The 54,887-nt window shown below is 68.5% G+C and carries 57 protein-coding genes and 4 pseudogenes (1 of these 61 running past the window's edge); 37 read left to right on the forward strand and 24 right to left on the reverse strand.

The genetic code is table 11. From position 1 onward, the window contains the following. The first annotated feature begins 614 nt into the window (after positions 1-614). Entirely contained in the window at positions 615-1,559 is a 945-nt protein-coding gene (locus tag ACZ4UV_RS48965) for an SDR family NAD(P)-dependent oxidoreductase (RefSeq protein ID WP_467848939.1), read from the forward strand. Positions 1,560-1,791: 232 nt separating this feature from the next. After that, on the forward strand, positions 1,792-2,391 hold the full coding sequence (locus tag ACZ4UV_RS48970) for an HD domain-containing protein (protein WP_467848632.1): 600 nt from the start codon (positions 1,792-1,794) through the stop codon (positions 2,389-2,391). Between the two features lie 155 nt (positions 2,392-2,546). On the opposite strand, the gene ACZ4UV_RS48975 is transcribed toward ACZ4UV_RS48970, so the two are convergent. Next, positions 2,547-2,954, reverse strand: coding sequence for a hypothetical protein (locus ACZ4UV_RS48975; RefSeq protein WP_467848636.1), 408 nt, complete (start codon positions 2,952-2,954; stop codon positions 2,547-2,549). Between the two features lie 185 nt (positions 2,955-3,139). On the opposite strand from ACZ4UV_RS48975, the gene wrbA reads away from it, so the two are divergent. From wrbA to ACZ4UV_RS49000, 5 genes are all read left to right on the forward strand, one after another. Continuing rightward, a complete protein-coding gene (gene wrbA / locus ACZ4UV_RS48980; protein ID WP_467848639.1) occupies positions 3,140-3,742 on the forward strand; it encodes an NAD(P)H:quinone oxidoreductase in 603 nt (200 codons plus the stop codon). A gap of 163 nt (positions 3,743-3,905) precedes the next feature. Further along, the gene (locus ACZ4UV_RS48985) at positions 3,906-4,862 is read left to right on the forward strand and encodes a zinc-binding dehydrogenase (protein ID WP_467848642.1); all 957 of its coding nucleotides are present in this window, start codon (positions 3,906-3,908) and stop codon (positions 4,860-4,862) included. Between the two features lie 235 nt (positions 4,863-5,097). After that, complete coding sequence (locus tag ACZ4UV_RS48990; protein ID WP_467848646.1) at positions 5,098-5,559, forward strand: DUF5709 domain-containing protein; 462 nt, start codon at positions 5,098-5,100, stop codon at positions 5,557-5,559. A 435-nt stretch (positions 5,560-5,994) separates the two neighbouring features. After that, complete coding sequence (locus ACZ4UV_RS48995; RefSeq protein ID WP_467848943.1) at positions 5,995-7,275, forward strand: MFS transporter; 1,281 nt, start codon at positions 5,995-5,997, stop codon at positions 7,273-7,275. 202 nt (positions 7,276-7,477) lie between these two features. Next, a complete protein-coding gene (locus ACZ4UV_RS49000; protein WP_467848650.1) occupies positions 7,478-8,371 on the forward strand; it encodes an NmrA family NAD(P)-binding protein in 894 nt (297 codons plus the stop codon). A 283-nt stretch (positions 8,372-8,654) separates the two neighbouring features. Here the strand turns inward: ACZ4UV_RS49000 and ACZ4UV_RS49005 are convergent, their stop codons facing one another. From ACZ4UV_RS49005 to ACZ4UV_RS49020, 4 genes are all read right to left on the reverse strand, one after another. After that, a complete protein-coding gene (locus ACZ4UV_RS49005) occupies positions 8,655-9,284 on the reverse strand; it encodes a hypothetical protein (RefSeq protein ID WP_467848653.1) in 630 nt (209 codons plus the stop codon). Continuing rightward, positions 9,281-9,853: an RNA polymerase sigma factor gene (locus ACZ4UV_RS49010; RefSeq protein WP_467848657.1), complete on the reverse strand. Its 573-nt coding sequence runs from the start codon at positions 9,851-9,853 to the stop codon at positions 9,281-9,283. Before ACZ4UV_RS49010 ends, ACZ4UV_RS49005 begins: the two co-directional genes overlap by 4 nt. Before the next feature lie 238 nt (positions 9,854-10,091). After that, on the reverse strand, positions 10,092-10,523 hold the full coding sequence (locus ACZ4UV_RS49015; protein ID WP_467848660.1) for a nuclear transport factor 2 family protein: 432 nt from the start codon (positions 10,521-10,523) through the stop codon (positions 10,092-10,094). Positions 10,524-11,260: 737 nt separating this feature from the next. Next, positions 11,261-12,223, reverse strand: coding sequence for a GlxA family transcriptional regulator (locus ACZ4UV_RS49020; RefSeq protein WP_467848665.1), 963 nt, complete (start codon positions 12,221-12,223; stop codon positions 11,261-11,263). A 787-nt stretch (positions 12,224-13,010) separates the two neighbouring features. Between ACZ4UV_RS49020 and ACZ4UV_RS49025 the strand changes: the two genes are divergently transcribed. The 5 genes from ACZ4UV_RS49025 to ACZ4UV_RS49045 all read left to right on the forward strand — a co-directional run bounded on the left by ACZ4UV_RS49025 (position 13,011) and on the right by ACZ4UV_RS49045 (position 17,740). Then, a complete protein-coding gene (locus ACZ4UV_RS49025; RefSeq protein ID WP_467848669.1) occupies positions 13,011-13,475 on the forward strand; it encodes a MarR family winged helix-turn-helix transcriptional regulator in 465 nt (154 codons plus the stop codon). A gap of 518 nt (positions 13,476-13,993) precedes the next feature. Further along, positions 13,994-14,662, forward strand: coding sequence for an ABC transporter ATP-binding protein (locus tag ACZ4UV_RS49030; protein WP_467848674.1), 669 nt, complete (start codon positions 13,994-13,996; stop codon positions 14,660-14,662). Between the two features lies 1 nt (position 14,663). Continuing rightward, positions 14,664-15,974, forward strand: coding sequence for a hypothetical protein (locus tag ACZ4UV_RS49035; protein WP_467848677.1), 1,311 nt, complete (start codon positions 14,664-14,666; stop codon positions 15,972-15,974). A 273-nt stretch (positions 15,975-16,247) separates the two neighbouring features. After that, the gene (locus tag ACZ4UV_RS49040; RefSeq protein ID WP_467848679.1) at positions 16,248-16,892 is read left to right on the forward strand and encodes a hemerythrin domain-containing protein; all 645 of its coding nucleotides are present in this window, start codon (positions 16,248-16,250) and stop codon (positions 16,890-16,892) included. Continuing rightward, complete coding sequence (locus ACZ4UV_RS49045; protein WP_467848682.1) at positions 16,889-17,740, forward strand: LLM class flavin-dependent oxidoreductase; 852 nt, start codon at positions 16,889-16,891, stop codon at positions 17,738-17,740. Before ACZ4UV_RS49040 ends, ACZ4UV_RS49045 begins: the two co-directional genes overlap by 4 nt. A 10-nt stretch (positions 17,741-17,750) precedes the next feature. Here ACZ4UV_RS49045 and ACZ4UV_RS49050 read toward each other — a convergent pair whose 3' ends face one another. Beyond that, positions 17,751-18,371 carry a TetR/AcrR family transcriptional regulator gene (locus ACZ4UV_RS49050; RefSeq protein WP_467848685.1) on the reverse strand — a complete coding sequence of 207 codons (621 nt, stop codon included), beginning with the start codon at positions 18,369-18,371 and terminating at the stop codon, positions 17,751-17,753. Positions 18,372-18,753: 382 nt separating this feature from the next. Between ACZ4UV_RS49050 and ACZ4UV_RS49055 the strand changes: the two genes are divergently transcribed. Further along, positions 18,754-19,281 (forward strand): hypothetical protein, encoded by a 528-nt coding sequence (locus ACZ4UV_RS49055; protein WP_467848688.1) that lies wholly within the window; start codon positions 18,754-18,756, stop codon positions 19,279-19,281. A 221-nt stretch (positions 19,282-19,502) separates the two neighbouring features. On the opposite strand, the gene ACZ4UV_RS49060 is transcribed toward ACZ4UV_RS49055, so the two are convergent. Next, the gene (locus ACZ4UV_RS49060; protein WP_467848954.1) at positions 19,503-19,853 is read right to left on the reverse strand and encodes a hypothetical protein; all 351 of its coding nucleotides are present in this window, start codon (positions 19,851-19,853) and stop codon (positions 19,503-19,505) included. Continuing rightward, a complete protein-coding gene (locus ACZ4UV_RS49065) occupies positions 19,735-20,517 on the reverse strand; it encodes a transposase family protein (RefSeq protein WP_467848691.1) in 783 nt (260 codons plus the stop codon). Before ACZ4UV_RS49065 ends, ACZ4UV_RS49060 begins: the two co-directional genes overlap by 119 nt. 1,417 nt (positions 20,518-21,934) lie before the next feature. Between ACZ4UV_RS49065 and ACZ4UV_RS49070 the strand changes: the two genes are divergently transcribed. Next, positions 21,935-22,120: a helix-turn-helix domain-containing protein gene (locus tag ACZ4UV_RS49070; RefSeq protein ID WP_451022709.1), complete on the forward strand. Its 186-nt coding sequence runs from the start codon at positions 21,935-21,937 to the stop codon at positions 22,118-22,120. 114 nt (positions 22,121-22,234) lie between these two features. Next, positions 22,235-22,359: pseudogene (locus ACZ4UV_RS49075) on the forward strand (integrase core domain-containing protein); the annotation flags it as partial. A 295-nt stretch (positions 22,360-22,654) separates the two neighbouring features. Here the strand turns inward: ACZ4UV_RS49075 and ACZ4UV_RS49080 are convergent. Continuing rightward, positions 22,655-23,122 (reverse strand): MarR family winged helix-turn-helix transcriptional regulator, encoded by a 468-nt coding sequence (locus ACZ4UV_RS49080; protein ID WP_381802856.1) that lies wholly within the window; start codon positions 23,120-23,122, stop codon positions 22,655-22,657. A 243-nt stretch (positions 23,123-23,365) separates the two neighbouring features. Between ACZ4UV_RS49080 and ACZ4UV_RS49085 the strand changes: the two genes are divergently transcribed. The 11 genes and pseudogenes from ACZ4UV_RS49085 (at position 23,366) to ACZ4UV_RS49135 (ending at position 30,247) form a co-directional block, all read left to right on the forward strand. Further along, on the forward strand, positions 23,366-24,100 hold the full coding sequence (locus tag ACZ4UV_RS49085) for an SDR family oxidoreductase (protein WP_406434712.1): 735 nt from the start codon (positions 23,366-23,368) through the stop codon (positions 24,098-24,100). Positions 24,101-24,199: 99 nt separating this feature from the next. Beyond that, the gene (locus ACZ4UV_RS49090; RefSeq protein WP_467848701.1) at positions 24,200-24,352 is read left to right on the forward strand and encodes a hypothetical protein; all 153 of its coding nucleotides are present in this window, start codon (positions 24,200-24,202) and stop codon (positions 24,350-24,352) included. A gap of 66 nt (positions 24,353-24,418) precedes the next feature. Next, a complete protein-coding gene (locus tag ACZ4UV_RS49095) occupies positions 24,419-25,273 on the forward strand; it encodes an LLM class flavin-dependent oxidoreductase (protein WP_381802863.1) in 855 nt (284 codons plus the stop codon). Positions 25,274-25,373: 100 nt separating this feature from the next. After that, entirely contained in the window at positions 25,374-25,991 is a 618-nt protein-coding gene (locus ACZ4UV_RS49100) for an NADPH-dependent F420 reductase (protein WP_451022711.1), read from the forward strand. 145 nt (positions 25,992-26,136) lie between these two features. Continuing rightward, a pseudogene (locus tag ACZ4UV_RS49105) lies at positions 26,137-26,268 on the forward strand (integrase core domain-containing protein); the annotation flags it as partial. A 16-nt stretch (positions 26,269-26,284) separates the two neighbouring features. Then, positions 26,285-26,527 carry an SPDY domain-containing protein gene (locus ACZ4UV_RS49110; RefSeq protein WP_451022712.1) on the forward strand — a complete coding sequence of 81 codons (243 nt, stop codon included), beginning with the start codon at positions 26,285-26,287 and terminating at the stop codon, positions 26,525-26,527. A 131-nt stretch (positions 26,528-26,658) separates the two neighbouring features. Further along, on the forward strand, positions 26,659-26,874 hold the full coding sequence (locus tag ACZ4UV_RS49115; RefSeq protein WP_467848711.1) for a hypothetical protein: 216 nt from the start codon (positions 26,659-26,661) through the stop codon (positions 26,872-26,874). 247 nt (positions 26,875-27,121) lie between these two features. After that, on the forward strand, positions 27,122-27,298 hold the full coding sequence (locus ACZ4UV_RS49120; RefSeq protein ID WP_451022186.1) for a hypothetical protein: 177 nt from the start codon (positions 27,122-27,124) through the stop codon (positions 27,296-27,298). 324 nt (positions 27,299-27,622) lie between these two features. After that, positions 27,623-27,994 carry an effector-associated constant component EACC1 gene (locus tag ACZ4UV_RS49125; RefSeq protein WP_467848717.1) on the forward strand — a complete coding sequence of 124 codons (372 nt, stop codon included), beginning with the start codon at positions 27,623-27,625 and terminating at the stop codon, positions 27,992-27,994. Further along, positions 27,991-29,349: a caspase family protein gene (locus ACZ4UV_RS49130; RefSeq protein WP_451022184.1), complete on the forward strand. Its 1,359-nt coding sequence runs from the start codon at positions 27,991-27,993 to the stop codon at positions 29,347-29,349. The genes ACZ4UV_RS49125 and ACZ4UV_RS49130 overlap by 4 nt, the downstream gene beginning before the upstream one ends. 193 nt (positions 29,350-29,542) lie before the next feature. After that, entirely contained in the window at positions 29,543-30,247 is a 705-nt protein-coding gene (locus ACZ4UV_RS49135) for a hypothetical protein (protein WP_451022183.1), read from the forward strand. Positions 30,248-30,719: 472 nt separating this feature from the next. Here the strand turns inward: ACZ4UV_RS49135 and ACZ4UV_RS49140 are convergent, their stop codons facing one another. The 5 genes from ACZ4UV_RS49140 to ACZ4UV_RS49160 form a co-directional block, all read right to left on the reverse strand. Then, the gene (locus ACZ4UV_RS49140) at positions 30,720-31,004 is read right to left on the reverse strand and encodes a hypothetical protein (RefSeq protein WP_467848725.1); all 285 of its coding nucleotides are present in this window, start codon (positions 31,002-31,004) and stop codon (positions 30,720-30,722) included. A 168-nt stretch (positions 31,005-31,172) separates the two neighbouring features. Continuing rightward, positions 31,173-31,517, reverse strand: a complete 345-nt coding sequence (locus ACZ4UV_RS49145) for a hypothetical protein (RefSeq protein WP_467848728.1) — start codon at positions 31,515-31,517, stop codon at positions 31,173-31,175. A gap of 116 nt (positions 31,518-31,633) precedes the next feature. Beyond that, complete coding sequence (locus ACZ4UV_RS49150) at positions 31,634-32,401, reverse strand: SDR family NAD(P)-dependent oxidoreductase (RefSeq protein WP_451022181.1); 768 nt, start codon at positions 32,399-32,401, stop codon at positions 31,634-31,636. A gap of 96 nt (positions 32,402-32,497) precedes the next feature. Next, entirely contained in the window at positions 32,498-33,160 is a 663-nt protein-coding gene (locus ACZ4UV_RS49155) for a sigma factor (RefSeq protein WP_451022180.1), read from the reverse strand. Between the two features lie 432 nt (positions 33,161-33,592). Continuing rightward, positions 33,593-33,997: a winged helix-turn-helix transcriptional regulator gene (locus ACZ4UV_RS49160; protein ID WP_451022179.1), complete on the reverse strand. Its 405-nt coding sequence runs from the start codon at positions 33,995-33,997 to the stop codon at positions 33,593-33,595. A 105-nt stretch (positions 33,998-34,102) separates the two neighbouring features. Here ACZ4UV_RS49160 and ACZ4UV_RS49165 point away from each other — a divergent pair, with 105 nt between their 5' ends. Continuing rightward, the gene (locus tag ACZ4UV_RS49165; protein WP_467848735.1) at positions 34,103-34,711 is read left to right on the forward strand and encodes a malonic semialdehyde reductase; all 609 of its coding nucleotides are present in this window, start codon (positions 34,103-34,105) and stop codon (positions 34,709-34,711) included. A gap of 20 nt (positions 34,712-34,731) precedes the next feature. On the opposite strand, the gene ACZ4UV_RS49170 is transcribed toward ACZ4UV_RS49165, so the two are convergent. From ACZ4UV_RS49170 to ACZ4UV_RS49180, 3 genes are all read right to left on the reverse strand, one after another. Continuing rightward, the gene (locus ACZ4UV_RS49170; protein ID WP_467848739.1) at positions 34,732-35,265 is read right to left on the reverse strand and encodes a hypothetical protein; all 534 of its coding nucleotides are present in this window, start codon (positions 35,263-35,265) and stop codon (positions 34,732-34,734) included. 188 nt (positions 35,266-35,453) lie between these two features. Next, positions 35,454-35,615, reverse strand: a complete 162-nt coding sequence (locus ACZ4UV_RS49175; protein ID WP_467848742.1) for a hypothetical protein — start codon at positions 35,613-35,615, stop codon at positions 35,454-35,456. 6 nt (positions 35,616-35,621) lie between these two features. Beyond that, on the reverse strand, positions 35,622-35,831 hold the full coding sequence (locus tag ACZ4UV_RS49180; protein ID WP_467848744.1) for a hypothetical protein: 210 nt from the start codon (positions 35,829-35,831) through the stop codon (positions 35,622-35,624). A 282-nt stretch (positions 35,832-36,113) separates the two neighbouring features. On the opposite strand from ACZ4UV_RS49180, the gene ACZ4UV_RS49185 reads away from it, so the two are divergent. After that, a complete protein-coding gene (locus ACZ4UV_RS49185) occupies positions 36,114-36,293 on the forward strand; it encodes a hypothetical protein (RefSeq protein ID WP_451018806.1) in 180 nt (59 codons plus the stop codon). Continuing rightward, positions 36,248-36,589 (forward strand): 2-oxo acid dehydrogenase subunit E2, encoded by a 342-nt coding sequence (locus ACZ4UV_RS49190; RefSeq protein ID WP_451018805.1) that lies wholly within the window; start codon positions 36,248-36,250, stop codon positions 36,587-36,589. The genes ACZ4UV_RS49185 and ACZ4UV_RS49190 overlap by 46 nt, the downstream gene beginning before the upstream one ends. Positions 36,590-37,276: 687 nt before the next feature. Here ACZ4UV_RS49190 and ACZ4UV_RS49195 read toward each other — a convergent pair. From ACZ4UV_RS49195 to ACZ4UV_RS49205, 3 genes and pseudogenes are all read right to left on the reverse strand, one after another. After that, entirely contained in the window at positions 37,277-38,119 is an 843-nt protein-coding gene (locus ACZ4UV_RS49195; protein WP_451018787.1) for an alpha/beta fold hydrolase, read from the reverse strand. Between the two features lie 99 nt (positions 38,120-38,218). Continuing rightward, a pseudogene (qcrB, locus tag ACZ4UV_RS49200) lies at positions 38,219-39,848 on the reverse strand (cytochrome bc1 complex cytochrome b subunit). A gap of 106 nt (positions 39,849-39,954) precedes the next feature. Beyond that, on the reverse strand, positions 39,955-40,893 hold the full coding sequence (locus ACZ4UV_RS49205) for a 2-hydroxyacid dehydrogenase (protein ID WP_451018788.1): 939 nt from the start codon (positions 40,891-40,893) through the stop codon (positions 39,955-39,957). Positions 40,894-41,074: 181 nt separating this feature from the next. Between ACZ4UV_RS49205 and ACZ4UV_RS49210 the strand changes: the two genes are divergently transcribed. From ACZ4UV_RS49210 to ACZ4UV_RS49220, 3 genes are all read left to right on the forward strand, one after another. Further along, entirely contained in the window at positions 41,075-41,839 is a 765-nt protein-coding gene (locus ACZ4UV_RS49210) for a class I SAM-dependent methyltransferase (RefSeq protein ID WP_451018789.1), read from the forward strand. Positions 41,840-42,767: 928 nt separating this feature from the next. After that, positions 42,768-43,202, forward strand: a complete 435-nt coding sequence (locus ACZ4UV_RS49215) for a cupin domain-containing protein (RefSeq protein ID WP_467848753.1) — start codon at positions 42,768-42,770, stop codon at positions 43,200-43,202. 203 nt (positions 43,203-43,405) lie between these two features. Next, on the forward strand, positions 43,406-43,648 hold the full coding sequence (locus ACZ4UV_RS49220; RefSeq protein WP_451018791.1) for a hypothetical protein: 243 nt from the start codon (positions 43,406-43,408) through the stop codon (positions 43,646-43,648). 73 nt (positions 43,649-43,721) lie between these two features. Here the strand turns inward: ACZ4UV_RS49220 and ACZ4UV_RS49225 are convergent. The 4 genes and pseudogenes from ACZ4UV_RS49225 to ACZ4UV_RS49240 form a co-directional block, all read right to left on the reverse strand. Further along, a pseudogene (locus tag ACZ4UV_RS49225) lies at positions 43,722-44,522 on the reverse strand (NAD(P)/FAD-dependent oxidoreductase); the annotation flags it as partial. 359 nt (positions 44,523-44,881) lie between these two features. After that, positions 44,882-45,637 carry a GNAT family N-acetyltransferase gene (locus ACZ4UV_RS49230; protein WP_451018793.1) on the reverse strand — a complete coding sequence of 252 codons (756 nt, stop codon included), beginning with the start codon at positions 45,635-45,637 and terminating at the stop codon, positions 44,882-44,884. 274 nt (positions 45,638-45,911) lie between these two features. Further along, positions 45,912-46,679, reverse strand: a complete 768-nt coding sequence (locus tag ACZ4UV_RS49235; protein ID WP_467848757.1) for a hypothetical protein — start codon at positions 46,677-46,679, stop codon at positions 45,912-45,914. A gap of 665 nt (positions 46,680-47,344) precedes the next feature. Then, on the reverse strand, positions 47,345-50,125 hold the full coding sequence (locus tag ACZ4UV_RS49240) for a helix-turn-helix transcriptional regulator (RefSeq protein WP_451018796.1): 2,781 nt from the start codon (positions 50,123-50,125) through the stop codon (positions 47,345-47,347). 216 nt (positions 50,126-50,341) lie between these two features. Between ACZ4UV_RS49240 and ACZ4UV_RS49245 the strand changes: the two genes are divergently transcribed. The 5 genes from ACZ4UV_RS49245 to ACZ4UV_RS49265 all read left to right on the forward strand — a co-directional run. Continuing rightward, positions 50,342-50,560, forward strand: coding sequence for an FAD-binding protein (locus ACZ4UV_RS49245; RefSeq protein ID WP_451018797.1), 219 nt, complete (start codon positions 50,342-50,344; stop codon positions 50,558-50,560). A 160-nt stretch (positions 50,561-50,720) separates the two neighbouring features. After that, on the forward strand, positions 50,721-51,968 hold the full coding sequence (locus ACZ4UV_RS49250; RefSeq protein ID WP_451018798.1) for an FAD-binding protein: 1,248 nt from the start codon (positions 50,721-50,723) through the stop codon (positions 51,966-51,968). A 196-nt stretch (positions 51,969-52,164) separates the two neighbouring features. Continuing rightward, on the forward strand, positions 52,165-52,908 hold the full coding sequence (locus tag ACZ4UV_RS49255; RefSeq protein ID WP_451018799.1) for an SDR family oxidoreductase: 744 nt from the start codon (positions 52,165-52,167) through the stop codon (positions 52,906-52,908). A gap of 84 nt (positions 52,909-52,992) precedes the next feature. After that, a complete protein-coding gene (locus ACZ4UV_RS49260) occupies positions 52,993-53,463 on the forward strand; it encodes a carboxymuconolactone decarboxylase family protein (RefSeq protein WP_467848769.1) in 471 nt (156 codons plus the stop codon). A 285-nt stretch (positions 53,464-53,748) separates the two neighbouring features. Then, on the forward strand, positions 53,749-54,887 hold the 5' portion of the coding sequence (locus ACZ4UV_RS49265; RefSeq protein ID WP_451018801.1) for an MFS transporter. It continues 394 nt past the right edge of the window; the window shows 1,139 of its 1,533 coding nt (coding positions 1-1,139); the start codon lies at positions 53,749-53,751; the stop codon falls past the right edge of the window.

A 54,887-nucleotide genomic window follows, 5' to 3' on the forward strand; every position in this document is an offset into this window, starting at 1 on the left:
GCCTCAGGGAAGCCCTCGGCACCACCGCCTGACTCACCCCCGACGGCGGCCGCCCCACCCCGGCGGCCGCCGCGGAGGACACCTCCATGGCACGACCAGTCCAGGCTTCGCGCTGGTGCCCGGAGGGTTTGAGAGGTACGGGCACGAGTCCACGCAGTCCGCGTGGTCGACGACGTTCCCTCGGGAAGTCTCGGCGGGGCCGCTCGGCGTGGTTGGGCGACTGCGCAGCTGGCCACATCCAGGGTGCCGTGCGATGCCGTAGTCCCTGGGGGCGCCGGCCAGAGCTATGGGGCCGCCGCCGTCCGTGCGCAGACAGACCTCTATGCGGCCGTACGGATTTGAAGTTCCTCGTCTCGTTGCCGAAAGGGTGTGTCTGGCCGCTGGCCAGACACACTTCCTGCACGGACAGGCTGGTTCGTTCCGGCGAGGCCTTCGTGCACGCAGCGGCGCCGTGCCGTCGACGGCCTGGTGGGGCTCAGCGAGCACACGATCTGGACGATCTCTAGTTTCTGCCGGACGTTCTGCGATGGATCGTCCAAGTGTGCGGCAGTAATTTCGAGTGCGTCAGCACCTCCACACTTTCTCAAGGAGTCCTTGTGAGCGCTACATCCCGGATGACAACACCCTTCACCGCCAGCACGACCGCTTCTGAGGTCATCGATGGTGTCGACCTGACGGGTCGGCATGCTGTGGTGACCGGTGGTACATCGGGCATCGGCGCAGAGACTGTCCGGGCGCTCGCTCTGGCCGGTGCCGAGGTCACGGTTGCCACCCGGCGTCCGGAGACGGTGGGAGCGCTTGCCCGTGAACTCTCCGGGATCCCGGGCGCGGGACTTGTCCGCGCCCAGGCCCTTGAGCTGTCCGACCTCTCTTCTGTTCGGGCCTTTACCGCGGCCTGGCAGGGGCCGCTGGACATTCTCGTGGCGAATGCGGGAATCATGGCCCTGCCGGAGCGGGTGACGACCGCCGAGGGCTGGGAGATGCAGCTGGGCACCAACTACCTGGGGCACTTCGCACTGGCCGGCGGGCTCCTGTCGTCACTGCAGGCATCTGGGTCAGCTCGCGTGGTGATTGTCAGCTCGGGCGCTCATCGCGCCTTCCCCTTCAACTTCGACGACCCCCAGTTCGAGCAGCGGCCCTACGACCCGTGGGCGGCTTACGGGCAGTCCAAGACAGCTGACGTCCTCTTCGCTGTCGGTGCGCGCCGGTGGTCTGCTGACGGCATCACGGCCAATGCCGTCAACCCAGGCTACGTACTGACCAACCTCCAGCGGCACCTCGACGACGAAACGTTGCGTTCCTTCGGGGTGATGGACGACGACGGCAACGTCACGCCCCTGCCGTACTACAAGACTCCGTCGCAGGGGGCAGCCGGATCCGTGCTGCTGGCCGCGTCACCCCTGACAGCCGGCGTGACGGGCCGTTACTTCGAGAACAACCAGGAAGCCGAGGTCGTGCCCGGGAATCAGGGCGAAGCCAGCGGCGTGGCTGCTCACGCTGTCGATCCGGCAGCCGCGGACCGTCTGTGGGAATACGCCACCGAGACCATCTCCCGTTGAGCTGGGCCGAGTTGACTCCACCACGAGGCAGCCGGTTCGCTCGGAACGACTCCGTTTCTGCCGGCGCCTTGCGTCAGGCAGACCTCCTCGCCACGGCGCGCCACGTATCGTGTGGTGCGCCGTGGCGTTCCGCATATGCGGTGCGTGCACCCCAGCAGCGAGCTGGAGTCCCGGCGAGGTGGGCAGTCGGCGCATTGCAGACCACACAACTGGATCGCAGTAAGGGTTTTGAATGGATGTGACGTTCAGTGGCGCTGTCGGCCAGGCTGCCTACGAACATGTGCGGCCTCTGTTGCATCCTGCAATTCTCAATCACAGTATCCGCGTCTGGATGATTGCAGATGCGGCTGCGGCAGATCTTCCTCTTGCGGCAGAGGAGCGCGAGGCGCTGGCCGTTGCCTGCCTTTTCCACGATGCCGGTACGGCGACCGCGTATGACGGACCTCAGCGGTTCGAAGTTGAAGGGGCCGACGCAGCTTCGGACTTCTTGACCGAGCACGAATTCGCCCCCTCGCTGCGCAAGCAGGTATGGGAAGCCATCGCGCTGCACACCTCGCCTGGAATTGCAGAGAGATTGGGGCCGCTGACCCGGCTCGTCCGCTTGGGAGTCACGATGGATTTCGGAAGCGGCAGTGTAAGCGAAACCGACGAAGGACTGCGTGCCACTCTTCGGCGATTCCCTCGGGCCGACATCGAGATTGTGCTGGGGAATGCTGTAGTTTCGCAAGCAGTACAGCGTCCCAGCAAGGCCCCGGCAGCCAGTTGGCCAGGTGGGCTGCTCGCTGCCCACCTCGCGAACCCGGACCATCCAGGCGTGAACGAGGCATTCTGACCAGGCACGGCACAGGCCCCCGTGCTCTAGTCCGGGTGGACGGCAACTGCATCCGGGGCCCGGCGCCTGGGACTGGTGAGTGGTCAGAGTTCTGCTGACTCCGGGTAATTCCTGCGCAATTCCTCGAGGATGCCTTCGTCCGCGGTGCGCACGTCTCATAGCCAGCTGTCGACCTCCGATAGCACACTTTTCAGCTCGTGGGCGGCAAACCCGAATACTTGCGCATCGATCAACCGAAGCCCCGGCGTTGCCAGCGATAGCAACGTCAGGGTACTCATACCGCTGCCTACGGAACGCCTCCGCATCTCTGCGCATCCAGGGTCAACCAGTTCATCGCACTCAACGTGCCACATCAGGTCCAGGCCGAAGCTGCCGAGACGCACTAGCAGTTCAGCGAGCGTCACGTAGTGCGTTCCGCGCCGGGCGGGAAAAGTCACTCCCTTGAGCTTGCCTTCCAAGGCTGGATGCCGGGGAAAGGCCACCAGCCATGAGACGCCGTCTCGGGGCGCCTGAAGATCAGGTGCGTAAGCCGTGATGCCGTGTGTGCTGACGGCATCCGACATCGACCTGCGGAAGCTGGTCCTGATCCGTGGGGTTCGTGCCCATTACTGAGGGGCATCGCCGGGGACATCGATGCAGTCTATTGAACACCAGACGCTGGCGACCGACTCCGGCCCTGCACCGCGTGACAGCGGCAGGACCCACAGCCGGTACGCAACATGTTTCCCGATATACATAGGAGTCCGTTATGGGTGTTCGCGTTGCCGTCATCTACTACAGCGGCACCGGCAATGTGCATCAACTGGCTCAGGCCGTGGCAGAGGGTGCAGCGGCCCGCAACGCGGACGTGCGCCTGCGCCGTGTGCCCGAGCTCGCACCCGACAGCGCGATAGACGCCAACCCTGCCTGGCGTGCGCACACGGACGCCATCAAGAATGAAGTGCCCGAGGCGACGCATGAGGACCTCGAGTGGGCGACGGCCTACGCTTTCGGCACGCCCACACGGTTCGGCAACGTCGCAGCCCAGCTGAAGCAGTTCATCGACTCGACCGGCGGACTGTGGCAGGCGGGGGTGTTCCACAACAAGCCGGCGACCAGCTTCACCTCGGCGATGAACCGGCACGGCGGCCAGGAGTCCACGCTCCTCGCTCTGAACAACGTCTTCTACCACTGGGGCTCCATTCTCGTTCCCCCGGGCTACACCGACCCGCTGCTGTTCGCCGCCGGCGGGAACCCGTACGGCACCAGCTGGCCCAGCGGTGGCGGCGAGGGCCCCGACGCGGCAACCCTGGAGGCGGCCCGCTATCAGGGCCGTCACCTTGCCGACATCGCCGACCGCCTTCGCGGCTGATCGCAATGCGCTGGCAGTGCCGGTTCCGCACACGCCCCAGTGCCCGGAACAAGCACGCGCTGCCGGTGGATGGCGCCTGAAGCCCTTTCGATCTCAACGTCCGTAAATTTTGGCAGCGGTCGGCTCCACGGTCGGCCGCTGCAGCCCAGGGAGAGTGTCAGCCATGGCAAACGTCATTCGGATCCACGAACACGGCGGCCCGGAGGTCCTGCGCGTCGAGACCGCTGACGTCGGAGAACCCGCTCGCGGGGAGGTGAAAGTCCGCCAGGAAGCCATCGGTGTCAACTTCTTCGACACCATGATGCGCGATGGCAGCGTGGACGGCCCGCTGCCGATGGTGCTGGGATCGGAGGCCGCAGGCGTGGTGGTGGCCGTCGGACCGGAGACGACAGGGTTCGCCGTCGGGGACCGCGTCGGATACTTCGCCTCCGCCGGCGCGTATGCCTCCGAGCGGCTCATCGACTCGGCCTCTCTGATCCCGTTGCCGGAAGACATCAGCAACGAGCAGGCTGCGGGCTTCCTGGCCAAGGGCCTGACGTCGTGGATGGGGATGAGGGCCCTGCACAACGTCGCCCCCGGCGAAGTGCTGCTGGTGCAGGGCGCGTCGGGCAACGTGGGTTCCCTTCTCTCGCGCTGGGCCAAAGCGTCAGGTGCGACGGTCGTCGGTGTCGCCGGCTCCAGGGACAAGCTCGACAAGGTGCGGGCTGGTGCCGACTACGCCGTCTACGCCGGGGACCCTGAAGCCCTCGACAGGATTCACGAGGTCGCTCCGGAGGGTGTCGATGTCGTCTTCGACTTCGTGGGCCGTGCGACGGCGGAGCTCTCCGCAGCCGCGGTCAGGGATGGCGGGAAGATCGCTGCGATCGGTGCCGCTTCCGGGCAGTCGCAGCTGGACACCGCAGAACTCGCCCGTCGCAACGTCAAGGTCGTAAGCGGCGGGGTTCCGCAGTATGTGAACGCCTCCACGGTCGGGAAGGCGTCGGGACAGCTGTTCCAGGCGATCAGGGACGGAGTGTTCCACGACATCCAGGTGGCTCGGTACGCCTTCACGGACGCGGCCCGGAGCCACGAGGACATGGCAGCGCGCAAGCTGACCGGCCTGGCCGTGCTCATCGTCTGACGCCCGGATACCGCTCCTGGCGGCGAGCACAGAGTCACTTCTGGCAGCCGCTGAAGGATCGCTCCGGACAGCTTCCCGCCCAGCTCCGGGCCCCAGCGTTCTTGGCACCTCGCTGGCCGGCAGGCCGCCTGCGGCCTGGCTGCTGGGTTGTCCCGCGCAGCGTCGCCCCATACGCGCCCTCGGCATTCGACCGACGACCCCATCGTGAAGAAATGAAGAAAACTAGGAGCGCCTCATGATCGACGAAGCTATGGGAGACGACGTCTACCAGCCGGACGGATCAGAGGTCCAGGACGACGTGGGCATTCTCGACGCCCTGGACACGCTGGTCTACCGGGCCGGAGAAGAGGCTCTCGACGAGGGGTATTCGCCCCCGGAACGGCCCTGGGCTGTTGAGCACACCGGCGTCACGGCATCGGAACAGCACCGAGGAGAGACGCTGGACGAGCGCCTCGCCGAAGAGGTGCCGGATGTGGGCGCCGCGGAAGGCGATGGCATCGGCGACACCTGGGACACCGCTGGTGAGCCGCTCGACTACGAAGTGGGTGACGAGCGGGCCGGCCGCCTCGTTGCCCCTGACGAGGGAACGCACGAGGTCGTCGACTCCGATCTGCTGGCTTTCGACAGCGGGTTGGACGGCGCGGGGGCATCTGCGGAAGAAGCAGCCATGCACGTCATTCCGGAGTCCGGCTACTGACCGCGCTGCGGACCAGCGCGGTGCTGGCCGCGCCTTGTCCGCTGACCAGCTGTCCCGCGTTTCGACGGAGCAGCCACCCGGACGAAGGCCACAGCCTGGCCGCCGTCAGTCGGCCTTGGCCAAGGGCTCGGTCAGCCTGTGCCGGTTCTGGGCCGAGCACGCGCAGGGGCTGGCGCCGGCTTGCCGGGCCCGCCCGTCATCAGTGCGCGGTCCCTGGCGATTCAGAACCCCATTCCGTGGCTGCCGACAGGTTCGGCAGGTGCGCCGCCAGGAGCTCGGTGCCGGATGCAGTGCCCGTCTGTAGAAGCGCCTGCTGCACTCCGCTGCGCATCCGCCCTCGGCACACTCCGTTGATGGAAAGGCTCATCGGTGCCCCAGCATAAAACACCCCATTTGTCTGCTGTGCCCTTCCCGGGGAATGACGACGCGGGCCACGTGAGGCACGCACGCGGAACGCTGCCCGCCTGCCACGGCCCCGCGCCTTCTGCTCCTCATCACACGTCAGCGGAACAGCCGCGCTGGGGGGCGGTCAGCGCGGTAGCTGCCGCATCATTCGCGCTGGTCCTCTCCCAGTTCGTCATGATCGCCGTACTGCCGGACATTGTCGATCACTTCGGTGTGTCCGCTGGACAGGCGAGCCTGACCGTCGTCCTGCCCGGTCTGCTCGCAGCGGTCGCTGCCCCGGTTCTCACCCTGGTCTTCGGCCACCTCGACCGACGCGTGGTGCTGTGGGGACTGACCGGCATCATCGCCTTGTCAGACGCGCTCGCGGCGGCTGCCCCCAACTTCACCACCCTCACGGCGGCACGACTGGTACTGGGTGCCGCCATCGGCGCCTTCTGGACCATCGGCGTAGGCGTAGGACCCCGGCTCGTGCCGGCAAAGCAGGTCACCCGGGCGACTTCGCTTGTCATGGCCGGGATCTCTGCCGGCACCGTCGTCAGCCTTCCGCTGGGCCACATCATGGCCCAGTACTGGGGCTGGCGATCCGCGATGGCCACAGCGAGCGCCATGAGCGTCTTGGTCCTTCTGCTGCAGCTACGCACGCTGCCGCGGCTGCCCGCGTCAGCCACGCTGCGTGCAGCCGACGCCTTCGGACTCCTGCGCCGCCCCGGCGTACGGATCGGACTGCTGTTGTCCGCCCTGTTGTTCTTCGGGCATTTCGGGGCATACACCTTCGTGTCCTCGTACCTGAAGGATCAAGCAGGCTTCTCCGACTCGGCAGTCGGCGTGCTGCTGCTGTGCTTCGGAATCGCCGGCTTGGTCGGCAACTTCGCAGCAAGTGCAACGCTGGACCGCAGCCTTCCCGCCACCCTGGGCACAGCAGCAGCTGTTCTCACCGGATCGGTGCTGATCCTGGGGCAGTGGCACTTCAAGCCCGCGGCCGTCGCCGCCCTGTGCCTGTGGGGTATCGCCTACGGCGCCATTCCCATCTCCCTGCAGACCTACATGATGCGCGGATACGCAGCCGAAGGCGGCCTGGCGCTGTTCGTCACCACCAGCCAGCTCTCACTGGCGGCAGGCTCCCTGATCGGAGGTCTCGTTGCCGACAATCTCGGCCTGGCCACCGACTACACGCTCTTCGCCCTGCCTGCGGTCATAGCCGGCCTGCTCGCCGCCACACGGCTGCGCAGCAGCATCAGCGCCACCACACTCCCTGCCGGCTCAGACGCGCCTGCCCCGGCAGGACCCGGCACAAACCCAGCTGCACAGTGAGCCGGCCCGTCAGAGCGAAGCAACCTGACGATCAACAAAGCAGAGCCGTACTCCCCCGCAAGCAGGCCCAGGGCTTCCACGGCGCGCGCGACCACATCGACTTCAATCCCGGTGACGCGCCGCCACGCCGGCGAGGTCACCCACCACGGTTGCGAGCCGACCGTGTTCTGTTCAGCACGCAGCACTATCAAGGAGGAACATCATGAAGGTTCTCGTCACCGGCGCATCCGGCACCGTGGGAAACCTGGTGGTACGCGCACTGTCCCAGCGGGAGGTCGCTGTGCGAGGTGTCGTGCGCCGCGAGGAGAGTGCTGCCGCGCTGCGCGCGCTCAACCTGCCGGGTGTGGAAGTGGCCGTCACCGATCTCGCGGACCCGGACGCCGTGCCCGCGCTGCTGGACGGCATCGACACCGTGTTCCTCGTGACCGCGAACGTGGCGGATCAGCTCACCCAGGAACAGCAGGTCATCCAGGCAGCTGCCGCCGCCGGAGTGCAGCGTGTGGTCAAGCTCAGCGTCGGCGGTGCCTCGCCGGACGCGCCCCTGGCCCTCGCCCGCGTCCACTACGCGGCCGAACAGGAACTCGCGGCCAGCGGCGTTGCCTACACGGTGCTGCGGCCGGCGTTCTTCATGGACAACCTCATCCAGTACATTCCGTGGATCAACGCCTCCGGGCAGATGCCCCTGCCGACCGGTGATGGCGCCATCGGAATGATCAACTCCCAGGACATCGCCGATGTCGCGGTGGTAGAGCTCACCTCCGGCGGCACGGACAACCGTGACCTGGTTCTGACCGGACCGGAGGCGCTCACCATCGACCAGGCGCTGAAGCGGGTGGGCGAGGTCGTCGGCCGTCCGCTGAGCCACATCGACACCAGCCGCGAGGAGTTCCTGAACCGCTACATCGGAGCCGGTAATCCTCCCGATTACGCGCAGGACATGGCTACCCTCTACGACGGCATCCTGCGCGCCGGCTACGGGGCGGGTCTGACCGACACCGTTGAGAAGACGGTCGGTTCCGCTCCCCGAACCATCAACGACTTCGCCCGCGACCACGCTGCGGACTTCGCCCAGGGGCGGGGTTCGAGCAGCATCTGACCCCACGGACAGGCACCACCACACGATGACGCCCTCTCCCCTCGCCGACCGGGCTGACCTCGCGTTGGCCGGCGGCGGGAGCCGGCGCACCCAGCGGTCTCAGGCTCCTCCCCGCAACAGCCTGAGTCGGCTGGGTGTCTTCAGCGCTCACACCTGCAGTCCTACACGGCGTCCGCGCCGACAGTGCGGCTCTCTGACGGGTGCGGGACCACGAAGGCGGAGCTACGCCGCACGGGGATGACGTCCCATCACCAGCAGGCGCTAGGGGCGGCATGCGCCTGCGTCATTTGTCGAAGGCGCGGTGGAAGAGGGCCGTGCCCTCGTCGGTGGCCAGGTTCGTGCCCCCGCACACCGGGACCACTCCGTCCTGGGCCGTCACGAGGTAGCTCTGACCGACCTGGAAGGTGAGAGTCTCGCTGCTGCCGTCGGCGCCGTCGTTGGTGAGCTGGGCCGTTTCGCTGTCACCGCCGCGGAACCAGTGGTCGATGCGGAAGACAACCTGGTTGCCCTTCTGGCGGGTCACCGAGCCTTCGAACGCGATCTCGAAGGTGCGCAGCAAGTCGACGGTGGGCTCCATGCACTTGGCAGGGCTCCTGCTTTCCATCGTCAAGGTCAGCGGCTTGCTGGCCAACGTCGGGGTGTCGCCGGGTTCGGAACCTGCGCTCGTCTTCCACACAGCGGCGCCGCCGACTGCCAGGACGGCAATGGTGGCGGTCGCGAGAGCGAAGCGGCGGCCGCAGCGTGCTGTGGGCTCGGTTCGCGACGTGGTTCGGGCAGCGGAAGGTGCACGGCGGGTGTGGTGGTCGGCAGTCATAACAGCCTCCATGAGATGGGTGAAGTCGGAAGCCGGAGCCGATGCACTGGCCACCGGATCGGCAGCCTTGAGCCGAGCCAGCAACTCGTCGTCGTTCATCGAATGCTCCTCCTTTCCTCGCTCGTCTCATGTCCGTCGACCCTGGCACTCTTTCGCTCGAGTTGTGTGGCGAGCTTCTTCTTCGCCCGGTGCAGCCGAATGCTGACCGCGTTGGGGCTCAACCCGGTTACCTGTGCGATCTGCCGCGGAGCCAGTTCTTCCCAAGCCCACAGGAGCACCACCTCTCGGTCGAGAGCGCGCAGCGTCTTCAGCGCGCCGTAGAGATCGGAGTGATCGGTGCTGGCTGCGGGCGCCGGCTGCGCCGTCCGGGCCAATCGCTCCGCGAGGCGAGCTCTCCGGCTCAGTGCCCGGCGGGTGTTGGCCAGGCATCCTCGCGCAACGCCGTAGCACCAGGGCAGTACGTCGTCCGGATCGTACGTTCCATCTGAGGTAGGCGCGGGCATCTCGTCAATACGACGCCAGAGCACCAGCAAGGTGTCCGCCAGGACGTCCTCGGCCGAATCTGCGTCAATGCGCCGTAGCAGAAACCTGCGCAACGGCTCCGCCGCGGTACGCGCCAGTGCCTCGAAGCGGGCACGCAGCTGCCTTGAGGTTTCCTCTTCCGTCATGGATTCCACACCTTGCCCTGTCCGGCATCGGGCGGATTCTTTCGGAGTTCTGGCGCTCGGATGTACGCAGGAGTCTTCTCGGACTTGCGAGTCGTGGCACGGCCGGCCGGCGGGGCGCGTGCGGCGAGGTGAGGTCGGTCGGAGGGAGTGGTCAACGAGACCGAGGCCCGAGCACTGCTCGGACCTCTTACCTCGTTGCCTGCCTGGTCGGGAGGGGTGAGGTCACCAGACCAGAAGATCAGCGATCGTAGGCTTCGCGCAGCAGCTGACGCACGAGCCGGTTGTCATACAGCCCCCGGTAGGCGTGGATGAGGCCGTCCTCCCCCACCTCCAGTCGATCGTCGCCGTGAAACTCCACGAGGCGATCGGTACCGGCCGGCGTCCCCTGGAACCTCCAGGCAACCACCATGGCAGGTCGGTCGACCTCGATGTACAGCCCGATGCGCGTGAAAGACGAGGAGCCGTTCGGGAAGGTCCTGGCCATATCCATCACATGGCTGCGGACGGCCTCCCTGCCGTGCTTGGTGTCGCCCAGTGCGGGCTCGTCGTACAGAAGATCCTCTGCACACAACTGCGCCACACCATCAGCGTCCAGCTCCGTCCAGGCCTTCTCCCATCGGTCGCAGAGGACCTTGAATGCCTCGATGCGGGCGCCGTCGTCATCCTTCATGATCCTGGTCAACTTCCTTGTATACGCGGTTGCATCGGCATCGTCAGACGTCCTTCGCAGGGGCAGGATGCCGCCGGATGGGTTTGCGGCGGTAGATAGCGGCCAGGTCAGTGGCGGCAGGAGCGCCACCGCATTCGCTGGTCAGGTCCGTTGGACGACTGCAACGGTGCTCGGGATCCCGGTGTCGGTGGGTAGTGATCTTCGAGGGCAGCTTGTCTCTAGGTGTAAGAGACCTGATGCGTCGGCGCCATACAGCAGGCACAGGCCGACGACCAGAGGTCGGTTCCTAGCGCATTGGTTCAGCCCGGCGCTCAAGCACTGGGCCCGCTCGCGGTTGCCGGTCGGTAGGCGATGTTGCCCGGCACGTGTCCCTCTCTCCCGAGGGCCGCGCTCTGCTGCGTCGTGGCAGAGGAGGGGCCTCGAAACGTACGTACCCTGCGGGCATCGTTGTGGGGTGGAGCGCTACTTCCTGAAGCCCGCCCGAGTGTGTGCTCGGGGGCGGTTGACACCGTTCGGCGTGACGTCAGGTGAGTCCGCGCCGGGCTGAGCACGGTCATAACGATAACGGTGCTCGATCCGCGTGCTAGGTGGGTGCTGGCCAGAGTCTGTGCCAAGTCGCCGGGTTCTGTACCTGGGTCGGGGCAGGAGCGATGCGCGAATGCGGGATGAGGACGGCAGAGTTGCAGTCGTGTCTGCGCACGACCGTTCGTGTGTGCGCCGTCGTGCCAGGGCGAGCGTTACTCGGACTTGAAACGGTGCTGGTAGGCGCGCGGAGACACTCCAAGACGGCCGATGAAGGCGCGTCGCAGGGTCTCCATGCTGCCGAAGCCGGACATGAAGGCCGTGTCGGTGACGGACTCCCCTCGGTCGAGGAGGGAACGCGCCGTGTCGAATCGCACCTGTTCCACGAACTTGGCCGGGGTCGTCTGCAGTTCGTCCTGGAAGAGGCGCGAAAGGTGACGCGGACTGACCGCGGCGCGGCTGGCCAGGTCGGTCAGTGTGTACTGCGCTGACGGGTCCGCGACGATCTCCTCAGTGAGTTTACGGACCACGGGGTTGCGGGGCGCAGCTGCCGCCTGGTCTGCGGGACCGGCGGATTGAGGCTGGTAGACCAACAGATCCCGGGCGACGGCGCTGTGCACCTTCTCTCCCTGGTCCTCTTTGAGGAGGTGCAGAGTCAGCGCGATTCCGGCGCCTTCCCCCGCGGAGGTGATGAGACTGCCGTCCGAGACGAGTTCGCTGTTGTGGACGATCTCGGCCTGAGGGTAAAGCTCCTGCAGTCGCTGGGTGTGGTGCCAATGCGTGGTGGCCTTGCGACCGTCGAGGAGGCCGGCGGCGCCCAGGACGAAGGCGCCGGTACAGACGCTGGCCACCCGTCTGGCACGGCTGGCCAGGTGGCCTGCTGCGGAGATGTGCTCCGGAGTGAGAGTTCTGCTGGGCAGGCTGCACCCTCCCGCGATGATCGCGGTGTCGATGGAGCCTACATCGTGGGCGTCACAGTCGGCCTGCAGGGGAAGGCCGCTGCCGGTGGTGACGTTCTTGCCGTCCGGTGAGCAGACGACGAGCTCATAGTTCCTGCTGGAGTGGCGGGACTCGGCGAAGACTTCGGACGGCGCTGCAACATCGAGCATAGACACGCCGTCGACGACGAGGAGCGCAACCCTCCGCGTAACGACGGTGTCCGGATCTGATCCGTTCATGGGGCCGATCGTAGGAATTGACTTGTGGATGTGTCAATTGTTTAGAGGCTGCTTCAACGTGTATGCCAGCCCGACCGGCCGGAGCATCCGCACGGAGGCTGGTGCAGCGTCGACCCCCGGCCGATCGCAGGCGGGCGCTGCACAGACATCTGCGATCTGCCCAGTTTTCTACGGTCCCCCCTTTCGCTACTCGCCGACGAAATCAGCATCCTCCACATACGGAGAGTTACATTGCGGGGCTTGATCGCGGTGATCTGGCACCGCAGCACCCTTCCTCACGCAGCTGCTTTGATCTGCCAATTTCCTGGCAATTCGGCGTAGCGTTCGGGCGATTACAGCTGTATGCACAGCGTTACGAACTTCCTCTGCGGGCTGGCATCCGCCGTGGGTGCAGAGGCCTGGCATCCGGCCCGAAGGGGCCGTTGGGCTGTCCGGCCCGGCTCTGCGGGCAGGGCGCGTCGAGGAGTAGGCCGGGGGGTGCGCCACGCTTCGCATGGCGGGCGCCGCGGTAACGCGTGGCCGTGAGAAGTCGTTCTTCAGTCGTTGCCCTGGCCGAGAAGGGGCGAATGAGCGGTCTCTTTTTCGGCCACTCTCTGTTCATCAAATTCCCCGCACGCGGGGTGAGGTTGGTGCCCAATGGAGCAGGACTATCCGTAGCGGACCTCTGGGGCAGCCTGAAGCGGCCGGATCCCCCGCTGTACGGACCGACAGCGCCTCACTGTGAGGCTGGACGGATGCCCTGAAGGGCATACATGCATGATACGTCAACCTTTAGTAGAGTGGTTACATGAGTGACTCTCCGCGATGGCTGACGACGACCGAGGAGCGTGCCTGGCGAGGCCTCCTACGGATGAATGACGTCCTCGTCAACCGGACAGGCCGATCCTTGCAGGGAGAATTCGGACTGTCGGGGGCCGACTACACGGTCCTGGCCGAACTGACCCGGGTGCCCGGCGGCCGACTGCGGATGGTCGAGCTCTCCCGCACTCTGGCGTGGGAAAAGAGCCGGCTGTCACACCACCTTGCGCGCATGATGAAGCGGGGGCTGGTCGAGCGGACGGAATGTGCCGATGACAGGCGCGGAGCCTACGTGACGGTGACCCTGCAGGGCCGTGAAGCCATCACGGCCGCGGCCCCGCAGCACGTCGCCGATGTCCGCGCACTGTTCCTCGATCACCTCACGCCCGGCCAGATCACTCTCCTGGCGGAGATCAGTGACCTCGTACTCGAGAAGCTCAGTAGCGACGACTGATCGTCGAGGACTCGGCTCCGCACCGAGCGCAGAACGGATACTGACCCCATGCGGATGCAGCAGCGCATTTCTGCGGGTTCTTGCAGATCCCGGTCACAGCGGACACCCGCGGTCCCTGGCCTGTGCCCACCGCAGGGCTGCTCTCGCTGCGCTCGTTGCCGATAAGCCTCTCCTGTCCCTGCCTCACGTCAGGGTTCACACGGACTTGGCAGAGGCCGTGCCGGCGCCCGCCGAAGCAGGTATACGTTCCTGGCAACCTCATGCGGTCCATGGTCAGGTCGGCAAGTTCATTGACTTATACGTATAGGCTCCGCAGGGCTGGGTTGCCTCGACATCTCGCTTCGGCAGTCCGGCAGACCCAGTAGGGGCCCCTCCTCCTCACGAACGAGAAACACCACACCGCGGAATGACGTATTCACCATCCCCGAGCAGTCAAGATCACGTACATGAGTGACAACCTACTCGAGATACGTAGCCTGAGTAAGGCTCTCCCCGCAGGTCCCCGGCAGACCGCAGCCATGGTCCTGCGTGACATCTCACTCGACATCGCTCGCGGTGAGTTCGTCGCGATCGTCGGTCCCAGCGGCTCCGGAAAGTCCACGCTTCTCTACTGCATGGCCGGACTTGAACCGCCTACGGAGGGGACTGTCACGCTCCTCGGGCAGGATCTGAGCGGCCTTGGCCGAAAGTCCGCAGCCCGGCTGCGGCGCGATCACGTCGGCTTCATTTTCCAGTCGTACAACCTGATCCCCTCTCTGAGTGCCTGGGAGAACGTCGCCCTGCCCGCGCGTCTGGCGCGCCGATCTGCAGGCCAGAGCCAGATTGACGCTGCACTAGCAGCGGTTGGCCTTACGAAACAGGCCCAGCAAAAGCCGTCGACGCTGTCGGGTGGACAGCAGCAGCGTGTGGCCATCGCCCGCGTCCTTGCCATGCGGCCCGACGTCGTATTCGCCGACGAGCCGACGGGGGCTCTGGACACCGAGGCAGGGGCCCAGGTCCTCGATCTCCTGCGCACCGCAGCAACCGACGACAGCTCAGTCGTCATGGTGACCCACGACTTGCAGGCAGCCGCGCGCGCAGACCGCGTGTTGGTGCTCAGGGACGGCGCAATTCACGGCGAGCTGCATCGCCCAAGCGCCGACGAGGTCTTCGAAGCGGTAACGACCCTCGCCACCAGGGCGGTGTGACGTGCTGCGACTGGTCTTCGGCGACCTGCTGGACAATCTGAGGATCTGGCTGGGTGCGGTGCTGATCGCTGCTGTCGCAGGTGTGGTCGGCGCGGTGGTCGCCAGCGACATACAGACCGCCGTCACGGTGGGCGGCAATGCCGGCCTGGCCCTGTACGGCATCAGCGGAACAGTGGTCCTCTTCGCTACCATCTCCACGGTCGTCGTGCTCGGGGCAGTTACCAACCTCGCCGTCACCCTGCACCAGCGTTCCTATGCGTTGTGGCAGCTGGTCGGCCTGGGCCCCGGCGAAGTCCGCGCTGTCGTGCAGGCCCAGATTGCCGTCATGGCCCTTCTCGGCGGTGCCATCGGTTCGGTGGTGGCGATACCGACGTTGCAGCCGCTGTTCGCGTTCTGCTTCGCCGATGTGCCGGAACTGCGCGATGTCACACCCCAGTACGGGCCTGCCGCAGCGGCCGCGGTCGTGGCCTGCGTTCTGCTCACGGCAGTCACTGGCAGCATGCGCGGCGCCCGCCGGGCCGGCCGGACTTCCGCCATCCAAGCACTGCGCGCGCCTGATCTGCCCAACCGCGGTATGAGTCCGGCACGATGGATCTGTGCCGGTGCACTCTTGCTGACCTTGAGCAGTGTCGTTTTCAGCCTGCCCGGCTCGGTTCCGGACAAGGCAGGAACAGCGCTCATCCTCATCGGTCCACTGACCGCAGCCCTCCTGACTGCTCTCAGCCCGATATTCATCGCTCCGCTCCTGCGGACCTGGACGGCCGTCGTGCCGCCGTCAGCATCCAGTTGGTGGCATCTCGCGCGACAAGCCACAGCCCATCGCGCCGGCCAGAGTGCTGCGGTGATCAACCCTCTCGTGGTGGCAATGGCACTGGCCGGAGGGCTCTATGCATCTCACGGCACAACGTCGGCAGGCGAAGCCCTGTCGACTGGCGGCGTCGTGCTGCTGCTGGGAGGGCCGCTCTTGCTGTCTCTGATCGGTGCAACCGTGACCCTGTTCATGGCAGGCCGCCAACGTAATCACGAGGTTGCCCTCCTCATCGCCAGCGGCGGTACGACCGCAACGGTTCTGTCGTCCGCGGCAGCAGAAGCCTTGATCTACGTCACCACGGCCACCATGCTCGCCCTCCCGCCAGTGCTGGCTACCGGGCTTCTGGGAGCCTGGGCCCTCAACGTGCCACCGTCCCTCGGACTGGGTGCGATCGCTACAGTGATGGTCACGGCGCTGACACTGATCGTGTCCGCCGTTGTGCTTTCGGCTCTCCTGGCGTTGCGCAAGAACGTGGTGCGTACTCTCCCCGCGGGGACCTGAGCTGAGAGAGGGCCGGCGCGCCCGCGTGAGCGTCGGCGCCGGCCAGGATGGGGAGCGTCGGGGTGCCTGTGGGCCTGGGGGCGTCGGAGGTTATACGTGCGGGGCCGGGCGCGTGCTGCGTGCAGCCGTCGGCTCCTGCGACAGCCACCTTCGACGTTCAGTGAACTCCCGCGCTGTACAGCTGACTTGCCTGATACCCGGTCGTGGAGCGGGATAGGTTTAAACCCTGGTGGAGTTTTGGATAAAGAGCTCTCTATCGATTATGATGTGATCATGAACCCCGGTACTGAGGTTGTCGCTGTTACCGAGACGCGTCTGACCCATAAAATGCATCGCCGCGCCACCACTGTTCTCTCCCAAGCCGCCCTGCGTGCGTCGGTGCCTCTGGAGGCGCTGGACCAGCTGCGCACGTATGTGGTGAAGAACCTGCATCATCACCACGAGACGGAAGACCATCAGCTCTGGCCGATGATCGTCGACGCCGCGCCGGACATGGCCGCGGCTATGAACTCCCTCGCCGAGGAGCACGACCAGCTCGACGCGGCACTCGACGCGCTGGAGTCGGCATCGATCGCCGACGACGCCGACCGTGAGAACCTGCACCGGGTAGCGGAGGCCGTCCGGGAGCTGGTACATCGGCACCTGGAGCACGAGGAGCCGATCCTCTTCCCTGCGCTCGCCCAGTACGTGTCAGCGCAAAGCTGGGCGGCCTTCTCTCAGCAGGTGATCGCCACGTCGCCCATGGAGGCGGCACACCTGACGGTGGGCTTCTTCGACGAGGTGGGAACGCCCGAGGAGGTAGCGCTCGTTTTGTCGGGCCTGCCCGAGCCGGCCCAGCAGTTCGTCCCTGCCATGCGTGAACAGGCGCGAGCGGATCTCGCGGTGCTCTCCGGCACGGCCAGGAGCGGAGAACGATGAAACTCGGCCTCGCCGTGCCCTTCGTGGATCACGAGGCGCTGCTTTCCTGGGCGCAGCGCGCAGATGAGGGCCCGTACCACCGTCTCGGACTGCCCGACCGGATCGTCTACGACAATCCCGAGACAATGATGATGCTCGCTGCCATGGCAGCGGTGACCACGCGGATTCGCCTGCAGTCGGAGATTCTGCTGGCGCCGTTGCGCGAGCCGGTGGTGCTGGCCAAGCAGGCCGCCACCCTCGACCGTCTCTCGGGGGGACGCTTCTCCCTTGGGCTGGGGGTGGGCGCGCGTGATGACGACTTCCGCGCGGTGGGTGCTGACTTCGCCCGCCGCGGCCGGAGGCTGGAGGAGCAACTCACCGTGATGCGGCGCATCTGGTCCGGTGCCCCGCTCAGCGACGGCATCGGCGCTGTGGGGCCGAGCCCGCTGCGCGCCCGGGGACCGGAACTGCTGTTCGGGGCGTTCGCGCCGAGCGCCCTTGCGCGGGTCGCCCGCTGGGGTGATGGGTTCCTGTGCGCTGCGTTGCCCGAGCAGGCGGATGGCATGCTCCAGCTCGTCCGCCGGCAGTGGCAGGAGGCGGGCCGTGAGGGCCAGCCTGTGCTGATCGGCCAGATCAATGTGGCGCTGGGCCCGGAGGCGACGGTGGAACAGGCGCGGGTCAACATGTTGCGGTACTACGGGTTCGCGCCGGCGTTCGCCGAGACGAGCGCCAAGGAGATGATCACTACTGAGGACGGTATCCGGCAGGCAGTCGAGGCTTACCGCGATCTCGGAGCGGACGAAGTGATGCTCGGCTGCTGGTCCGACGAGATCGGGCAAGTCGACCGGCTGGCAGATATCGCCCTGTGATGTGTGCTGCTCACGGGGCTGCGAGCAGAGCCTGTCTCGCAGCCCCCGCGAGCCACTCCTCGGCAGCGTCGAAACTCCAGTCCCGATGGCTCACGAGGCTGAACCAGGCGTCTTGGCCAAGGTAGAACCACAGCAGGTCGACGGCCCTGCCCGTGTCGAGGCCGGGCCGCAGCGCGTCCATTTGCTCAAGGCGCTCGATGACCGCCGTCAGCGCTTTGATGTATTCCGCATTGCCGGCAGCGAGTACCGCTGCGGCGGTCGGTTCCGCGTGACACTGAGGGACCAGCGAGGCAAGGAACCTCCAGTGCCTCTCGTGCGCCTGCCGCGTTCCAAGCGCCGTTGCGTTGATGACCTCTCGCGGGTCGTCCGCTTCGAAGATACGGCGCATCGTCTCCGCAACGCTGGGGTCATGGATGGCGGGCGCAAGCAGGTCGCGGAGGATGTCTGCCTTGCCCCCGGTACTGGCGTAGACAGTCTGCGAGGCCACCTTTGCAGCTGCAGCGATTTTCGCCACCGTCACAGAGGAATAACCCTCCGTGATGAACAGCTCCTGCGCGGCCTCCAAAATCGCCGCTCGGGTATCTGCGGCGAGCTGCTCACGACGAGGTGATCGATAACTTCGGTTGGCCATCTACTCCGCACCTTGCCCGCAGGACGCTGTTCGAGGCCGTACCTTACCGGTTTCCCGGTGATCGACCGATCTCGTCAACCATGCGGCGCCAGAGTCGGGGGCCCTTGTACGCAAAGCAAACCATCGAGTGACGATGTGCAGCGGTCCTTTGCACGGCGGTCTGCTGGCGCGGCGGGCCGGTGGGCGGAGAGTTTGTCTTCACGCTCGCAGTCGGAGGCATCCCATGGCTGGCCCGGCCCCACCCACGTATCTCCCGGAGCGGCCGGACGTATGCGCTGGCCTGGCCGTATGTGTTCCCTATGTATATGGCAAGCAGATCCGAGGGTTTCGGACTCTTGAGTAACATGCGCAACGTCATCCATATGCAAGGGAGTAAACGGCCATGGCGACCAAACCTGATCCGGTGACCCTCAGGGCGCGTTACTCAGACCAGGCCGTTGCAGATCTGGAGGAGAACCGCCGACGGCAGGCTGAGTTGCTCAGCCATCTGGATGTTCTGCAGCAGGAGGAGACGCTGTTGCTGGACATCATCAAGGTGACGGGAGCATCCACGGGGCGCGCAGGTTCGGCACATCATCAGTCCCAGGCAACGCAAGCAGCGGCGTCGGAGCCTTCCCCTACGACTCCGGCAAGGCTTGACCCGCAGCCAGGCCTGCCCGCAGGGTCCGGGCGGCGCAGCGGCGGAGGTCAGCAGCCGCTGCTCAAAGACCTTCTCGTGGATCTGCTGCATGCTGAGACCGAGCCGCGCTCGGCGAAAGAGATCTGGCGGCAGTGCAAGGAAAGGCAGCCGGATCGCGTCACCAGCAACCAGGTTGTTCGCAACACCCTGGAGGGGCTGGTCGCTCGGGGAAGGGTTGCGCGGCACAAGCAGGGGCACACCGTCATGTACACGCTTGCCGAGCCGAGCTGACCGGCCGGTCCGAGGCGCCGGCCGCCGCATCCGGGGTCGCTGGACGGAGTCGTGCGCCTACCTTTTCGGGCAGCTGGACGCCGCGTCATCCCCACGGTGGGGATCGGCGCTGCAGCGGGGCTGGGGAGCCGCGCCGGGCTCGCGCCGGTGGGATCGAGCGAGCCGCGCTTGTCCCTGCGGCAGGGGCGCCCAGGAGCTCAGTCGGAGCTGTTACAGAGGAATTAGGGCTTGTAGAGGTCCAGGGTGCTGGGGAGGTTCTGCCAGCGGCCGGTGGCCAGTTCCTCCCAGGTGACGGCACGGGCATAGCGGCGGACGGTGTTGCGGGACAGCTCCAGGCGGCGGGCGACGGCCCGGATGGTGAGGCCCTGGTCGAAGAGATCGTGCACGGCGGTGTGGTGCTGCCGGGCCCGCTCGGCCAGCCGGCCCGCGTGGAAGAGCGGCGGGTGCAGGACTTCAGGGGATGCCTCCGGAGCAGAGGGCGGCTCGCGAAGGCAGGAACTGTGCTTGCTGACCAGCACCTTCACGGCCTCGGCGAGGTTGTGCCAGAGATGCCACAAATCTGCGACCTGCACGGCGTCGGGGGCTCCGGAGCGGGCGCCCGCTAATGGTGGAGGCACCGCCCCGGTCGCGACAGATGATCTCCACTCCGGGGTACTCGGTGAGCCAGGCGGCGAAGGTGGCCGCCTCCCGGTCCGGGAGAAGATCGATCGGGGCGTGTGTCTCGCAATCGACCAGCACAGTCTCGTGGTTGTGTCCCTTGCGGGTGGCGAACTCATCGACCCCGAGTACCCGGGGCGTCCCAGCGGGCGGATCCGGCAGAGCCATGACCAGTCCCAGCAACGTGGTCCGGCTGACCGGCGTCGGCAGCCGGGCCGCCAGCCGCTCGTCGGCCCGACCGGCCAGAGCCACCGAAATCGCATTCAACAGGTCCCTGAGCAGCGCGGTCCGACGCCCATAGCGCACTGTCAACCCCTCGATCTGCTCGGCGAAGGTCACCCAGTCGCACTCCGGCGCATCGCAGAACCGACGGCGGACAGACAACTCGATGGACACCTGCCGGCCGCCGATCGCACCATCTGCGAGAAGGCGCTGGTATCCGCTGTGCCGTCGTACCGACGGCGCGCCGCAGTCCGGACACAGTGCTGGAACCGACCCCGGGGTTCTCGCCACAATGCGCAACACCCCACCCTCAGCACTCACTTCCTCCACAAGCACCCCGCCCAGGTGCGGAAACACCGTCTTCAGCAGCTCCTCGCACTCGGCGAGTGTCGAGGACCAGGTGACGGAGCGTCACCGGCGCACGGAAGCGTGATCGGCTTCACGGCAATCTTGACTAAGCCAGGATTCAGCCGCCGCCGACACAGCCTCGCACGACGGGGTGAGCCGCATCCGAATACCGGCAATCCAAGAACCAGAAGATGCGCACAGTGAAAGGGAAGGCATCAAAGACCGCAAGAGGCGTGCCACTGGTCACGGCACCGTACATGCGCAAGCGAGCCTCCGCTGGCGACCGCCTCGGCACCCCCTCGATGCGCACCCTCCGCGGCACCCAGGCCGAGACTTCTGCAACCGGAACTCGGCTGGCCCTCCCCTTCGACGAGGACGTCCGTCGTCGGCACGGGCAAGGTCCACCTACACGCCGCTGGCCGCGCCCAGGAGCTCACCGTACTCTCGCCCGCGTACATCGTCATCAGCCAGAGCGACCCGCTGTGCGACGAGGTCTTCCACAGTAGTGGCCGACGCCGCCGTCACACGGCAGATGATCGCCAACCGCGTCGATGCGCCGAGGAACGGACTTCAGGCAAGCCAACCCACAGTTCGGCACGAACTGTCGTCACCTCATCTCCTGACGCCGTCCACACGGTGCGCCATCGCGACCAAGTCCATTGAGCGACGCAAGATCCGACTCGACGCTCCTGGCCGACATCAGTTCCGCGTCGCGGACAAGACCCGCCGGACAATACTTTCGAGTGCGTCCGAGGCGTCTCAGCCTGCTGTCTGCCTGCTTCCGAGTATGACTTGCGCCAACAGATCGCCTGATATGTCCGCCCTGCCCGTCTGCCGGCTGGACAGGGCGGACAATACATGAGGGTGAATTCGCCCCGGATTCGACCCGAGCGATTTGTTCAACCTCGGAACATTGCGTCTGACCTGCGGAAACGTAGAGCGGCAGACGAGTCAGGCTATACGCCGGGTTCTGTTCCGCATGCGACCCGTGATGCGAGAACTGCTGACAACCTCGACGGAGCGCACCGCGCAAGTTTCGCGCGGACATCCGAACGGACGGATTCCAGCAGCCGATCTCACGCTATCGAGCGAAGGCCATCCGAGGGGACGGGCGTGCACACGGTCTCGTCGTCACCCCGGTGGCCCAGCTGGTCGAATGGTCCGCTCCATGCGCACAGTGTCCCGTTCGTGAAGCGAGCGGCGTTCGTCCGTTCGATTCGCAAAAGATCACGGGGCCGGGGCGAGGACAGGGTGATCGCCTGTCAGGCAGTGACCGTATGTCTCGTCGGATCGGCAGCAGCCGACAGCCGCGGCCGGGTCGACCGACGAGGGTTGATCCTCTACCACTGGATCTCCCGCCTCGGCAAACCGCGCTCTGCCTCGGAGGCTCAGGCCCTCTTTTCCCATGCGACCTTGAGGACCTTGCATGCCCACCCAGTTCATGAGCGCCAAGCAGACCGCCGAATATCTGAACATGTCGATCACATGGGTGTACCGAGACGCACCCAAACTTGGACTCGCGCCCTACAAGTTCGGGAACGGCCGTAGCGCCAAGCTGCAGTTCAAGATCACCGATGTGCACGCCTGGGCTCAGCAGCAAAAACTCGGCTGAGTCCCCCTCCCCCGGCGCAGCGAGTACTTTCTGGGGGCGGCCATGGTCGATGTTCCTCTCATGAGTCCCATCTGACCCTCTGTCAACACCCTCCGCATCTCGGGGGAACCTCAGTCGCTGGCCCAAGCCCGAGTCGTGATCAGCGACTGGAAGGAGGACTACAACCGGCGCCGACGACACAGCTCGCTCGGCTACCAAGCCCCAGCGGTCTATACGCTGCCGCTTGCGCCCACCGATGAACGACTCTCACCAACCGTGGATCAGCTCTCGGGGTCCGGCCAGTCGGCGGCTGTCAGCTCATCGCCGAGAGCGCTGGTGCGAGCGACCGCGTCCTGTTGGTGTGGAGTTCGGTCTTCGGCGACGTAAGGTGCGCATGTCGCGATCGCTCACGGATGGCAGCTGAGTGTGGTCGTCGCAGCGATCCATCCCAGCATCGTGCGGTCCTGTCGCCCGAAGTCCAGACAGCGGGCGACAGCCGCCGATCGGTCTCGTGTCGCCGGGAGAGGGGCAGCGATCAGGGCGAATCGGATTCCCTCAACTAGGACCTTCTGCGTTTTCGAGCTTGGCCCAGATCCGGGTGAGGGCAGCGATGTCATCGTCGTTGAGGGGATCGACGAAATATTTCTTGACCGAATCTTCGAAGGTTCGTCTGACCGTCTCGGCGAAGTGCCGTCCGCTTTTGGTGAAGCTGATGAGCGACACCCGACCGTCGCCTTGGTCGGCTCCACGTTGTAGGTGCCCGGCATCGATCAGTCCCTGAACCAACCGTGATGCTCTGGTCGGGCTGACGCTGACGAGTTTGCCAGACAGACCTCGAACCGACTGAGGCTCGGCCTCCAGGAGCCAGCACAGGATCTCGACGGTGCTGAACGAGATCTTGTGCTGGTCCATCAGCACGGCGTCGATCCGCCCGGTGACCGTGGCGTGGGTGAACAGCAGCGCAAACCAGCCGTTGACCTGGTCCGGGGAAATGATTCGCGGTTGCGACACGGGTGCCCTCACGCTCGGCAGTGTACCCGAAATTTGATGCCCGCCCGTTTACATGCGCGCGCACGCATCTGTTACGGTGGGCATGCAGTCATGAACGGGAGACCAGCCCCGTTTGCGGAACGCTTCGCACGAGCGGCGTCAACTCGCCGGCCCGACGTACCTCGCAGGTTTACACATCGTTCGGCCGTTCAGCCGTTCAGCCGTTCAGCCGTTCAGCCGTTCAGCCGTTCAGCCGACAGAAAGGTAAAGGTCAACATGCTCAAACTTGATGGCAAGGTCGCCGTGATCACTGGAGCAACCTCTGGGATGGCCTTGGCGACGGCCAAGTTGTTCGTGGCCGAAGGCGCCTACGTGTTCATCACCGGGCGAGACAGGGACAGACTGGACGAGGCGGTCGCGGCCATCGGCCACAACGTGACGGGTGTACAGGCGGACTCGGGAAATCTGGACGACCTGGCTCGCTTGGCCGAGACCGTGCGGGAGCACCACGGACGAGTCGACGTCCTATTTGCGAGCGCTGGCGTCGCGTCGGTGTCCGACCCGCTGGGAAGTATCACCGCCGACAGGTTCGATGCGCTGGTGGGCGTGAACTTCCGCGGCACTGTGTTCACCGTTCAGTACCTGCTGCCATTGATGAGCGACGGTGCGTCGATCATCCTGAACGGCACGAACAGCGCGACCAAGGGCATCCCCGGTGCCGGTGTCTACTCGGCTAGCAAGGCCGCCGTTCGTTCACTTGCCCGCACCTGGGCCGCGGAGTTGAAGGTCCGCGGTATCCGGGTGAATGTCGTCAGTCCCGGTTCGATCGACACCGCGCTCTTCAGCACCGTGCCCCTCGCGTTTCGGGAACAGATCACCGCCGCCATCCCGCTGGGACGGCTGGGAACCAGCGAGGAAATCGGGGCTGCCGCGCTGTTCCTGGCCTCCTCGGACGCCAGCTTCATCACCGGCGCGAACCTAGTCGTCGACGGCGGGTTCAGCCAGATCTAACGGCGAGTGCCGACCAGAGGAGTGCCTTATGTCGGCGCTCCGACCTGACCGCACTAGGAGCAGACCCACCATGGCAGCACGGCCGTTGTTGGTGCCACCGTGCACGGGTTCACTGTCGGCTTCTGGTGGGCCGCCGGCCTGTTCCGGGCCGCCGCTGTCGTCCGCGGTGCTTTGACCCGCGGTGGCACCAGCCTTCACCACGAGGCCGGCCAGCCCGAGCCTCTCGATGAAATCGTCAGCGCCCTGATCTGACGACACGCTCTGCGCGACGACGTCGCGTCGCGGCTGACCACGAACGAACGACTGAAGGAGACATCGATGCCTGACTACGGTCATCCCCTGCGTTTCGCAACGTTCCTCGGTCCCACCAACTCCCCGCCGAGCCGTCCGGTCGAGTTGGCGCAGCTGAGCGAGCGGCTCGGCTTCGACTTCGTCACCTTCCAGGACCATCCCTACCAGTCGAGCTTTCTCGATACCTGGACTCTGCTGAGCTGGGTGGCCGCGCGGACCGAGCGCATCGGAGTGTCCGGCAACGTGCTGAACCTGCCGCTGCGTCAGCCCCCCGCCGTACTCGCCCGCGCGGCGGCCAGCCTCGACCTGCTCTCCGGTGGACGGACCAGCCTCGGACTCGGAGCCGGCTTCTACTGGGATGCCGTGCAGGCGATCGGCGGACGGCGGCTGACCCCGCTACAGGGCGTTGCGGCACTTGACGAGGCAATCGACATCATCCGCGGGGTCTGGGATGCCGACGGGCCCGGCGGCGTGGATGTTGACGGCGAGTTCTATTCGGTCCACGGCGCCGAGCGTGGACCCGCGCCCGCCCACGAGATCCCGATCTGGCTCGGCGCCCACAAGCCGAAGATGCAGGGCTTGGTGGGACGCAAGGCCGATGGTTGGCTGCCGTCGCTGCCGATGATGGAGCCGGGCGGCGTGTCAAAGGGAAACGCGATCATCGACGATGCCGCCCGGGCCGCCGGCCGCGATCCCCGCGAGATCACCCGTCTACTCAACATCTTCCCGGGCCAGCAGACTCCGGAGGCACTGACCCAGCTGGCCGTCGAGGACGGCGTCAGCATCTTCATTCTGGCCAGCGACGACCAGGACGTGATCGAGCGCTTCGCCGCTGAAACCATCCCCGCGGTCCGCGAACACGTCGCCCGCGAACGCAACTAGTCCGCGAGCCAATGCTGCGTGGCCAAAGCGCTTGATGCAGCCCATCAGACCGGCAACTCACGCCTTACCGGCAGCTCCATAGACAGCAAAGGAACACGTCATGACCACCATCAGCATCATCGGTTCGGGCAACATGGCCGCCGCCATCGGCACCCGGGCAGCCAAGCACGGCCACGCGATCGAGCTCATGAGCCGCAACACCGCCAAGGCTTTGGCGCTGGCCGACCAGATCGGCCACGGAGCCACCGTCGGCGCGCTCGGCGCAACGCCGGCAGGTGACATCGTCATCGTGGCCGTCCCGTACACCGGCGCAGTCGACGTGGTCACTCACTACGGCGACGCCCTTGCCGGCAAGGTCCTCGTCGACATCTCCAATCCCTTCAACGCCGACGCCAGCGGACTCGCGACCACCCCAGACAGCTCGGCGGCCCAGGAGATCGCTGCTGCCGCCCCCGAGGGCACACCCGTCGTGAAGGCGCTGAACTCGGTCTTCGGCCACGTCCTCGCTCGCGACACGCCCCTGGACGTTTTTGTTGCCGGCGACGACGCCGCAGCGAAGGCCCAAGTTGCGGCGTTTCTGGAGAGCATCGACTTGCGGCCCCTGGACACGGGAGGGCTCGCGATGGCTTCGGTCCTCGAATGGACCGGCATCCTGCTGATGGGGCTGGCCCGCAACGGCGCCGGCTTCGACATCGCCCTCGGCGCCGAAGTCAGCTGAACACCCTTTCGGTTTGGGCTGGCCGTCTCGGCTTTCCCGTGCTGACCGAGAGAGGTAAGTACGCGGCTGTATGACTGATACGACCTGAGTGACTGAGGGCAACCGTGTCCAGGGACGCCGTTGCTAGGCCACCTGAACTTTCACATCTTTCTGGTCGCTGGCCCAAGCCCGAGTCGTGATCAGCGACTGGAAGGAGGACTACAACCGGCGCCGACGACACAGCTCGCTCGGCTACCAAGCCCCAGCGGTCTACACTGTCGCATGCACCCGCCGATGAACGACTCTCACCAACCGTGGATCAGTTCTCGGGGTCCGGCCACGTCCGCTGCTCCAGCCCCGACGGGCTTGTGTGCGTGGGCTTCCTGCCCGAAAGCCGGGAAGCGGCGCGCGGCGAGCTGTGGCACGTTCACGGCACAGACAAGGACGGCACCACGGCCTGGCGCCCGGCCTTCGGTCCGGACATCCCAGCACAGGTCGTCGCCGGATTCCTCGCCGCGCTGATCGCTTTCCCCATGCGCTACTGCACTTGCGTCTGATGTCCGCCCAGTGGATGAGCTACCGCCCGTCCACGAAGAACTGCGTCGCGTTACGCGAATGCCCCCGGCGCGACGCAGGTCTCTGAGATTCCTCCCCGACCGCTTCTCCCCCGATCACCCAGGAGGCTGCCGTGCCCCACACGATCACCGTCGGCCAACTGATTCACCAGTTGCAGTCCGTCGATGCCGACCTGCCCGCGTACTTCGCCATCAACCCGGACTGGCCCCAATCCCACCGCATCGGCCGCATCGTGGAGATCACCGGAGCTGTCTACATCGCCGAAAACGGCCAGGAGGGGGTACTGCCGCCCGCGGTCCGCAACCAGCTGGACTGGGCCGACGTATGACCTGTCACCCCCTCACACAGTCCGCAGCGCCGCCGATCAACCCCTCCAACTTCGCGGACCACCTGCTCCTGGGTGATCTGGCCCATTACCCCATGCCACGGTCCGTGCGCAGCGCGCTCCTCCGCTGCGTGCCCCCTCATCCCACCCAGCCGATCCACACGGCGTGGACAACCGATATGGAGCCCGACCGCCTCCGGCCCGGCTCCATCCTGCTCAGCTGGAAGCCCGCCTCGGAGACGGAATGGATGTGACCGCTCACCTCCGTCTGGCGTCGACCGAGGTTCTCCTCGCCAGCTGGCCGGACCTCCACGACGACTGGACTGCCGTCGTACACCCCACTCTTCACGAGGTCATCGAGCTTCACAGGGCGCTGTCCGTGGCCACCGACGCGCTGCACCTCGCCAACCACCTGGCGACCCGCTGACGGTCCGTGCGTCGCGAACTTCCGAGGGCTGCCCCAGGATTCGTGACTGGGGCAGCCCTGGTGGCGTTGGGACATCGGAGTCATGTCTTGGGCCGACGAGTGCCCTCCTGTCCTGAGTTGGCTAGTGGCTCGGCTCGGATAGTTGGCTGGGTGATCAATCAATGGTCTCCTGGCGACCAGCTATCGTCGACGTTGGAACTTGGTAGTAGTCGTGGTTCGGCGTCCAGGCGTTCTCGGCCGATCGCAGGGTGGCCGAGAGACTTCGGGCATCGCAATTTCGCCGTTCGAGCGTTCGGGAGTCCGGTGCCCCGGCAGGATGATCCCGTGGAATCTACACGCCGCGTCCGGATAGCCGTCCTTAGCTCCGAGGGCGAGACCCTGCTCAGATCCCTGCTCGACTGGCTGCACCACGAGGACGAGTTGCGCGGCCGTGCGGTGCTGGAGCGGGCGGCGCCACGGCCTGGTGAGATGGGCGGACTGATTGACGCGCTGGTGGTGGCGCTGGGCTCGGGAGGAGCGGGAGCGGTACTCGCCCGGTCGCTTTCGACCTGGCTCTGGCAGCGACGCTCGGACCTCAAGATCACCATCACCTCGGACGGCCGCACTATAGAACTTGATGCGCAGCGGGTCCCCGACGCTCAGGCACTGATCCGGGAGGTCGGTGGCCTGCTCGGTGACGAGGAGCCCGAGCGGTGACGCGTTTCCCCGAAACTGCTCATTCCCGGGCTGTTCTGATCGGCACCAGCCGGTTTCCCCAGGCCCCCGAGCTGCCGCCGATCCCTGCCGTGGCCGCCAACCTGAACGCATTGCGTCAGGTTCTCACCACCCCTGCCGCGGGTACGATCACACCCGAGCTGTGCCAGGTCGTCTCCGATCCTGCCGACATGCAGCGCCTGGGCCCCATCCTCAGCAACACGATTCGTGAAGCGACGGACGTCCTGCTCGTGTACTACGCGGGACACGGCCTGCTCGACGACAAGGGCCGCCTCTACCTCAGCCTGACCGAGACCGAGCCGTCCCTGCTGCGCTATACGGCCCTGCCGCTCGATACCCTCCGCGAGGAGTTGGCCGGCAGCCCCGCAGCCATCCGGATCCTGATCCTCGACTGCTGCTTCTCAGGCCGGGCCATTGAGGCCATGGGCGATGAACAAGGCCTGATCATTGGCCAGTTGGAGGTTGCTGGCACCTACACCCTCACCTCAACCACCGCCAACGCACCCTCCCATGCACCGAGCGGCGAACCGTACACGGCCTTCACCGGTGCTCTGCTCCAAGCGCTCGGCCAATCTGGGCCACAGACCCTGGACGCGATCTACCAGCGGGTCACACAGAGCCTTGCCGCGCGCGGACTGCCGCGTCCGCAGCGGCGCGCGCTCAACACCGCCGGCGATCTCGCGCTGGTCCGCGGCCCAGCGGCGGCCGCTCCGCCATCCCCGTCCCCGGCGCACGACGAGGTGCGGTTGCGTCCTGACAAGGCGACCGCCGCCCGCGGCAGGCGCGAGCCCATGGTCATCGGCGGCGTCGGCACGCTGTTCATCGGCTGGTTCTTCACCGAGGCGCTGCGGACGGCGTCGGCGGACCCACTGAGCTGGTTGGGTCCCCTGCTGATCGGTATCCCGACGCTGTTCTTCCTGTGGCTCTTCGGGGCTGCTCTGTTCTCGAGCGACCGGCATGTAGCGACGCTGACCCTCAACTCCGCGGAGATCAGCTTCAGCCGTGGCCACAGTGGTGTCTGTGTGCCGTGGACGGACATCTCCCACATCGGGTTGATGCGGTGCTCGATCGGCGGTGGCGTCCGCCGACGGTATCAGGAGAGGCTGACGGTCCTGGCCGTCCGCCTGCACCCGGAGGCTCCCGTTCCGAAGACGAGTACGGGGCTCTCCAAGGCTCATCGTGAGCTCGGCTACGTGGGCATCTGCACCCTCGGGGCGATCGGGGCCGATCGGCGCAGTGTGCTGACGGCGCTCGAACGCTTCGCCGGACCCCGTCTCGTCCGTACGCCCAGTGATTTCCTGCACGTTGACCCGCGGCTCAGCCCGGACATGGTCTGAGCGGAGTCCATCGCGTGGCTCACCACGCAGCCCAGGCCGGGTAATGGGCCCAGATACGGATGGATGGGTGACTCCGGGGCGAAGTTGGTCTTCGATACGGTGCGCGCCCGCAGCGCGTCGAGCCGTAGACTCCGGCGGTGAACGCCCGCAATGTCTGGCTGTTGCGCGCTCTCACGGGGGAGGAAAAGTTCGCGTGCAGAACCCTTCGGACTCGATGGAGATCGCCGAGTCTGAGGAGAACGGCCAGAGCAATGCCGCCGACCCACCTGTTGTGGACGATCCAACACCCGACTCGGACTTCGACTCGACGTCGGCATCGATGGTTTTGGCGGAGGTACTCCCCGGAGTTGCTGTCGTCTTCGGTGAGGTCCCGGCGGAACTCAAGCTCGATCTGATCGACTTCGGGTTCGTTTCGGCCGCTGACCTCAAGCAGATCTCCACAGTCCTCGCCTCGATCGGAAACACGGCGACCGTGGCCGGCAACCTCGGAAACGCATTCGCCGGCGCGCAGGGGCTCTACAGGATCAGCAACGCGACACAGACTCTGCTGAAGACCGGTGGAACGCTCGCCATCAAGGATGGCGCGAACCTCGGAGCAGTCTTCGCCAACGGCAAGATAGTCGCTCAGGCCCGCTTCATCCCCGTGACCGCGGTGAGCGCGGCGCAGACCGCGGCCGCACTCGGGCCGGCGCTGGCCATGGTCGGCCTCCAGATACAGCTGAGTGAGGTCACGGGCCTTGTCAGGACCAACATCGCGCTGACCCCAGGTACTCACGACTGTCCGCCACGAGCAGTGGGCCGAGCTGACGGCACTGGTCGCCACCGTCGAGGACGTAGTCGATCAGGCGCGAAACGCCGAATCGGTCCCGACGTCCCTGTGGGACACCATCGCAGGTAAGAAGGCGGACCTGCGTACGCAGCGAGACCTGTACCGACTGAACGTCGACAATCACATCCGGCAGATCCATCGGCTCGACGGACACGGCCGCCGTGAGTATCTCGAGACGAACGCCGAGGCGATCCTCTTCGACGCCCACGCTCTCCTGTCCTCCGTCAAGGCATGGACCGGATACCAGGCGATCCACGCCGCGCGGGCGAGAGCCGCTGGACCCGAAGACGCGGGCGAGGCCCGGCTCGTCGAGGACATCGTGCGCCGTACCGGCAAGGAACTCGACGCCGCCCTCGCCGAGACGGCGGGCCTCGTCGCCTCACTGACACGGGAGCTACGAATCATCGCCGAACTCCCCGGACGTGACACGCTGTCACGTCCGGGGAAGCGGAGGGACTCGACTGCAGCCCGCCAAACCTCCGCCCGCCTTCTGGAGGCGATCCAGCCTCTTGCCGATGCGCTCCATCCGCCAGCCCCTCCCCTAGAGGCGCCGGGCGTCGTCTGCGCGCCCGAAGCACTGGATGTCGAGCCGTACCTTCGCATCCTGCGATGGTTCCTCGAAGACGATGAGACCCTCCGTGTTCTCGGCTTCCCCGATCAGCCCGATGCCCTCGGTGCGGGGGCGAGCGCCGCGGAAGGGGCTATGGGCGTGCGTGTGGACAGGCCGGCGGTCCGCGTCCGTCGCGAGGGCGATACGGACGAACCGGTCCAGCCCGAACCGTTCGGGGCCGGCGATCTCGCGCGCTCCGCCCAGGGGCCGGAACACCGCGATGTGCAGCGAGGTACATCGCCACGTCCATCAGGGACACCGGCTGCACGCGCAGCGGCGGCACCCGGACGGCGCCGTCCTCGGTGGCCGTGTCCGCGATGGCCTCGGCGGCCTCGAACAACTGGGTGCTGCGCAGGATGGAGTGTGGGATGCCGGAGCGTTCGATCAGGGCTTCCCGGGCGCGCAGCGCGGTGAAGGCACCGTCATCGCGGACCCGGTCCACGCCGACCGCGGAGAGGCACACGTGGTGCCGCACCCCGGCGGCGATCGCGGCGCGCAGGAGGCCGCCGGCCGGGCCGTTCTCCGTGGGGAACGTGCGGGTGGCCGGGGGGGACGGACGAAGTCGATCACCACCGCACAGCCGTGCAGGGCGTCGGCGACCTCGTCCGGGGTGAGTGCGTCGAACCCGGCGGGTGCCGAGACGATGCCCACCTCGTGTCCGTGGTCCCTGACCCACAGGGCGGTCTCGACGCCCATGAGTCCTCCGTCGTCGAACACCACGACCTTCATCGGGCATCAACCTCCTCAACGCCTGGTCGGTCGAGGGGTTTGACCGGTCCGGTGCCCGACGTGTGACACGGGGGGGCGGGAAGTACCACCGATCGGTTTCGCTGTCCGAGACGGTGTCAGACGAGTTCCAGGCCGCCGTCCACGGTGACGACCTGGCCGGTGGCGTGCCGTCCCGCGGGGTCGGCCATCCGCAGGACCCAGTGGGCGATCTCTTCGGTGCCCGCGATGCGGTGGGTGGGGATGCGGTCGCGTTCGTAGGCGTACATGTCGTCGGCGGCCTCGGGGGTGAGTCCGGCGTGCAGCATGACGTCGGTGCGGGTGGGGCCGGGGGCGACGGCGTTGACGCGGACTCCCTCCTCCGCCAATTCCAGCGCCCAGCTGCGGGTCAGCTGTTCGACGGCGGCCTTGGTGGCCGCGTAGTGCGCGCCGCCCGGCATAGGCCGGTGCCCGTAGGTGCTGGAGAGGTTGATGATGGTGCCGGAGGTCTCGCGCAGGTATGGCAGGGCGGCGTGGGCGAGGAGACTCGGCGCGACGACGTTCAGGGCGAGCAAGTTCGTGACAGTCTGCTCGTCGGTGTCGGCGAGTCTCATCACCGCTGTGGCACCCGCGTTGTTGACCAGGTGGTCAATGCGTCCCCACCGCCGTACGGCGGTCCTGATCACCTCGGCGGGGGCTCCCTCGGCGCAGACGTCGATCGCCAGGACGCCGATGCGAGGGTGAAGTGCGGCGGTCTCCGTCAGCGGTGCCTCGCGCCGTCCCACTCCGAGCACCTGCGCGCCCGCTTCGGCGAAGGCGACTGCCGTGGCCCGGCCGATGCCGGAACCGGCTCCGGTCACGATGGCCACGTGGCCCGCGAAGGTCAAGGCGGAAAGGTCTGCGGACATCACATGTTCCTTCTGTCTTCACTGGTATGCACACTCAATATGGTGCGTCCCACTCAACGGTTAAACATTGAACAGTGTGACACGGTCGGCGACTCGTCACGCGGCGGGGGCAAGCACCTTCACCAGGCCGTCCAGGTCGCCGGTGTGGGCGGCCGTCCGGAACGCCGCGGCGAGGCGGCGGTGCGACTCGACGGGGACCGGGCGCTCCCGGCCGGACTCCAGCCGGGCCTGGGCCCGGTGCACCACCACGCGCGCGTTCGGGGCGCTGATCCGCAGCAGGGACGCGAGTTCGGCGTAGGCGTAGCCGAATCCCTTGCGCAGGACGTAGGCGGCCAGCCGGTCCGGCGTCAGTCGCGCCATGAGCAGGGCCAGGGCCCCCTCGACCGCAATGCTGCGCTCGACGCTCAGTACGGGGTCCGGGGCGGCCCGGTCGCCGAAGTCGGCCAACTGCGGCTCGACCGGGACCTCGTGGCGGTGGCGGGCGGAGCGGACGACATTGATGGCCAGCCGGGTGGTCGCCGTCACCAGGAACGCGGTCGGGTTGTCGACCTCCGCGCGCTGGGTGAGCTGCCAGCGCAGCCACACCTCCTGGACCACGTCCTCGGCTCCAGTGACGTCGCCGAGAATGCGGTAGGCGATGCGGAAGAGCCGTGTCCGCTCGGCCAGGAAGGTGTCGAGGGCGGCGTCCATGTCGTCTTCCCCGGCCGGCCGGGCGAGCGCGGCTTCGGTCGTCGTGGTCTGCGGGCCGGTCGCGGGCATGGGGAACTCCTCGTGGTGGAAGGATCGCCCGTCCAGGGCGCGCCTCCACCCTCGCCGTGGGACTCCCGCCCCCGCGCCCCTGGCTCCCCGTGGTGGAGTCCGTGGGCCCCCGTGGGACTCCCCCCGGGGGCCGCTCCCCGAACCAGTGGGGCTTCCGTGGGCCACCCCCGTGGGGACCCCGTGGCCGAGCCCGTGGGGCCCACTCATGACCCGCCGTCCGACCGCCTGTACCCGCTACCGCATGAGGACGTTGATGTCGTGGTCGGCAAAGATCTCAATCTGACGGTCGCTTGGGTGTGGTCGCCGGCCACCGGGGTGCGGCGGGGTGCCGTTCCGCCGACCCCTACCCATGTCGCCGACCTGATGCGGGACGTGTCGGCTGACGCCGGGTCGCCGCGGCGGCTCATGTGAGCCGGGGAAGGCGCGTCCGGTTCAGTTCCTGGCGCGGCGCTGGGGGGCGGCCGGTGTTTCGGGCAGGTGGCGGGACGCCCAGCCGGCCAGCTCGCCGAGGATGGGCATGAGGGCCGTCCCGTCCGGGGTGAGCCGGTAGCGGACCATGACCGGCGGTCCGGGCTCGACCTCGCGCACGGTGAGCCCCGCGCCGGACAGCTCGGAGAGGCGCTCCGAGAGGACGGAATCGCTGATGCCCTCCACCGCGCGCCGCAACTCGGCGTAGCCCAGGGGCCCGTGCTGCAGCGTGGCCAGGATGACCCCGTTCCACCGCTTACCGAGGAAGCCGAACGCCCTCGTCAGGGCCCCGTCGCAGGACGCCGGATGGTGCTGCCCGGTGAGGGCGTCGCCCGCGCGGGGCGACCGGGGGTCCGCTGCTTCCGTCATGTCTCCAGGATAGCGAGGGTGCTACGCTCCCCCTTGCCACTCTGTTTTCCGAAGTGACATCGACAGACAAAGCCGCTTCGTATTTACGAGCTAGGAGAGTTCGACGTGACCACCTCGGTCCCTCTTTCCCGGGTCGGCGCCGACGCCCGGGCCGCGCTCTTCACCGACGCGCGCACCGCCTACTCCTTCACCGACACACCGGTCGACGACGCGATGCTGACCGACATCTGGGAACTGGCCCGCTGGGCCCCGACCGCCGCGAACCTACAGCCCCTGCGCGTCCTGTACGTCCGCACGCCCGAGGGCAAGGAACGCCTGCTGCCGCACCTCGACGAGGGGAACCGGCCCAAAACGGCCTCCGCCCCCGCCGTCGCGGTCCTGGCCGTGGACGACCGCTTCCACGAGCACATCCCGCACATCCTGCCGATCAAGCCCGAGCTGCGGGAGCACTTCGCCGTCGATCCCGCCCAGCGGGACGGCATCACGTCCTTCAACGGTCCCCTCCAGGCGGGCTACTTCATCCTCGCCGTCCGCGCTTGCGGCCTCGCCGCCGGACCCATGGCCGGCTTCGACGCGGCGGGGATCGACAAGGAGTTCTTCCCCGGCAGTTCCTGGCACTCCGTGCTCGTCGTGAACATTGGCCACCCTGCGGGCCCTCCGGAGTTTGACCGCATGCCGCGCCTCGCGCACGAGGATGCCGTCGCCTGGGTCTGAGCCGACGGGCTCCGTCCTCGCTAACGACCGGGCACGGCCGCCTTCTGTGTCAGGTTGCCGGGGAGCAGGCTCAGCAGGCGCACGTTGGTGTCGCTCTCGGTACCCGGCGTGGCGGTGTAGATGACGAGCCGCTGCGGCTGGGCGGGGTCGACCAGGGTCTGGCAGTGCAGGTCCGGCGTGCCGAGCTGGGGGGGTGGAGGAAGCGCTTGGGCGCGCAGGACGGTCCAAGGACGGGGCGCTCGCGCTCCGGGGTTCCGGGTGCCCGCGGCTGGCTCGAAAATGCCGTTCCTCCCCGCTCTCCCCGGGGGCCGCGGCGTGGGCCAGGAGCGGGTGCCCACGAAGGTCAGCAGGGGCAGGGCGGTCACGGCGATGAGCAGCCACCGCATCCACCGGAGGTTGCTGCGGTGCCGGGCCGAGTCGGCCTGGGCGATGCTGTCGGCGATGTGCTGTGTCACCGTCCCGGCAACGTACTTCTGCTCGTCGAGGTACCACTCCTCGATGTCCCTCTTCTGCCGGTGGCTCAGCCCGGCCGAATGCGCGAGGAAGGCGGCCACGCGCAGCCGGGCGGCGTTGAGATGGGCCTCCTGGACAGGTAGGCCTCCAGGTCGGCCAGCCCGCGAGCGGCCTGCTCATCCGTGCTCATGAATGCGCTCCCGAAGTAGGCAGCCCGGCGTCCGTGGCGGAGCCGGGCCCGCGAGGACGGCGCGGTGCCGCGGGCACCGTGCCTCAATACCCAGGCGGTTCAGCCGGTGGCCCGTACCGCCTCGTCGATCAGTCGGTCGCCGTCGCCCGGGCGGGAGACGGCGACCGCGTGGGAGGCGTCGACGGTCACGACCGTGGCCGTCGTGCGCTCGGCCATGAAGATCTGCACCTGGGCCGGGATGTTACGGTCCTCGGTCGCCACCAGGACTCAGGACGGGATGTCCCGCCAGGCGGGGGCGGAGGCCCTCTCGGCCAGCGCCGCGTCCGCCACCGGCCGCTGGGTGGCGGCCATAGGTCCGGACTGGACGTCGTCCAGGAGCTTGCGGGCGCCCTCGACGCCCAGTTCGTACAGCAGCGGCGGCTTCGCGGTTGCGGTGGCGAATTCCTGCGCGGCGCGTTCGAGAACGATGTCACTCATGGCGCGGTCCTTTACGGGCGGTGGGGTCGGGAGGCCCTTCCCTCCCCACAGACCGGGCCGGGGGGCCATGTGTGACGCGCCGGGCCATCAGGTACGGAGCGCGCCGCTGAGCCGGCCGCTCCGGCCCGGCCGGACACGCGGGTCCGTCGCCCCGCCACCCCGGCCACCGGTCGGGCGACGGACCCCGGCCGCCCGGTGCCCGCTCCGCCCCGCCCCGCCCCGCCGGACGATGACGCCAAGACCCGACATGACGCACTCCCCGCCACAGACGGCGCCACCCCCGTGCCCGTCCCGTTCCTCCTGATCGCTGGCGCCCGCGGTCGGTGGACCCTGCTCGCCACGGTGCTCGGGTCGAGCGTCCCGATGCTCGGCTCCACCGTCATCAACGTCGCGCTGCCGCGCGGGCCGTCCACGACCTGGCTGAGCGGGCCCGTGGCGGGCACCTCACGCCCGACGACGTGACGGGCGCGACGTTCACGATCTCCAACACGGGTTCGCGCGGCGCCCTGTTCGACACCGTCATCGTGCCGCCGAAGGAGGCCGCGATCCTCGGTGTGAGCACGACGGGTCAGGCGGCCCGCGGTCGTCCGCGACGGCGACGACGAGGCCATCGGCATCCGGGACCTGGGCACCTGTCGCTGTCGTACGACCACCGGCTGGTGGACGGGGCGGACGCGGCCCGCTACCTGACCTCGGTCAAGGCGATCCTGGAGGCCGCGGCGTTCGAGGACGACCTGTACGCCGACAGGGTTCCGTAGAACGACGGACCCCGCACGCGGCCGGCCCGCGGAGCTCTTCCCCGGAGGAAGGCGACGCGGGCCGGCCGCGTGCGGGGTCAGCGTGTCAGTGCCACATCGAGCACGGCGAGGTCGCGGGTCCGGGCCCATACGGTGACGGAGTCGCCCCCCTTTCCCCCGCGTGCGGTGCACAGGGGCGTCCGGGTGGCGCAGGATCGCGTCGATCCGTCCGTCGGCCGCCAGGAAGAGACCGAAGAGGGTGTCCCAGCCGCCGCTGAGCGCGTGCCGTGCCAGACCCCGCAGCAGGCGGATGCCCAGTCCACGGCCCTGCCAGGCGTCCTCGACCAGCAGCGCGGCCTCCACGGCGGAGTGATCCGGCATCAGGTGGCCGACGGCGATGTGGCGTCCGGTCATGTCCCGCACGGCCAGGTGGACCGGGGCGGGTCAGCAGTACGGGCATATAGGTGCCGGGGTCGGGCATCGCCCGGTGCTAGCGCTCCAGGGTCTGCGGTGAGCAGCGGCGGTGCAGCGCCACGGTGCGGGCGAGCTCGGCGGGCCGATGGGGGGTGATCCGCGGTTCGCAGCGCATGAGTTCGTCCTTGCACGTCCGGGGCCGGTGCGGTCGGTGGAGCGGGTCGCGGCGGCAGCGCGACGAGCCGTGCAGCCGGCGACAGCGCCCCGTCCGCACGGCTCGTCCCGCGTCGGGTGTCAGCGCACCGCGTGAGCGGCGTCCTCGATGACCTCGGTGACCTTCCCGGGCTTCGAGACGCTCACTGCGTGCGAGGACCGCACCTTCGAGGTGTGGGCGTGGGCCCGCTCGGCCATGAACTCCTGCGCCGCTGGAGGAATGTTGAGGTCCTGCGTGGCGACCAGGACCCAGGAGGGGATGGTCTTCCAGGCCGGTTCGGCCGCGGCCCCGGCCAGGGCGGCGTCAGTGATCGGCCGCTGGGTGACGGCCATCAGGTCCGTCGTGGCGCGGGGCACGTCCGCGGCGAACTGATGGCGGAACGTTGCGTTCTGGATGTATAGGTCATTGACCGGGGAGCCGTCGGCGTTCGTGGTCGGCACCGGGCGCAGCGCGTCGCCGAGGGTGCTGCCCGGGAACTTGCCCGCCAGGTCGGCCGCGCTCTCCCCCTTGTCCGGGAGGAAGGCAGCGAGGTAGACCAGCGCCTTGACGTTCTCGTTGCCGGTGGCGGCGTTGCTGATCACCGAGCCGCCGTAGGAGTGCCCGGCCAGGACGATGGGCCCGTCGATGCCGGCCAGGACGTCCCTGACGTAGGCGGAGTCGCCGCTCAGAGAGCGCAGCGGGTTGGCGACGGCGACTACCGGATAGTGGTCGTGGCGCAGTCTGCGGATGACGTCGTTCCAGCTCGTGGAGTCGGCGAACGCGCCGTGGACGAGGACGACGGTGGGCTTGGGCGCCTCGGTGGCGGGGCCCTTGTCGGCGGCAGCCGACCCGGTCGTGGTGGCGAACAGCCCGGCGAAGACGCTCGCGGTGGCGAGGGCGGTGAGTGCGGTACGGGCCCGGCTGGTGCGGACGGTTCGGTCCATGTCGATGGCCTTTCGGACGGGATCGGTGGTGGGTGCCCCGCCCGTCTCCCGGGTGGGAGGCGGGCGGGAGTCGGTCGGGAGGGGCGGGCGGGGGGCGGATCAGGGCCGGTGCCGGGCGGTGAATTCCTGGTGCTCGGGCGGCGAGGGTTTGGGGATCTGGGTGCCCGGGCCGTAGAGGACGCGACTGAGCGCGACGCGCAGGCGCCGGGTGGCGGTCCGGGTCCGGGTCGGCGCGGGTCCGTCCGGGTCCGGTTCGGGCGCGGGCTCCAGCGGCCGGTACTGCTCGTGGGCGGTGAGGGTGTGCAGCCGGGCCGGGTCGAGGGGCTCGTGGACCTCGACATACTCGCCGTGCGGCAGACGCTTGATGACGCCGGTCTCGCGGCCGTGCAGCACCTTGTCGCGGTCACGCCGCTGGAGGCCGAGCGCGAGGCGCTTGGTAAGGACGAAGGCCAGAACCGGGGCGACGAACAGACCGACACGCACGGCCCAGGTCACGGAGTTGACGGAGACGTGCAGCCGGGTGGCGATGACGTCGTTGGCGGCGCCGACGAGCGCCACCGCGCAGACGCTGAGCCAGGCCACGCCCAGGGCGGTCCGTACGGGACGGTTGCGGGGGCGGTCGAGGAGGTGGTGATCGCGGTCGTCGTCCGTGACCCAGGCCTCCAGGAACGGATAGGCGCCCATCGCGAGGAAGAGGAGCAGGCCGGCCAGCAGGGGCAAGAAGTTGTCCAGGGCCACGGTGTGGCCCCACACGTCGACCTCCCAACCGGGCATGACGCGCAGCAGGCCGTCCGCGACGCCCATGTACCAGTCCGGCTGGGATCCGGCGGAGACCTGGTCTGGGCGGAAGGGGCCGTAGTTCCACACGGGGTTGATCTGGGCCACGGCCGCCATGAAGAAGATCACGCCGGACACGAAGCAGAAGTATCCGGCGGACTTCACGGCACGGACGGCGAGCGGAAGGCCGACGACGTTGTTCTCGCTCCGGCCAGGGCCGGGGTACTGGGTGGGCCGGTGGCGCAGGGCCAGTACCGCGTAACCGACGAGCACCGCGATCATCAGCGCGGGGACGACCAGCGTGTGCAGGGTGTTGAAGCGGTCGATCAGGTCCTCGCCGGGGAACTCGCCGCCGAAGAGGAAGAACGACAGGTAGGTACCGACGACCGGGATCGACAGCAGCGTGCCGTTGACCACTTGCAGGCCGGTTCCGGACATCAGATCGCCGGGCAGGTCGTAGCCGGTCAGGCCGGCGAACATGGCCAGGACGAGTAGCAGGAACCCCAGCACCCAGTTCAGCTCGCGCGGCTTGCGCAACGCGCCGTGAAGAAGAGCCGCAGCAGGTGCGCGAAGGCCGCGGCGACGAAGACCAGTGCCGCCCAGTGGTGCGCCTGGCGGACGAGCAGGCCGCCGCGGACGTCGAAGGAGAGGTGCAGGGTCGACTCGAAGGCCCGGGACACCAACTGCCCCGCAGCGGCGCGTATCCGCCGTCATAGACGACGAGATCGGTGGAGGGGTGGAAGTAAAGGCTGAGGTAGACGCCCGTGATCAGCAGGACGACGAGACTGTAGAGCGCGATCTCGCCGAGCAGGAACGACCAGTGGTCCGGGAAGACCAGGCGCCGGGCGGAGCGGGCCGTCCCGCACAGGCCCGTCCGGCACGCCACCCACATGGCGAGCCGCTCTCCACCGCGCCCCCGCTCCGGTCCGGCCGGCCGACTGTTGTCGCCCATCTCGCCACCATTCGTCGCGCGGCACACTGTTCGGGTGCATTCATCAACTCCTGTCCCAGTCAAGACCGGTGAGGACGCAAAGGTGTGACACTAGGGCGGCCTGGTGTCAGCGTGTGACGACGTTCTCCAGTTCCCCGCCGGCGGCGAACCGGGCCAGCTGCCGTCGCACGAGCGCTTCGAGACGGGGCCACAGGCCGGGGGTGAAAGCGCCGACGTGCGGGGTGATCAGGACGCCGGGCGCGGTCCAGAGCGGGTGGCCCGGCGGGAGCGGTTCGGGGTCGGTCACGTCGAGGGCGGCCAGCAGTCGGCCGCCGTGCACCTCCTTCAGCAGGGCGTGGGTGTCAACGACCGCGCCCCGGGACACGTTGACGAGCAGGGCGCCGTCCTTGACGCGGGACAGCAGTGCGGCATCGAAGAGCCCGCGGGTCGCCGCGGTCAGCGGAGTGCACAGCACGATCACGTCGGCGTCCGCGACGAGCCGGGGCAGCAGCGACACGGAGCGCACCGGCCCTTGGGGCGTGTCCCGGTCCGCGCGCCCGACGCGGGTGACCGGGCAGCCGAAGGGCGTCAGGAGCTCCTCCAGGGCGGAGCCGACGGCGCCGTGACCGACGATGAGCACGGACCGTTCGTGCAGGGTGGAGAAGGTCCGCGGGTCCCAGTCCTCCCGGTCCTGGGCGCGGAGCGACTCCGGTATGCCGCGCAGGCTGGCGAGGATCAGCGTCAGGGCCAGCTCGGCCGTGCCGGCAGCCGGCACCCCCTTCGCGTTGCACAAGGTCACCTCACGGGGCAGCCGGTCCAGTGCCGCCCGCAGCTCGTCGGTTCCGGCGCTGAGCGCCTGCACCGCCTGCAGCCGGGTCATCCGGGCCAGCGGCCGGGCAACGGCGCCGATGTCTTTGGTCAGCGGGGGCACGTAGAACTCGACCTCCGCCGGGTCCGTGGGAAAGGCCGAACGGCCGTCCCAGCGGGCGTAGTCAAGGCCCGGGGGCAGATCGGCGAGGCGGCCGAACTGTGCGGGCAGCCATACCTGGGGGGATCGCGCGGTCATGACGACGTACTCCGCTCTCACGACGTTTTCCGGGGCTCCGGTCCGGTTCGGGAACGTCCCGAAAGGTCGCGGACGGAGCCGGACTATTGACTGCGCACCGTGTGCCTCTGTGACAACGGTCCGCGCTGCGGTCGCCTGTCCTCGCTGTCACACACTATGCTCATACGTTGTCATGTCGGGCATGCACACTATCCTCAGCGGACCGTCAGGCCTCCGACAGGAATCCGACTCCTACGCGGTCACCGCGGAGTTCTACGACATCTTGCAGGCCGACGCGGACGAAGCCCGGGTCCGCCGGCTCTACGCACGCCAGATCGCCGACGCCCGCACCGGCGTGCTGGACGTCGGGGCCGGTACCGGGCGAGTGACGATACTGGCCCTCGCCGACTCCTGGGCCGACGTGCACGCCGTCGAACCGGCCCGGGCCATGCGTACGTCGCTGCTGACCCGGCTCGCAGCCCTGCCCTCCGAGCAGCGGGATCGGGTCACCGTGCACCCGCACCCCCTCGACGAGACCGCGCTGGACGCGGTCGCGGACGTTGCCGTCTGCCACAACATGGTGGGTTGCCTTCCACCCGGCGTACGCGAGAAGTTGTGGCCCGCGCTCAGCAGGGCCCTCACCCCCCGCGGCTCGCTGTTCGTGCAGCTGCCGCCGGCCCGGCTCCCGGCCCGCACCGTCGTGCGCCTGCTCGCGGACAAGCGGGTCGGCGCGCACGTCTACGGCGGGCGCATGACAATGTCGGCCGCCGGCTACCGCATCCGGACCCGCGCCGACTACTGGGTCAGGGACGCCGAGGACGTGCTGCGGGAACACACCGAGACGTTCTGGATGTGGCCCGCGACGCGCGCCCAGCTGACCCGCGAGCTGGCAGCGCACGGGTTCGCCCCGCTCCCGGGGTACGAGGAGTCGGAGCTGCTGGCCGTGACGCTGCGCGGCCGCCGGTGAGACGCCGCACCTCAAGAGCCCCCACGGGTGCGGCACTGCCACAACCGGGCCCTCCGCCCGGTCATCCGCACGTCCCCGCAGACCGTTCGCCGTGTGTGCCACACCAACTGGGACGGGATGCAACGTGTCGCATGTGAAGACGTTCGTGATCGTCGGGGGCGCGGTCTGGCCGCCAGCAAGGCCGCGGAGGAACTGTGCGCGCACGGTCACGACGGGCCCCTCGTCGTCCCGGGTGCGGACCGGGGCCGGGTCGAGGGTGATCACCGCGCCGACCGGACCCGGTGGCGGAGGTCCAACCCTGCGGGCCGTGCGGCGGGCGTGCGCCGACTGTTCCTGCCGCCCCGGGCGCCCAGGCCGTGCCGTGCCGGGCCGCGACCGCCGGATCGGCCCGCTCCGGTACCGACGCGCGGGTGACCACGTGTCCACCGACCCCAGCAACGCCTCGCCGATCCCGGCCGGTGGCCCGGGCGCGGCCAGCCGGGCCAGCGCGAGGCGGCCCACGACGTAGCTCAACCAGGTCCGCGGCGTCCGGATGCGCGAACGCTCACCGCCGGAGAGCCCGTACCACCGCCGGTACGCCTCGTCGGTAAGTCGCTCGGCGGTCACCCGGCTGCCCAGCATCCACTGCGCGACCTCCACCAAGTGCCACCGCTCGTCGAGCAGTTCGCGAGCGGCAGGGCACCGCCGATTGTGCTCCATACCGACTCCCCCACCCGCAGGGTAGCGTCGTACGGAACGTTACCCGCTGCCCCCACCGCACCGGGAAGTGGGAGAGACGCTGACATCTCCGCAACGAAACACACTGTCGGACCGAACCTCGGCGTCCTGACCCACTCAGTGGCAATACAGTGTTACAAGTGAACGGGCCGCCCCTGAGGGCCGCTTGCCCCGGGCCGCTATTCGCCCTCACGTACCGAAGGGAATCATCATGCGTACTTCAGCACGCGCCGCGGTCGTCGGAACCTGCCTCATAGGGCTCTCGCTCGCCTCGACGACCGCCCAGGCCACCCCCGGCGGCCCCGGCGTCAGCGGCCGCGTCCTGGCCCAGCGGACCGTCGGCGACACCGACTACGTCCTCCGCGAGATCACCATCCCGCCCGGCCAGGCGACCGGGTGGCACTACCACGACGGCACCCTGTACGCCTTCGTCAAGCAGGGCACGCTGAGTCACTTCGACGCCTCCTGCGCCTCCGACGGCGTGTACAAAAAGGGTAGCTTCCTGAAGGAGCCGTCGGGCGCGGACCACGTGCACCTCGGCGAGAACCGGGGAGCCACGGACGTCGTCCTGGAAGTCCTCTACGTCCTGCCGCACGGTATCCCCTTCTCTCAGGACGCTCCGTCCCCGGGCTGCGAACTGCCGTGACGCGGCGGCCGCACGGCGGCTGTCACAGCTCCCGCCACTACCCGGTCAATGCGGTACCGACGGCTCGTGGCGGTCCGTGCCCCGGCCCCGCGGCGACAAAGGAGGAGCATGGCAGGGACATTCATCACTCGCGCCCGGGCGATCGCCGGTCCCCCGGAGCCCGTCCACCGGACTTCCGACGTGGGCCGAGGAGGGACACGAGGATGACTCGAGACGCCGACCGCCGGACCGACCCCGCCGCCGTCACCGTCTTGCTCGCCGCGGAGGCCGCCGTCCTGGAGGGACGGCTCGAGGTGCTCCGGGAGGCGATCGACGAAGTGAACGCCCGGATCCGCGCGGTGTCCGAGAAGATCAAACGGTCGCCCGCAGCGGGCGACCACGAGGCGCCGCCGGCGGACGAAGGGACCGTCACGGGGCTCGCTCCGTCCCCGGCCCGCCGTCCCTGACGGCCCGATCAACGGTGTGTTCTGCGTGGGACCGCCCACTCTGTTCTCGGCCGACGGGGCCGCTGCATATGATCACCACCTCGGTGTCCGTGGTGACCCGCAGATCCGCCCGTACGGTGAGCAGGCCCCGCTCGTCGACGGGCAGGTCGCTGTGGTCGTGCACGATCGGGTTGGCGGCGTTGCCGGCCGTCCACACCAGCAGGCCCGAGTCGTACTCGGTGCCGTCCGACAGCCGCACCCGACCGTCCTCGGCGGAGACCAGCTGGGTGTTCAGGTGCAGCCGCGCCCTCCGTTTCTCCAGTGAACGCACCACCCAGGCGCCCGGCCGGTCCGGGACCTCGGGCAGGATGCGGTCCCGTGCCTCGACCAGGTGGAAGGCCGGTTCGTCCGCGCCGATCTCCGGGTACTGCTTGAGCAACGCGGTCGCCAGGGCCAGCAGCTCACCAAATCCCTCCACTCCGGAGAATCCGCCACCGACGACGGTGACGGTGAGCAGTTTGGTGCGTTCGGGCCCGCGCGGCAGACCGGCCGCACGGTCGAACGAGGTGAGGAGGCGGTCGCGGATCGCCACCGCCTCCTCGACGTGCTTGAGTCCGTACGCCTGATCGCTCAGCCCCGGGATCGGGAAGGTCCGGGTGACCGCCCCCGCCGTCACCACCAGCACGTCGTAGTGCAGGTCGAGGGATGGCCCGGACTCCGGGCGGACCGTGACCGTGCGCACGCTGTGGCGGATCTCCGTCACCGAGCCCGCCACCAGTCGCGTGTAGTGGAGGTGACGGCGGAGCGAGACCGCCGCGTGCCGGGCCTCCACCGAACCGGCCACGACCTCGGGCAGGAAGGGCTGGTACGTCGTGTACGGGCGGGGGTCGACGACGCGGTGGCCGGATCACATGCCAGGGCTACGTGCGCGCCCTCTTCACCCGCATGTCAGTTTCGGAGACCAGGGACGTGCGGTGGCCGTACTGGATGGTGTACATCCTCTTGGACCACTGGCTGGCGCCGCAGCCGAGGAGTCAGCCGAAGAACTGCAGGATGAAGGCGCTGCTCGAGTGCCCGGCCGGAGGTGCAGAAGGCTACCTCGTCGGGGGAGGCGAGCGCGGTGAGCTCGCCAACCTAACCGGCACTCCCGGCAAGCGAAGTCCCGGCGCGATCCGCCGGCCGGGCAAACGAGCGGCGACGCCGGCGTGCAGGTTGGAGGGGCAGCGCGTACTCCGCATCCGGGCCGGCTGCGGCTCAGGCGGGGAAGGCGAACAGCCGGTACTCGGATGTCGTCGTGAAGCCGAAACGTCGGTACAACGGTTCGCCCGCAGGGCTGGCCACCAGCGCGGCGCAGCGCATCCCGCGCTCCCACCCCACCTGGAGCGCGGCGGCCGTCAGGGCCGCACCGACGCCCCGCCGGCGATGTGCTTCGGTCACGTGGACGAGGAAGATCCCGGCCACCCCGTGGGCGGTGATCACCACGGTCGTCCCGACCACTCGGCCGTCCAGCACGGCGGCCAGCCGGATGATGTCGGCGTTGTCCGCGCGCCGCGACTCGATGCGCACCATCTCGGCCTCCAGCCCGGGCTCGACACCCATCGACGCCCGGTACGTCCGGACCAACTCGGCCAGCCGTTCATCGTCCCGTACCGGCTCCACCCGCAAACCGGTGCGAGCGGTGTGCGGGACTGTGCCCGGGTCGGCCGGTTCGTCGAGCGGGAGCACCATCACGGGGAGGGCCGTGAGCTCTCGTCCACCGCGGCACCGCAGGACGTCGGCGGTGTCCTCGGGGCTGTCGGGTCCGACCCACCACCACCAGGGAACGTTCGCGAACTCCTTGCGGACGGCCGTCACGTCCGCCCCATCCGCGGACACCGACCGTACGCGTACGACGCCGTTGAACTGCGGGGTGGCAAGCCCGCTGCGGAACTGGTCGACGGTATTGCCCGCTCGGCCCTGTGTGCCCCATCCCATGAGGTACTGACGGAAGTTGGCGAACACCGAGGCCATGGCGCCAAGTTCCCGCGAAGCCTCAGTGCTTCGTACCCCGTTGTTCGACGTGCTGATCGGGCTTGCCGGATCCACCATTGCCACTGTCTTCCTCATCTCGTGATTCTGCACATCACAGTGTGCGTCGTGGTTGCGGCCGGCGTTCTGCGGCCATGACTGTCCTCCGGAGCGAGGATCATCGCCGTCTTCTGAAGTCCGGGGGCGGCTGGCGTTCGGGCTCCCGAAGGCACCCTCCGGCCGGTCGCCTCACACGTGGCGCGGCCGGGGGAGCGATTCACTCGTGACGTAGTCCCTGCGGTCGCGTCGAACGCCACAATGCCGGCAGGGTCAACAGGGTGACACCGAGGGAGACGGCCGCCCCGATGCCGGCTATGGCCAGTAGGGTGCTCCAGTTGTGCGTCCTGAGCGCGACCTCGCCTGCTGCGATGGTGGCGGTCATCCCGCGGTTCGCGCCGACTAGGCGCAGGGCGGCCAGCCGCCGGTCCCGTCGCTCACCACCGAACCGTACGGCCGCGGCGATGAAAACACCGACGGGGAGGAGCAGTACGACGATTCCTGCGATGCAGAGGAGGACGAGTTCGGGGGGAAGGGGCTTCTTCGCGTAGGCCTTGCCGAAGTGGTCGAGCCGTCGCGTTTGCCCTGCATCGGCCGCCATGTGGTTCGCGACCAGATAGAAGACGTGCTCGCCCGGGTCGAGCAGACCTGCATCGCCGATCTCACCCGCGATGGGATGGGCGAGGCGCTCGCGCAGCAGGCCGTCTCCCGGTGCGGCCAGCAGTTTGTGCAGTGCAGGAGATACGACCATCTCCCCGGGGCGTGGGTAGCGCTGGACTCCGGGCGGCAGCGGTGCCGCGGGTCCCTCCGGCTGCACCATGCGCCCTCGGATCTCCTCGCCCCGGAACACCGTGTTGATTTCCCTGATAAGAACAGTGTGATCCGAGCGCGTGATGGCGCGGTCGCTGAGGTTGACATCGATGCGGTGGTGGATCCGCTGGTCCCGGTGGTGTCTGACGGTCGGCACCGACGCGGCGAACAGCAACATTGCCACACCCAGCCCCACTCCGACAGCTGTGAGAGACGTGCGGATCGCGCTGTTCCGCCCGCCGAAGAGTGCGAGTCGAGCGCCGAGGGCGAGCGCGCGGAGACCTCCGAGACGCCGACGTGCAGGTGGGCTCACAATGTTCCTCTCGTACGACTGGGGACAGGGTGCCGTCGCGCGGCGCAAGGGTGGGCAGCGGACGGGCGTGAACGCCATCTGCGATGCCCAGGTCGACTACACGCTGTGCGTATAGTCGAGTACACGGTACCAATGCATCGTCGTGCAGCGTGTCACACTCTCACTGATGGGGCGGGCGACTCCTGTTCGACGACGTCTCATCGCGCCAGCAATTCCAGTCCACAAGAGACGTCCGGCCGGGTCGGCGAGGATCACCCACTCCCCGTCTCATGCACACGCGTGTACCGGGGCACTGGTTCCTAGCGCGCCGTGGTGATCAGGACCGGATCGGCAGCTGGGACCAGTGGCCGCCCGCTCTGTCCTCCCCCTCGCCCATCACGAGGTGGGGCGAGGCCGACCTCGTTCCTCGCCTGCGCGAGGCAGTGACCGCCCTGGTGCGGCTGGACCGAGCGCACCGGATCTAGGCGCTGCATACCGTCACCCCATAGGTGCGCGGCCCCCGCGGATTCGTGATGGCTGTCGGTTCAAACTCACCGTGCCCGTGCGATGTCGAGGACGTCCGGCAGGGCTCGGCGGGAGCTGATGCCGAGCTTCACGTAGACCTTCCGCAGGTGCCATTCCACGGTATGGGGGCTGATGAACAGCTCCGCGCCGATCCGCGCGTTCGTCATGCCGTCGGCGGCGAGGGCTGCGACCTGCGACTCCTGCGGGGTGAGAGCGTTCGTCGGTGTGGTCTCCCGCGCGGTCACCTGCTCGCCGGTGGCGATCAGCTCACGGCGGGCCCGTTCGGCGAACGCGTGAGCCGGCATCGCGCCGAACATGTCGTAGGCCGTGCGGAGATGCTCGCGGGCCTGCGCGCGGCGCTGTGCGCGCCGCAGCCACTCGCCGTACAGCAGGTGGGTGCGTGCCACCTCCACGACAACCCCGCCGTGGCCGAATTCCTCGATCGCCGTGCGGTACAGGCGGTCGGCCGCCTCACCGTCGGCCAGCAGCGCCTCACTGCGTGCGCTCGCACCCCGCGCCCACCCGGAGTCGGCGGCGCGGGTGAGTTCGGTAAGGCGGGCCAACGAGGCGCGAGCCTGGTCGAGTTCACCGCAACGCGTCGCGGCCTCCACGTGTTCGACCAGCGACAGACCAGTGAAGTTGAAACCGTCGTGCTCGATACCGGTGCGGGCGGCCTCGATCGCCTCTTCGTAGCGGGCCAGTCCGTTGAAGAGCACGCCCTGGATGTAGCCCATGGCACCGAGCAGGGATACTTCGCCCCGCTGCACGGCGCGCTCTCTGGCTTCTTCGATGATGCCGGCGGCGACATCCGCCTCACCCCGCCACGCGGCCAGGACGAGCGTGGCGTATTTGTGCGGGGCGTGGCCGGTCGCGGTGGCGATCGCGTCGGCCTCGTCGATCATCCGGTCGGCCTCGGCGAAATCGCCGTAGTGGATGTGCACCCCGCCCGCGTAGATCAGAGCCGGCGGCAGGCTGCCGAGTGCTCCGATGTCGCGGGCCAGACGCACTGCGCGAGTCGAGAGTGTGTCCCAGGCATGCAGGTCCCAGGCCCAGTGGATGAACGACTCAAGCGCGACCGGGGCCAGCAGCAGCCACCGTACGGTCGCCTCCCGCGTGTGGAGCTCTTCGTGCTCGAGCAGGTCGAGTGCCTCGCGCAGGGCCGGGACGGCCGTCTCCGAGCCATCCGCGAGCAGGGCCGCCACACCGTCCAAGAGAGCGTCCGCGGCCTTGGAGCCCGAGGAGGGCGCCCCGGACGCGCGGGCCGCTATCGCCGCGGCTCGGGCGCCTGTCGGACCATGGACCCGGCCGGCGAAGATGGTCGCGCTGATCGCCTCCAGGTACGTCTCCCGCGCCAGGGGAGATCCGGCCGCGGTGAACTGTGCCGCCGCGTTCAGGAGCAGTGGTGCCGCCTCGTCGCTGCGGCTGCGGGCGAACAGGATTCTGGCCCGCAGACGTGCCAGGCGGGCCCGGTCCAGGACGCTGAGGGGATACAGGTCGGCCACCGCGGCCAATTCCGTGGCCCGTTCGGGCGCGGCGGCCGAGAAGTGCGCCTCGGCCGCCGCAAGGGCCCGGCGCCCTCGCGGCCAGGGATCGGGCGTCACCTCCACCGCGCGTTCCAGCAGAACCGCCTCGGCCGCGATGCCCCCGCGCTGCCGGGCGCGGTCGGCGGCCTGCTCCAGTCCTGCGGCGACCTCCTCGTCCGGCCCGTCGGCCGCCTGCGCGGCGTGCCAGGCGCGCCGGTCAGGGTCCAGGAGGGGGTCCGTGGCCTCGGCCAGGGCCCGGTGCACCGCACGTCGATCCTCCGGCTCGGCTCCGTGGTAGACCGCCGAACGGACCAGCGGGTGCCGGAACCGTACGGGCTCGCCGAACTCGATCAGGCCGGCTGCCTTGGCCGGTGCGGCGTCCGGAGTGATGCCGAGGGAAGCGGCCGCGCGGGTCAACAGGCGCACGTCGCCCACCGGTTCCGCCGCAGCGATCAGCAGCAGGGTGCGGGTCGCGGCCGGCAGCGCACCGAGCCGCCCGGCGAAATCACGCTCGACGCGGCTGGCCACCGGCCCTTGGACGACCGGGGCACTCGACGCGTCGACGCCGTAGGCCAGTTCGGCGGCGCTGCGGCCGCGGGAGAATTCCAGCAGCGCCAGCGGGTTGCCGTGTGTCTCGGCCACGAACCGGTCCCGGACCCGCTCCTCCAACCGTCCCCCCACAGCTCCCTCCAGGAGTTCCCCGGCCGAAGCGGCGTCAAGTCCCCTCAGTTGCAGCGCCGGAAGGCCCGCGAGCGCGGACTGCCCCTCGGGGTCGCGGACCGCGAACACCAAGGCGACCGGCTCCGCGAGCAGTCGCCGGGCCACGAACTCAAGTGTCTGCAACGACACTTGATCCAGCCACTGGGCGTCGTCCACCAGCACCAGCACCGGCCGGGTCTCCGAGGCGCGGGTGAGCAGGGTCAGAACGGCGAGGCCGACCAGGAAACGGTCGGGCGGATCGCCGACCGCCGTCCCGAATGCCACGCGCAGGGCGTCACGTTGGGGTTGCGGCAGTTCTTCGACACCGCCCAGGAACGGCGCGCACACCTGGTGCAGACTCGCGTAAGGGAGCTCCATGTCGGCCTCGACACCGCGCGCCCAGGTCACCTGCACCCGGGACGCCTGCGCAGCCATGTACTCCAGCAGCACCGACTTGCCGATACCCGCCTCGCCCCGGACGACCATGACGCGGGAACCGCCGGCCCGAAGGCCGGCCAGCAGGTTGTCGAGCGCCGTGCACTCACGCTGCCGGCCGACCAGAGCGGGAAGCGGGCTGGCGATCATGCGACTCGGCTCCTCGGCGGGATCCGGGGGAACAGTGCTCCCACAGCGGTGTTCGGAAGAATCCTTGTCACGATACCCGCGGCCCCTCCCCCGCGGTGCGGACAGACGGTGTGACTACTTCCACGCCCGGAAACACGCTGAGGTTGTCACAAATCGGGGGCCTGTCCGGTCGATCCCAACCAATGATCCTGTCCGTTCGCTGTCGTAGGAGGACCCATGTCTTCGCTCGGACACCAGCTCACCACGTCTGTCCTCGTGGTGGGAAGCGGTGCATCAGGCCTCCGAGCGGCCATCGAAGTCGCCGAGGCCGATGTCGCGGTCGTCGTGGTCACCCAACGGGCCCGCGAAGACCCCGGCCGGCGCGGCGTGGGACGATGCCGAGTGGGCGCTCGCCCCTGCCCGCCTTGGCGACACCGGGGAGCGGCATTCGGCTGACACGTCGCGGCAGAGCCGCTTACCGGCCGCTCTGCCTAGCGAGCGGATCGCGCCCCGCGCCGCCGCGCAGCCCATCGACGGCGTCGAGCCCCGCGGCAGGTGCCCCGGCCGCCCGTCCACCACACGGCTCACCGGCCCGGACCTGCACCGGGCCCTGCGTGTGCGCGGGCGGCATCTCGCCATCCCCGTCCTGCCGCACGTGTACGTCACCCGGCTGCTGGTCGACGACGGAACGGTGTTCGGCGCCTACGGATTCGGCCTCGTCGACGGCTCGCGCTACCTCGTGCACGCCGACGCGGTGATCCTCGCGACCGGCGGGCACACGCGCATCTGGCGGCACACGTCCTCGCGCCGCCACCAGAACACCGGCGCCTCCCTACGGCTGGCCGCCGAGGCCGGCGCCCGGTTGCGCGATCCCGACCTGGTGCAGTTCCACCCCTTCGGGCTGATCGAGCCGGACCACGCCGCCGGCATGCCGGTCAGCGACAGCGCACGTCACGCGGGCGGCGTGCTGCTCAACAACCTCGGCGAGCGGTTCATGACGCGCTACGACGCTGAGCGGATGGAGCTCTCCGCCCAGGAAGCCGTCACACGTGCGTCCTACACCGAGATCCAGGAAGGCCGCGGCTCCCGGTCCGGCGGCGTCTGGCTCGACCTGTCCCACCTGCCCGGTGACACGGTCTTGGCACGGCTGCCGCACCTGCACCGGACGCTACTGGAACTGCAGATGCTCGACATCACCCGCGACCCCGTCGAGGTCGTGCCGACCGCCTGCATCTCCCTGGGCGGCATCTGGGTCGAGGCCGAGGACCACAGCACCGACGTGGACGGGCTTTTCGCGGTCGGGGAAGCAGTCGGCGGCCCGCACCGGCCAGAAGAAGACTCCCTCTCCGAAGTCCTCACCCATGGGCGGATCGCCGGGCGCGCCGCGGTGGAGTACTCCGCCACACTCACCGGTCCACGCCACTCACCCGCCGCGACCCGCGCCGCGGAAGCCGACGTGCTCCGCCTGGTGGCCGCCGACGGCGACCACAACGCCCGCGCTCTGCAGCGCGCGGTACGGCGCCTGATGACGGACCACGTCGGCGTGGTCCGGGACGAGGCCGGACTCGTCGCGGGATTGACCGCGCTCGACGAGATCGAGGCCCGGATTGCGGACATCGGCGTGCACATCGACATCGGCGGCTTCTCGGACCTGGCGCACGCCTACGACCTCAGATCCGCCGTGCTCGCCGCCCGGGCGACCCTCCAGTGTGCTCGGGAGCGGCTCCGGCCCCAGGACTGCCACCACCGGTCCGAGCGCCCCGGCGCCGCGCCCGCCCTGCCGGACGCCATGGTGTGGTCCGCGACGACCGGCGTGCGCCGCACACCCCTGTGGCCCGCCCCGACCGGAATCACCGAGCCGTGACGCGACGCGACGCGTCCGACTATGCCGGACCCGCCGTGTGAGGGCGATCGAGAGCGGCGCGAAATCTTTGTGCGCCGCCCTGTCACAGATGCCGGGGTCGCCTGGTCAGGAGGGTACGAGCCATCGCGGCCGGTGCCGTGGACGAGGTCGCCGCAGACCCACCGGGCACCGTGCGAGATCAGTGAAGGGAAAGTCCATGAAGGTCGTAGTGATCGGCGGAACCGGACTCATCGGTTCCAAGGTCGTCTCCAAGCTCAACGAACACGGTCATGAGGCGGTGGCAGCCTCCCCGAACACCGGAGTCAACGCGGTCACCGGCGAAGGCCTGGCCGACGTCCTGAAGGGCGCCTCCGTCGTCGTCGACGTCTCCAACTCCCCCTCCTTCGACGACGACGCGGTGATGGAGTTCTTCCGCGCCTCCACCACCAACCTGCTCGCCGCGGAGGCTGCCGCCGGCGTCACACACCACGTGGCTCTGTCCGTCGTGGGCACCGACCGCCTCCAGCAGTCCGGCTACTTCCAGGCCAAGCAGGTCCAGGAGGACATGATCCGGGACTCCGGAGTGCCGTACTCGATCGTCCACGCCACGCAGTTCTTCGAGTTCGCCAAGACCCTCGCGGACTCGGCGACCAGCGGTGAAACGGTGTCCGTCGCCCCCATCAAGATCCAGCCCATCTTCTCAGGCGACGTGGCCGCGGCCGTCGGCCGCACGGCCGTCGGCACTCCGGTCAACGGAATCGTCGAGGTCGCCGGCCCCGACACCTTCACCCTGGAGGACTTCATCCGCAAGGGCCTCACGGCCCACAACGACCCCCGCACGGTCGTGACGGATCCGAAGGGTCTCTACTGGGGCGCCGCCCTCAAGGAGTCCGACCTGCTGCCCGGCCCCGACGCACAGCTCGGCGAGACGCACTTCGCCGACTGGAGCAGCAAGCAGTAACCGCGAGCCCGGAGCCCACGGCCCCGAAATCGCAGCAACCTCACGACAGTTCGTCTCCCATCACTCGACTCTCAGGATCCCTACATGGACGCGCGCATCAACTACTTCGGCAACGCTCTCGCGGGCAAGGTCATGAAGCACCTCAACTCGGCCGGGGCCGCTGTGCACTCGGCGCTTCCCGTCGCCACCCAGGAACTGGTGAAGATCCGGGCCAGCCAGATCAACGGCTGCGGCTTCTGCACCGACATGCACACCAAGGACGCCACCGCCGCGGGCGAGGACCAGCAGCGGCTGCACCTGGTCGCCGCCTGGCGCGAAGCCACCGTCTTCACCGACGCCGAGCGCGCGGCGCTGGAGGTCACCGAGCAGGGCACCCGCATCGCCGACGCGGCGGGCAGTGTGTCGGACGAGGCCTGGGCCAACGCCGCGAAGCACTACGACGAGGACCAGCTCGCCGCGCTGATCTCGTTGATCGCGATCATCAACGCCTACAACCGCATCAACGTCATCAACCAACAGCCCGCCGGCGGCTACAAGCCCGGCATGTTCGGCTGACCCGCGCGCTCCGGCCCGCCGGACGCCCACCGTCCGTCTCCCGCTCGCCCCGGCCCACCGAGCGGGAGACGGACCCTCGGACACCCTGCGTCCACACGACGCCACACCGCGAACCGCAGCACCCCGGGTCCCACGCGAAGGCCCACCCGCGAACCACCGCACCCCGGGCATACGCGACGCGCCACCCAGCGCACCCGTGCGTAGACGAGAAGACCGACCCGCCGCACCCGCTGCCCGGCACGAACGCACCGGCCGCCTCCTGGCCCACTGTCCCAAGGAGACGACATGCACCCCTCCCCCGCCCCGAGCGACCCGGCCTTCCTGCGCATCGCCAGCGCCCGTGGCCGATGGACCCTTCTGGCCACCGTCCTCGGCTCCGGCGTGGTGCTGCTCGGCTCGACCGTCACCAACGTCGCGCTGCCGCACATCGGCGACGACTTCGACGCCGACCTCACCGCACTCCAGTGGACCGTGAACGCCTACATGCTGACCCTAGCGGGACTCATCCTGCTGGGCGGATCCCTGGGCGACCGCTTCGGCCGACGCCGGATCTTCGTCCTGGGCATCATCTGGTTCGCTGCGGCGTCCCTGCTGTGCGGACTGGCTCCCGACACGACCACGCTCATCGCCGCCCGCGCGCTCCAGGGCGTCGGCGGAGCGCTGCTCACCCCCGGCTCACTGGCGATCATCGAAGCCTCCTTCCACCCGGACGACCGGCCGCGCGCCATCGGCCTGTGGTCCGGGTTCGGCGGCATCGGGGCGGCACTCGGGCCGTTTCTCGGCGGATGGCTCGTCGACGGCCCCGGCTGGCGCTGGACCTTTCTGCTGACGATCCCCCCGGCGCTGCTGTGCGTGCCCCTGGCAATGCGCCACGTCCCGGAGTCCGTCGGCAGGCCTCAGCAGCCCACCGTCCCGGCCGGTACCCACACCCCGTCCCGGCGGGGCTTCGACCTCGCCGGTGCGGCGCTGGGCGCGCTGACGCTCGCTCTGGCCACCTACGCGCTGACCGAAGCCCGTTCCGGCGGGCCCGTCGCCCTTGCCGCGGCCGCGGGCAGCATCGCGGCCGGGGCCGCGTTCCTGCTGGTGGAGCGGCGCAGCAGCGACCCGATGATGCCCCTGTCGATCTTCTCGTCGCGGCCGTTCACGGCCATCAACCTGATCACCCTGTGCGTCTACGCCGGGCTGGGCGGGTTCTTCTTCCTGACCGCCCTGCAACTCCAGATCGTCGCCGGCTACTCGGCACTGGCGGCGGGCGCCGCCATGTTGCCGAGCACGGTACTGATGCTGCTGTTCTCCGCCCGCTCCGGGACGCTCGCCCAACGCCTGGGACCGCGCATCCCGCTCACCGTCGGCCCTGTGGTGTGCGGGGCGGGCATGGTGATGACGGCGCGGGTGGGCACGCACGCCTCCTACTTCGCCGACGT

The sequence above is a fragment of the Streptomyces sp. NPDC028289 genome (assembly GCF_055565975.1).

Excerpts from the sequence above, each read along its gene's own strand:
- ACZ4UV_RS48965 (WP_467848939.1), top strand. The coding sequence starts at position 615 with ATGACAACACCCTTCACCGCCAGCACGACCGCTTCTGAGGTCATCGAT.
- ACZ4UV_RS48970 (WP_467848632.1), top strand. The coding sequence starts at position 1,792 with ATGGATGTGACGTTCAGTGGCGCTGTCGGCCAGGCTGCCTACGAACAT.
- ACZ4UV_RS48975 (WP_467848636.1), bottom strand. The coding sequence starts at position 2,954 with ATGTCGGATGCCGTCAGCACACACGGCATCACGGCTTACGCACCTGAT.
- wrbA (WP_467848639.1), top strand. The coding sequence starts at position 3,140 with ATGGGTGTTCGCGTTGCCGTCATCTACTACAGCGGCACCGGCAATGTG.
- ACZ4UV_RS48985 (WP_467848642.1), top strand. The coding sequence starts at position 3,906 with ATGGCAAACGTCATTCGGATCCACGAACACGGCGGCCCGGAGGTCCTG.
- ACZ4UV_RS48990 (WP_467848646.1), top strand. The coding sequence starts at position 5,098 with ATGATCGACGAAGCTATGGGAGACGACGTCTACCAGCCGGACGGATCA.
- ACZ4UV_RS49000 (WP_467848650.1), top strand. The coding sequence starts at position 7,478 with ATGAAGGTTCTCGTCACCGGCGCATCCGGCACCGTGGGAAACCTGGTG.
- ACZ4UV_RS49005 (WP_467848653.1), bottom strand. The coding sequence starts at position 9,284 with ATGAACGACGACGAGTTGCTGGCTCGGCTCAAGGCTGCCGATCCGGTG.
- ACZ4UV_RS49010 (WP_467848657.1), bottom strand. The coding sequence starts at position 9,853 with ATGACGGAAGAGGAAACCTCAAGGCAGCTGCGTGCCCGCTTCGAGGCA.
- ACZ4UV_RS49015 (WP_467848660.1), bottom strand. The coding sequence starts at position 10,523 with ATGAAGGATGACGACGGCGCCCGCATCGAGGCATTCAAGGTCCTCTGC.
- ACZ4UV_RS49020 (WP_467848665.1), bottom strand. The coding sequence starts at position 12,223 with ATGAACGGATCAGATCCGGACACCGTCGTTACGCGGAGGGTTGCGCTC.
- ACZ4UV_RS49025 (WP_467848669.1), top strand. The coding sequence starts at position 13,011 with ATGAGTGACTCTCCGCGATGGCTGACGACGACCGAGGAGCGTGCCTGG.
- ACZ4UV_RS49030 (WP_467848674.1), top strand. The coding sequence starts at position 13,994 with ATGGTCCTGCGTGACATCTCACTCGACATCGCTCGCGGTGAGTTCGTC.
- ACZ4UV_RS49040 (WP_467848679.1), top strand. The coding sequence starts at position 16,248 with ATGAACCCCGGTACTGAGGTTGTCGCTGTTACCGAGACGCGTCTGACC.
- ACZ4UV_RS49045 (WP_467848682.1), top strand. The coding sequence starts at position 16,889 with ATGAAACTCGGCCTCGCCGTGCCCTTCGTGGATCACGAGGCGCTGCTT.
- ACZ4UV_RS49050 (WP_467848685.1), bottom strand. The coding sequence starts at position 18,371 with ATGGCCAACCGAAGTTATCGATCACCTCGTCGTGAGCAGCTCGCCGCA.
- ACZ4UV_RS49055 (WP_467848688.1), top strand. The coding sequence starts at position 18,754 with ATGGCGACCAAACCTGATCCGGTGACCCTCAGGGCGCGTTACTCAGAC.
- ACZ4UV_RS49070 (WP_451022709.1), top strand. The coding sequence starts at position 21,935 with ATGCCCACCCAGTTCATGAGCGCCAAGCAGACCGCCGAATATCTGAAC.
- ACZ4UV_RS49085 (WP_406434712.1), top strand. The coding sequence starts at position 23,366 with ATGCTCAAACTTGATGGCAAGGTCGCCGTGATCACTGGAGCAACCTCT.
- ACZ4UV_RS49095 (WP_381802863.1), top strand. The coding sequence starts at position 24,419 with ATGCCTGACTACGGTCATCCCCTGCGTTTCGCAACGTTCCTCGGTCCC.
- ACZ4UV_RS49100 (WP_451022711.1), top strand. The coding sequence starts at position 25,374 with ATGACCACCATCAGCATCATCGGTTCGGGCAACATGGCCGCCGCCATC.
- ACZ4UV_RS49145 (WP_467848728.1), bottom strand. The coding sequence starts at position 31,517 with ATGAAGGTCGTGGTGTTCGACGACGGAGGACTCATGGGCGTCGAGACC.
- ACZ4UV_RS49150 (WP_451022181.1), bottom strand. The coding sequence starts at position 32,401 with ATGTCCGCAGACCTTTCCGCCTTGACCTTCGCGGGCCACGTGGCCATC.
- ACZ4UV_RS49155 (WP_451022180.1), bottom strand. The coding sequence starts at position 33,160 with ATGCCCGCGACCGGCCCGCAGACCACGACGACCGAAGCCGCGCTCGCC.
- ACZ4UV_RS49160 (WP_451022179.1), bottom strand. The coding sequence starts at position 33,997 with ATGACGGAAGCAGCGGACCCCCGGTCGCCCCGCGCGGGCGACGCCCTC.
- ACZ4UV_RS49180 (WP_467848744.1), bottom strand. The coding sequence starts at position 35,831 with ATGAGTGACATCGTTCTCGAACGCGCCGCGCAGGAATTCGCCACCGCA.
- ACZ4UV_RS49195 (WP_451018787.1), bottom strand. The coding sequence starts at position 38,119 with ATGGACCGAACCGTCCGCACCAGCCGGGCCCGTACCGCACTCACCGCC.
- ACZ4UV_RS49205 (WP_451018788.1), bottom strand. The coding sequence starts at position 40,893 with ATGACCGCGCGATCCCCCCAGGTATGGCTGCCCGCACAGTTCGGCCGC.
- ACZ4UV_RS49210 (WP_451018789.1), top strand. The coding sequence starts at position 41,075 with ATGCACACTATCCTCAGCGGACCGTCAGGCCTCCGACAGGAATCCGAC.
- ACZ4UV_RS49215 (WP_467848753.1), top strand. The coding sequence starts at position 42,768 with ATGCGTACTTCAGCACGCGCCGCGGTCGTCGGAACCTGCCTCATAGGG.
- ACZ4UV_RS49220 (WP_451018791.1), top strand. The coding sequence starts at position 43,406 with ATGACTCGAGACGCCGACCGCCGGACCGACCCCGCCGCCGTCACCGTC.
- ACZ4UV_RS49230 (WP_451018793.1), bottom strand. The coding sequence starts at position 45,637 with ATGGCCTCGGTGTTCGCCAACTTCCGTCAGTACCTCATGGGATGGGGC.
- ACZ4UV_RS49235 (WP_467848757.1), bottom strand. The coding sequence starts at position 46,679 with ATGTTGCTGTTCGCCGCGTCGGTGCCGACCGTCAGACACCACCGGGAC.
- ACZ4UV_RS49240 (WP_451018796.1), bottom strand. The coding sequence starts at position 50,125 with ATGATCGCCAGCCCGCTTCCCGCTCTGGTCGGCCGGCAGCGTGAGTGC.
- ACZ4UV_RS49245 (WP_451018797.1), top strand. The coding sequence starts at position 50,342 with ATGTCTTCGCTCGGACACCAGCTCACCACGTCTGTCCTCGTGGTGGGA.
- ACZ4UV_RS49255 (WP_451018799.1), top strand. The coding sequence starts at position 52,165 with ATGAAGGTCGTAGTGATCGGCGGAACCGGACTCATCGGTTCCAAGGTC.
- ACZ4UV_RS49260 (WP_467848769.1), top strand. The coding sequence starts at position 52,993 with ATGGACGCGCGCATCAACTACTTCGGCAACGCTCTCGCGGGCAAGGTC.